Raw genomic sequence first — 41,456 nt, 5'->3', positions numbered from 1 at the left:
CCGGACCGGCCCGGGCGCGGCGCCGACGTGCCCGCGGAGCTGCGGCGGTGGTGCGCGGACGAGGAGCGGCAGCGGGCCGCGGCCGAACGGCTCGCCGAGGGGCTGTCGTTCCGGCTCACCGCCGCCGACCACACCGGGAGCTACGCGCTGCGGGTGTGGCCCGTCGGCGTGGTCGTCCCCCGTTCGGGCACCTCGCCGCTCACCTATGTGCGCTGGCCCCACCAGCTCCCGCCCTGGTCGCCGGGGCCCCGTCCCGTCGCGGCCTCCCCGCACCGGGGGGCGGGCTCGTACCCCCTGCCCCGGTGACCTGGGCGGGCCCGGCGCCCGCCGCCCGGACCGTGCGGCGGGCCGGTCAGAGTCCGAACTCGTGGAGCGGCAGGTCGAGCAGGTGGCAGACCTCGCGGACCACCACCAGCTCGGCGGCGTCGAAGTAGCCGTCGGCCGCGCCGACGGCTATGCCGATCCGGACGACGGCGCGCGCCTCGGCGGGGCTGCGCGCGGCCTTGGCGATCTCCCGCAGGGCCTCGGCCCGGTTGAGGTCGAAGTCGGTGGTGAGCCGGTCCAGCCAGCCCTCGAAGCGGCCGCGCAGTTCGTCGGCGGGGAAGGCCCTGAGCACGTGGTCGTGCTCGATCAGCTGGGCGACGCGACGGCGTTCGGCCGGGTCGATCGTCCCGTCGGCCGCGGCGACGAGTGCGCACATCGCCATGCTCGCGTCGCGGAACGCGCCGCCCCTGAGTTCGTTCCTCTTCGCCGCCAGCCGGCCCCGCACCGTCCGGGCGGACTCCGCGAGACGGTTCCACAGGGCCATGAACACTCCGGGTGTCGGGAGGAGCCCGGGCCGTGCCGACGCGGCCCGGACGGAAATCGTAAGGGTCCGGCCCCGCCTCGTCGTCCCCGCTCCCAAGGTTTCTACAGAATTGTAGAATCGCAGAGGCGTACCGATGCCGCGGGGGTCCGGAGAGGGCGAAGCGCGTCCTCGCGCCCCGGGATCACGGCCGGCGTCGAAGCCGGAGCAGAACCACGGCCGCGGCGATGGTACTTTGCCAATCCTTTACACTTCATCGGGAGGTCTCGGCAAGACCCGAGGTACCCGGCCCCCGACCGATCCAGAAGGAGCAGCGCACCCACCATGGGCGAACCTCCCAGTACCAGCCGTGCCACCCGCGGCCGCTCCGCGACGATTCCGGGAGCGGGGGTGGCACGGTGACCGAGATCCTGCTCCTGCTGGCGGCACTGGCCCTCGTCCTGGCCTGCGCGGTCTTCGTGGCCGCCGAGTTCTCCCTGACCACCGTCGAGCGGGGCGAGCTGGAGCGCGCCGCCCGCCAGGGGGAACGCGGCGCCGGAAGCGCGCTCAAGGCCGTCCGGCAGCTCACCCTCCAGCTCTCCGGCGCCCAGCTCGGCATCACCGTCACCTCGCTGGTCATCGGCATGCTCGCCGAGCCGTCCCTGGCCGCGCTGCTGCGCGGACCGCTGCGCGACGCCGGGCTGGGCCCGGCCGCCTCCTCGGTGGCCACCGTGCTGGGCGTGGCCGTCTCCACGGTGGTGCTGATGGTGGTCGGCGAGCTGGTGCCCAAGAACTGGGCGATCTCCAGCCCGCTGGCGGTCGCCCGCGTCGTCGCCGGACCGCAGCGCGGCTTCACCGCCGTCTTCGGGCCCTTCATCCGCCATCTGAACGGCACCGCCAACCGCTTCGTGCGCCGCTTCGGCCTGGAGCCCACCGAGGAGCTGGCCTCCGCGCGCAGCCCGGACGAACTGGTCTCACTGGCCCGCCGCTCCGCCAAGGAGGGCGCGATCGAGGAGGACTCCGCCGAACTGTTCGTGCGCACCCTCCACCTGAGCGAGCTGAGCGCGGAGAACGTGATGACCCCGCGCGTGGACGTACGCGCCCTGGAGGCGCACGCCACCGCCGCCGACGCCGAGAACCTCACCCTGGCCACCGGCCTGTCGATTTTCCCGGTCTACCGCGGCACCCTGGACGAGGTGATCGGCACCGTCCACATCCGCGACGTCCTGGCCCTCCCGGCCGGCCGGCGCCCCGCCACCCCCGTCACCGAACTGCTCGGCGAGCCGCTGCTGGTGCCCGAGACCCTCCCGGTGGACCGGCTGCTGGAGCGCCTGCGCGCCCGCCGCACCATCGCGGTCGTCATCGACGAGTACGGCGGCACCGCGGGAGTCGCCTCCGTGGAGGACATCGTCGAGGAGGTCGTCGGCGAGGTCCGCGACGAGCACGACCCGCTGGAGGAGCCCGACCTGCGCCCCGCCGCCCCCGCCCCCGACGGACGGGCGCGCTGGGAGGCCGACGGCGGCGCCCGCCTGGACGTGCTGGCCGCGATCGGACTGGCCGCGCCAGAAGGCCCCTACGAGACCACCGCCGGCCTGATCGCCGCCCGGCTGGAGCGCATTCCCGTACCCGGCGACACCGTCGAGATCGACGGCTGGGAGCTGCGCGTCCTCGACGTCGACCACCACCGCGCCGACCGCATACGGATCACCGCACCCGCGGGGGCCGCCTCCGCCGGAGCGGCCGGCCGCGCCCACCGGGAGGACGCCCGATGACCGCCCTGCAACTGACCATCGGCGCCCTGATGATCCTGGTCAACGCCTTCTTCGTGGGCGCCGAGTTCGCCCTGATCTCGGTGCGCCGCAGCCAGATCGAGCCGCACGCCGAGAAGGGCGTCAGGCGGGCCCGCACCACGCTGTGGGGCCTGGAGCACCTGTCGGCGATGATGGCCACCGCCCAGCTGGGCATCACCGCCTCCTCCCTGGTGCTGGGCGCGGTCGCCGAACCGGCGATCGCCCACCTGCTGGAGCCGTCCTTCGAGGCCGCCGGCGTCCCCGGCGCCCTGGTCCACCCGATCGCCTTCGTCATCGCGCTGTCCCTGGCGACCTATCTGCACATGCTCATCGGCGAGATGGTGCCCAAGAACATCGCCCTGGCCGCTCCCGTGCCCACCTCCCTGCTGCTGGGGCCGCCGCTGGTGGCCCTCACCCGCGCACTGCGGCCGGTGATCTTCGGTATCAACGCCTTCGCCAACGCCCTGCTGCGTCTGCTCAGGGTCGAGCCGAGGGGCGAGGTCGCCTCGATCTTCACCGACGCCGAACTCGCCCGCATGGCGCGGGAGGCCAGCGAGGCCGGGCTGATCGAGCCGGGCGGCCACGAGCGGCTGCGCGAGGCGCTGGAGCTGGGCAGCCGCCCGGCGGCCGAGGTGCTGGTGCCCCTGGCCCAGATGCACACCGTCGGCCACAACGTCACCCCCGACGAACTGGAGCGCACCGCCACCACGGTCGGCTTCTCCCGGCTGCCGGTCACCGGCCCCGGCGGCACCGTGCTGGGATACCTGCACGTCAAGGACGCCATCGGCGTCGTGCACCGCGACCGGCCCTTCCCGCCCGAGGCGCTGCGCACCGTCGTACGCCTGGAGGCCGGCACCCCGCTGGACGACGTCCTCACCACCATGCGCGCCGCAGGCACCCACCTGGCCGCCGTCACCGGCGACCGAGGCGAGCTGCTGGGCTTCGTCACCATGGAGGACGTCCTGGAGAAGCTGGTCGGCCCGGCCCCGGCCGCGCGCTGAGCGGCCGTTCCGGGCGCACCGTTCCGGGCCGCCGGTCCGGGGCCGTTCCAGAGCCGGTCCCGGGCCGCCCCGCACCGGCCGCCGTCAGCCGTCCTCCTCCCACGGCTCCCCGGTCTTCGCCAGGTGGATCACCGCGTGACCGTAACCGGGCCAGTCGGTGGGGCAGGGCGGCCCGACATGGACCTGGACGGTGATGTCGGAGCGGTCGTCGGGCCCGCCCATCAGCAGGAGCTCCAGTTCGGAGGCGATGTCGCACAGGTCCTCGGCCACCTCGGGCGTCTCCCTGGCCACCGCCGCGTGGATGACCACCTCGCCGGCGCGCGGCTCCACCGACAGCCCCAGGACGTCCCCGCCGACGCGGCCCAGCGCGGCCTGGCATGTGCGCAGCAGTAACTGGTCGCGGCGGAGCAGCGCCCGCACCTCGTCGGGCGGCAGACTGGGCGCGTAGTACAACTCGGCGGGGTGGCGCATGCGCGTACGGTAGGGGCTCGCCGCGCGCTCCGCCACGGGAACGCCCTCATCCGTATCGCACCGTCACCGAGCCCGCGCCCGGCTACCGGAACCGCGCCCGGCACAGGGCGGCCAGCTCCCGCGCCAGCGGCCCGCTCCCCGCCACCAGGACCGGGGCCCCGAAGGCGTACGGCCGTCCGTCCCCGTCCAGCACCGTCCATCCGCGGCGGCGCAGCAGCGCCGCCCCGGCGGCCACGTCCCACGGCTTGGCACCGACGCACACGCAGGCGTCCAGCCAGCCCTCGGCCACACCGATCAGGTCCAGGCTCATACAGCCCTGCATCCGCACCCGGTACGCCCGTTCCAGCAGGGCGGCCAGCAGTCTCCCGGACGGGGAGCCGCCCCCTCCCGCCCCCGTGACGCCGACCACCGCCCGGGACAGCTCCCGGGCGCCGGCCGGCTCCGGGACGTCCCGGCCCGCCGTGTCCGTGTCCGGTGCCGGGTCCGTGCTCCATCGACGGCCCAGGGCCGGAGCGTGGACCACGCCCAGCGCGGGCTCGCCGCCGTCCACCAGACCCAGGGAGACGGCGTGCGGCGGGGCGCCGCGCGTGAAGTTCATCGTGCCGTCGATCGGATCCAGCAGCCAGCAGCGGGGCGGCACCGAACCCCCCTCCTCCCGGTCCGTCTCCTCGCCGACGACCGGGATGCCGGGCGCGTGCTCCCGCAGCACGCGTGTGATGCGCCGCTCCACCTCGGCGTCGGCGGCCGTGACCTCCTCGCCCGACGCCTTGAACCTCCGCCGCGACCACTCGTCCCCAGCCTCCGCGAGCCACCGGACCCCGGCGTCGACGGCCGCTTCGGCGACGCCGAGCAGACGGGCGAGCGGCTCACGGTCGGGTCCCACAACAGGTTCGGTGCGCATTCCCCCAGTGTTTCCGCGGACTCGCCTCCCATCCGCGGCGGGCGGGCCGTACGAGCGAGGGAGGCCCGGCGCATGGTTCTGTGTGTGCACGCGGACCACTTCGAGGCGTGGTTGATGAAGCCCTTCTGCGAGCGAGTTGTGAACTTAGTTTCCGTGTCATATGGTTGTTCGCGGAGCGCGCGCCCATAGCCCGTCGGTCGACCCGGCCCGGTGGGGCGTGCCGGGGTCCGCCCCGGCCGAGCGCCGTGCCTCTGAGGTCCGGAGGCAGCAGCATGAGAAGAGGGGGGTCTGATGGCCCAGCACAATCCCGGTCCCCAGTACCAGCAGTGGGGCCCCGGTCGGCCGCAGCAGCCGATGCCGTCGGCGCCGCCGCCGAAGAAGCCCGGCGCGGGGAAGATCATCGGCTTCGGCTGCCTCGGCGCCGTCGCCTTCTTCGTCGTGATCGGCGTCATCGGTGCGGCTCTCGGCGCGGGCGGTGACGAGAGCGAGGGGAAGCCTCCGGCGTCGTCGGCGCCGAAGCAGCCCGGTGGCGGGGAGGGGAAGGGGGGGAAGGACGAGGAGAAGCCGCGGGAGGAGCCCGAGGAGGAGGCTCCCGCACCGATCCGGATCACGGCGGAGACCACCGACTTCCGGCCCACCGTCCTCACCGACGGCGAGGAGCACACCTCCGTGCTGGTCACGGTCGTCAACAACGGCGCGGAGAAGGTCGACGTCAACCCGCTGTACTTCGACGTCACGGCCGCGGACGGCTCCAAGTACGACGTCGAACTCGCCGCGGACGAGCGCCAGATCGACACGGTCGAACTGGCCAGGGGTGAGAAGGTCACCGGCACCGTCACGGTCGAGGGGGAGATCGAACCCAGGACGGTCACCTTCACCAACGGCCTCTTCGGCGACTCGGTCAGGGCGGACGTCGGATAGCGGCCGAGCCGGGGCCCGGGCGCCGGGCGCGGAGCCGGGGCCCGGGGCCGGGCGGCTGCGCCGGTGGCACGAGGACGGGGAGCGGCAGCGGGCCGCGGCCGAACTGCCGGCGCGGGGAGAGCCGTTCCACCTCGCCGTCGCCGACCGCACCGGCACGTACGTGCTGAGCGCCGGGCCCGTCGGCACCGCCGCCCGTAGACCTGCCGCCCGGTAGGGCTGCCGCACCGCCGGTCCGGCACCGGGGGACGCTGGGGAGGTGCCCGGGGTGCGGCTGGTAGACCTGGGGGCGTGAACAACGGACAGGCGCACGGAAGCGGCGGGGCCGGCAGGACCGGCGGAGACGCCGGAGGCGGCCCGGAGGAGGCGCGCCACCCGGCGCCGTACGGGCGGCCCGGGGGCAGGGTGGGCGAACTCCAGCGCAGACTGGCCGAGTTCGCGGCGGCGCGGCGGTGGGAGCCGTACCACACGCCGAAGAACCTGGCGATGGCGCTGGGCGTGGAGGCCGCCGAACTGGCCGAGATCTTCCAGTGGATGACACCCGAGGAGTCGGCACGGGTGATGGACGACCCGGACGCGGCGGGGCGGGTCGCGGACGAGGTCGCCGACGTCCTGGCCTATCTGCTGCAGTTCTGCGAGGTGCTGGGGATCGACGCACCTGCCGCGCTGGAAGCGAAGATCGAGCGGAACGAACGACGCTTCCCCGTTGCGGAGAGTGACGAAGGAGTCGGCGGGGAAGTCGGTGAGACGGACGGCCCCGGCGGCGCGCAGGGGAAGGCCAATCGTCACTCTTCGGAGTGAAGGCGTTCTCGACAGTGTCGAGTTTTTCCACAGTTTTCCCGAACCCCCTAGCCAAACGCGACTGCGGGTATCACGCTGGGTAGCGAATTATCGCGGAGGGAAAAGGTGGATGGATGCGGTACCACTCATTGAGATCACGCGGCGAGCGCTCGCACACAGTGAGGAAGCGGCTGACGTCGTTACCGAGGCGTGGCAGGCGCAGGCGCTCGCGGAGGCGGTAGGGGTCCACCTGGCCATGACGGGCCCGCCCGAGGTGCGGGCCCAGGCCGGTGGACTGCGGGAGGCGAGCGGCCGCGCCTGCGGTTCGCTGCGCGGTCCCGGGCAGCGGTCCGACGGGGCGCGCGCCGCCCACCTGACGGAGATGAGCGACCCCCTGTCGGCCCTGCACGAACTGGGCGATCTGCTGGGCGAGGCCGGGGGCGCCCTGGTGCGGGTGGCGGTCGACGCGGAGGAGGAGGGGCTCTACTGGAGGTGCATCGAGGGCATCGACGCCGCCGACGAGTGCGGTGACAGGGTGACGGCGATCCTCAGGCGGCTCGCCCTCAGACCCAGGCCGTTCCGCCGGGCCCCGCCCATGGGCGGGGCCGGGGCCCGGCCCGTGGACGAGGGCGTGGGCGAGGGCGAGGCCGCCGCACCGGTGTGCGAGGACGGCCTGCCGGTACGGGAGGGCGCGTAGCGAAGGTGCAGGATGGAGGGCATGGATCTGCGCATCTTCACCGAACCCCAGCAGGGCGCCTCCTACGACACCCTCCTCACGGTCGCCAAGGCCACCGAGGACCTGGGCTTCGACGCCTTCTTCCGCTCCGACCACTACCTGAAGATGGGCGGTGTCGACGGGCTGCCCGGCCCGACGGACGCCTGGATCACCCTGGCCGGCCTCGCCCGCGAGACCAGGCGCATCCGGCTGGGCACCCTGATGACCGCGGCCACCTTCCGGCTGCCGGGTGTCCTGGCCATCCAGGTGGCGCAGGTCGACGCCATGTCGGGCGGACGCGTCGAACTCGGCCTGGGCGCCGGATGGTTCGAGGCGGAGCACACCGCGTACGGCATCCCGTTCCCCAGGGAGAAGTTCTCCCGGCTGGAGGAGCAGCTGGAGATCGTCACCGGGCTGTGGGCCACCGAGCCGGGCAAGACGTTCACCTACGACGGCGCCCACTACAAGCTCGCCGACTCGCCCGCGCTGCCCAAGCCCGCACAGGCCAGGGTCCCCGTTCTCATCGGAGGGATGGGAGCCAAGCGCACCCCGGCTCTGGCCGCGCGCTTCGCCGACGAGTTCAACGTCCCCTTCGTCTCCGTCGAGGACAGCGAGCGGCAGTTCGGCCGGGTGCGGGCCGCCGCCGAGGAGCACGGCCGCGCCGCGGACGATCTGACCTACTCCAACGCCCTGGTCGCCTGCGTGGGCCGGGACGACGCCGAGGTGGCGCGGCGCGCGGCGGCCATCGGCCGCGAGGTGGCGGAGCTGAAGGAGAACGGACTGGCCGGCTCCCCGGCCGAGGTGGTCGACAAGATCGGCCGCTACGCCGAGGCGGGCTCCTCCCGTATCTACCTCCAGATCCTGGACCTGCACGACCTGGACCACCTGGAGCTGATCTCCTCCCAGGTGCAGAGCCAACTGGGGTGAGCCCGGCATGAGCACAACGCCCGCGCCGCCGCCCGTGCCCGCGCCGGGTCTTCCGCTCGCGGACGCCCTGGCACGCGGCCCCCTCGTCCTCGACGGCGGGCTGTCCAACCAGCTCCAGGCACAGGGCTGCGACCTGTCCGACGAGCTGTGGTCGGCCCGGCTGCTCGCCGACGACCCCGCCCAGGTGGAGGCGGCCCACACCGCCTACGTACGGGCGGGGGCGCGGGTGCTCATCACCGGCAGCTACCAGGCATCCCACCCAGGCTTCGCCCGGCACGGGCTCGGCCGGAAGGAGACCGACGCCCTGCTGCGCCGCAGCGTGGCCCTGGCCCGCGCCGCCGCGGGCACGGCCGGCGGGCCGGTGTGGGTGGCCGCCTCGGTCGGCCCGTACGGCGCGGTGCTCGCCGACGGCAGCGAGTACCGCGGCCGTTACGGGCTGACGGTCGCCGAGCTGGAGCGTTTCCACCGGCCCCGCGTCGAGGCGCTGGCGGCGGCCGCCCCGGACGTCCTGGCCCTGGAGACGGTGCCCGACGCCGACGAGGCCGAGGCCCTGCTGCGCGCCGCGGCCGGCTGCGGGGTGCCGGTGTGGCTGTCGTACACCGTCGCCGGCCCGCGCACCCGCGCCGGCCAGCCGCTGCCGGACGCCTTCGCCGTCGCCTCCGGCAACGACCAGGTGATCGCGGTCGGCGTCAACTGCTGCGACCCGCGCGACGCCGCGCCCGCCGTACGCCTGGCGGCGCGGGCCACGGGAAAGCCGGTGGTCGTCTACCCCAACAGCGGTGAGGGCTGGGACGCGGCGCGCGGCGCCTGGACGGGCGAGGCCGCCTTCGATCCGGCCGCCGCCCGCACATGGGTACGCGACGGCGCCCGGCTGGTCGGCGGCTGCTGCCGGGTGGGCCCGGCCGAGATCGCCGCCCTGGCGGCGGAACTCGGAACGAGGACGGGGCGGGAGATCGAGCCGGGAACGGAACCGGAAGGGTAGCCGGGCCAGGCGCTCCGCCACGCCGGAAAACCGGTGGGGCGGCCCACTCGAACGGGTCATACTCGCTCGGGTGTTCCTGACGATGACCACCACCGGCAGCGCCGAGCGGCCCGCCACCGACCTCGGATTCCTGCTGCACAAACACCCCGACCGGGCGCAGGAGTTCTCCACCTCCCACGGCACCGCGCACGTCTTCTACCCCGAGGCGGAGGCCGAGCGCTGCACCGCGGCGCTGCTGCTGGAGGTCGACCCCGTCGCCCTGGTCCGCCGCGGCCGTGGCAAGGGGCGCGGCGGCGCACCCGACTCGGCCCTGGCCCAGTACGTCAACGACCGCCCGTACGCGGCCTCCTCGCTGCTGGCCGTGGCGCTGGGCGCGGTGTTCTCCAGCGCGCTCAAGGGCCAGTGCCGGGCCCGCCCCGAACTGCCCGGGCGCGAGCTGCCCCTGCGGATCGAGGTGCCCGCGCTGCCCGCCCGCGGCGGCACCGAGCTGGTCCACCGCCTCTTCCGGCCGCTGGGCTGGACCGTCGGCGCCGAACCGGTGCCGCTGGACGCACGCTTCCCCGACTGGGGCGACTCCCGCTACGTGTCGCTGGTGCTGGAGGGCGAGGCGCGGCTCGCCGACGCGCTGCGCCACCTGTACGTCCTGCTGCCGGTGCTGGACGACGCCAAGCACTACTGGGTCGCCCCCGACGAGGTGGACAAGCTGCTGCGCGCCGGCGAGGGCTGGCTGGAGCACCACCCCGAGCAGGAGCTCATCGCCGGCCGCTACCTCGCCCGCCGCCGGGGCCTCACCCGCGAGGCCCTGGAGCGCCTGGAGCTCGCCCGTCTGGCCGAGGCCGACGGCAGCGAGCCCGGGGAACTGGACAACGCCGTGGACGAGAGCACCGACACCGACGAGCGCCCCGCCCCGCTGGCCGTCCTGCGCCGAGAGGCGATCCTGGCCGCCCTGCGCGAGGCGGGTGCCGCCCGTGTCCTGGACCTGGGCTGCGGACAGGGCCAGTTGGTGCGGGAGCTGCTGAAGGACGCCCGCTTCACCGGGATCACGGGTGTGGACGTGTCGATGCGCGCCCTGCACGAGGCGCGGCGCAGACTGCGCCTGGAGCGGATGTCCGAGCGGCAGGCCGCCCGCGTCACCCTCACCCAGGGCTCGCTGACGTACACCGACCCGCGGCTGTCCGGCTACGACGCGGCCGTGCTCAGCGAGGTGATCGAGCACATCGACCCGCCGCGTCTGCCCGCGGCCGAGTACGCGGTCTTCGGCGCGGCCCGGCCGGGGACGGTCGTGGTCACCACTCCCAACGCCGAGTACAACGTTCGCTGGGAGACCCTGCCCGCGGGCGAGGTGCGCCACCACGACCACCGCTTCGAGTGGACCCGCGAGGAGTTCCGCGCCTGGGCGCGCGCGGTGGCCGAACGGCACGGCTACACGGTGGAGTTCCGGCCCGTCGGCGAAGACGACCCCGAGGTCGGCCCGCCCACCCAGCTCGCCCTGTTCCGCCTGGCCGCCGAGGCTCCGATCAGCGAGACATCGAACGGTGAGACACCGAACACCGGGGCACCGGACACCGGGGCCCCGAACACCGCGAAGGAGGCAGCCGCATGACGGACCGCACCCCGGCGCCCGCCCCTGCCGGTACCACGGAACCCGCCCCGGCCCCCGCGAAGGCGCTCGCCGTGCCCGACCTGTCCCTGGTGGTGCTGGTCGGCACCACCGGGGCGGGCAAGTCCACCTTCGCCCGCACCCACTTCGCGCCCACCCAGGTCGTCTCCTCCGACTTCTGCCGGGGCCTGGTCGCCGACGACGAGAACGACCAGAGCGCCAGTTCCGACGCCTTCGACGTGCTGCACTACATCACCGGCAAGCGGCTGGCCGCCGGGCGCCTGACCGTGGTGGACGCCACCAACGTGCAGACCGAGGCCCGCCGGCAGCTGGTGATGCTGGCCCGCGAGCACGACGTGCTGCCCGTGGCGATAGTCCTGGACGTCCCGGAGCGCGTCTGCGCCGAGCGCAACGCCGCCCGCCCCGACCGCGCGGACATGCCCGCCCACGTCATCCCGCGCCAGCGGCGCGAACTGCGCCGCTCCCTGCGCTCCCTGGAGCGCGAGGGCTTCCGCAAGGTGCACGTCCTGCGCGGGGTGGAGGAGGTGGCCGCCGCCCGGATCGAGCTGGAGCGGCGCTACAACGACCTGCGGCACCTGGCCGGCCCGTTCGACATCGTCGGCGACGTCCACGGCTGCCGCGCCGAACTGGAGGCACTGCTGGGCAGGCTCGGCTACGCGATCGAGCGGGACGCGGCCGGCCGCGCGGTGGACGCGAGCCACCCCGAGGGGCGCACCGCCGTGTTCGTCGGCGACCTCGTCGACCGCGGCCCCGACAGCCCCGGAGTGCTGCGCCTGGTCATGGGCATGGTCGCCGCGGGGCACGCACTGTGCGTCCCCGGCAACCACGAGAACAAGCTCGGCCGGTACCTGAGGGGCCGCAACGTCCGGCACACCCACGGACTCGCCGAGACGATCGAGCAGCTGGAGAGGGAGGCCGCCGCGGACCCGGAGTTCCCCGCGCGGGTGGAGGAGTTCATCGGCTCGCTCGTCAGCCACTACGTGCTCGACGGCGGCGCGCTGGTCGTCTGCCACGCCGGACTGCCCGAGAAGTACCACGGCCGAACCTCCGGCCGGGTCCGCTCCCACGCCCTGTACGGCGACACCACCGGCGAGACCGACGAGTTCGGCCTGCCCGTGCGCTACCCGTGGGCCGAGGACTACCGGGGCCGGGCCGCCGTCGTGTACGGCCACACCCCCACCCCGCGCGCGACCTGGCTCAACAACACCGTCTGCCTGGACACCGGCTGCGTCTTCGGCGGCGCCCTGACCGCCCTGCGCTGGCCCGAACGCGAACTGGTGGACGTACCCGCCGAGCGGGTCTGGTACGAGCCGGTGAAGCCGCCGGCGACGGACGCGCCCGGCGGGCACGAGGGCCGCCCGCTCGCCCTGGCCGACGTGCACGGCCGCCGCGTGGTGGAGACCCGCCACGCAGGCCGCGTCGCGGTGCGCGAGGAGAACGCCGCCGCCGCGCTGGAGGTGATGAGCCGCTTCGCGATCGACCCGCGCCTGCTGCCCTACCTCCCGCCGACGATGGCGCCCTGCGCCACCTCGAAGCTGGAGGGCTACCTGGAGCACCCGGCCGAGGCGTTCGCCGAGTACCGGGCGGCGGGCGTGGCGAAGGTGGTGTGCGAGGAGAAGCACATGGGCTCGCGCGCCGTCGCCCTGGTCTGCCGCGACGCGGCCGCCGCGGCCGAGCGGTTCGGCGTGACCGGCGGGGAGACGGGCGCGCTCCACACCCGCACCGGACGCCCGTTCTTCGACGACCGGGCCGTCACCGAGGAGGTCCTCGCCCGCCTGCGCGCCGCCGCCGACGGCGCCGGGCTGTGGGAGGAGCTGGACACCGACTGGCTCCTGCTGGACGCCGAGCTGCTGCCCTGGTCGCTGAAGTCGGCCGGGCTGCTGCGCCGGCAGTACGCGGCGGTCGGCGCCGCCGCGGGAGCCGTCTTCCCCGGCGCGCTGGCCGCCCTGGAGACGGCGGCCGCCCGGGGCGCCCGGGTGGACGGGCTGCTGGCGCGGCAGCGGGAGCGCGCGGCGGACACGGAGGCGTTCACCGCGGCGTACGGCCGCTACTGCCGGCCGGTGGACGGGCTCGACGGTGTGGAGCTCGCGCCCTTCCAGATCCTGGCCTGCCGCGGCCGCAGCCTGGCCGCCGTACCGCACGTCGACCAGCTCGCCTGGCTGGACCGGCTGGCCGACGCCGACGGCACCGGGCTGCTGCGCCGCACCGGGCGCCTGGTGGTGGACACCGGAGACGAGGCGTCCGTCGCGGCGGGCACCGACTGGTGGCTGGAGCTGACGGAGGCCGGGGGCGAGGGCATGGTCGTCAAACCGCTGGACGCCCTGGTGCGCGGCCCGGACGGGCGGCTGGTCCAGCCGGGCGTGAAGTGCCGGGGACGGGAGTACCTGCGGATCGTCTACGGACCGGAGTACGTCCGAGAGGAGAACCTGCGGCGGCTGCGGGTGCGCCACCTGGGCCACAAGCGCTCCCTGGCGCTGCGCGAGTACGCGCTCGGCCTGGAGGCGCTGGACCGGCTGGCGCGGGGCGAGCCGCTGTGGCGGGTGCACGAGGCGGTCTTCGCCGTCCTCGCCCTGGAGTCGGAGCCGGTCGACCCCAGGCTGTGACCGCGTACCGGGGTGTAGCCGCCCGGCTCGGGGTGAGGATGGTGGCATGGGATTCCACGTCGACTCCGAGGCCGGGCGGCTGCGCCGCGTCATCCTGCACCGCCCCGACCTGGAACTGAAACGGCTCACCCCGACCAACCGGGACGACCTGCTCTTCGACGACGTGCTGTGGGTGCGGCGGGCCCGCCAGGAGCACGACGGCTTCGCCGACGTCCTGCGCGACCGGGGTGTGGAGGTCCACCTGTTCGGCGATCTGCTGGCGGAGTCCCTCGAGATCCCCGCCGCACGCGCCTTCGTCCTGGACCGCACCTTCCACGAGAAGGAGTACGGGCCGCTGGCCACCGACCACCTGCGGGCCGTCTTCGACGAGATGTCCGGGGCGGAGCTGGCCGAGGCGCTGGTGGGCGGGATGACCAAGCGGGAGTACCTGGAGCGGCATCCCGAGCCGGTCTCGGTGCGCTTCCACGTGATGGACCCGGACGACTTCCTGGTCGCCCCGCTGCCCAACCACCTGTTCACCCGCGACACCTCCGCCTGGATCTACGACGGGGTCTCCATCAACGCCATGCGCTGGCCCGCCCGGCAGCGCGAGACGATCCACTTCGAGGCGATCTACCACCACCACCCGCTGTTCGCCCGGCCCTCCGGAGCACCGGGCCCCGGCGCAGAGGACTCGGACCCCTCGCGGGAGGGCTTCCACGTCTGGTCCGAGGGCCAGGGCGCCTACCCCTCCACCATCGAGGGCGGTGACGTGCTGGTCATCGGCAACGGCGCGGTGCTCATCGGGATGAGCGAGCGCACCACCCCGCAGGCTGTGGAGATGCTCGCCCGCGGCCTGTTCGCGGCGGGTTCGGCCCGCACCATCGTGGCCCTGGACATGCCCAAGAAGCGTGCCCTGATGCATCTGGACACGGTGATGACGATGGTCGACGGCGACACCTTCACCCAGTACGCGGGCCTGGGCATGCTCCCCTCCTACACCATCGAGCCCGGCGCGGCCGAGTCGGAGCTGAAGGTCACCGACCACCCGCCCGAGCACATGCACCGCGCCATCGCCGCGGCCCTGGGCCTGGACGGCATCCGAGTGCTGACCGCCACCCAGGACGTGCACGCCGCCGAGCGCGAGCAGTGGGACGACGGCTGCAACGTGCTGGCCGTCGAGCCGGGGGTGGTCATCGCCTACGAGCGCAACGTCACCACCAACACCCATCTGCGCAAATGCGGAATCGAGGTCATCACCATCCCCGGCAGCGAGCTTGGCCGGGGCCGGGGCGGGCCGCGCTGCATGAGCTGCCCGGTCGAGCGCGACGCGGTGTAGGCACGGCACGGGTGCGGGCACGGCCGCGACCGCGGGCCGCGGGCCGCGGTCGCGGGGAGTCCGGAGGGTCCTGGGCGTACAGGGGCGCCTGGCGGCGTATGGTGCCGCCGGAGGACACCCTGCCTGCATAGTGATACGAGAGTGCGTATATACTTCCGGCTTTCCCGCCGTATCCGACGCGACAGTCCCTAGGAGCCCCCCATGGCGATCGATCTCACGGGCCGCCACTTCCTCAAGGAGCTGGACTTCACTCCCGAGGAGTTCCGCCACCTGGTCGAGCTGGCCGCCGAGCTGAAGGCGGCCCGGCGGGCGGGGACCGAGGAGCAGCGGCTGCGCGGGCGCAACATCGCGCTGATCTTCGAGAAGACCTCCACCCGCACCCGCTGCGCCTTCGAGGTCGCCGCCGCCCAGCAGGGGGCCCACACCACCTACCTCGACCCGTCCGGCTCCCAGATCGGCCACAAGGAGTCGGTGCGGGACACCGCCCGGGTGCTGGGGCGGATGTACGACGCCATCGAGTACCGGGGCAGCGGCCAGGAGGCCGTCGAGGAGCTGGCAGCCCACGCCGGCGTCCCCGTCTACAACGGGCTCACCGACGACTGGCACCCCACCCAGATGCTCGCCGACGTGCTCACCATGACCGAGCACTGCGACAAGCCGCTGAACGGGACCGCCTACGCCTACCTCGGCGACGCCCGCAACAACATGGGCAACTCCTACCTGGTCACCGGTGCCCTGCTCGGCATGGACGTCCGCATCGCCGCGCCGCGGAGCCTGTGGCCGGAGGAGTCCGTGGTGGCCGCGGCCCGCTCCCTGGCCGAGCGCACCGGCGCCCGCATCACCCTCACCGAGAAGGTGGAGGAGGGCGTGCTGGGGGCCGACTTCGTCGCCACCGACGTGTGGGTGTCGATGGGCGAGCACAAGGAGGTCTGGGAGGAGCGCATCGAGCTGCTGCGGCCGTACGCCGTGACCATGGACGTCCTGCGCGCCACCGGCAACCCGCGCGTCCGCTTCCTGCACTGCCTGCCCGCCTTCCACGACCTGGGCACGGCCGTGGGCCGGGAGATCCACCAGCGGTACGGCCTGGAGTCGCTGGAGGTGACGGACGAGGTGTTCGAGTCGGAGCACTCGGTCGTCTTCGACGAGGCGGAGAACCGCATGCACACCATCAAGGCCGTCATGGTCGCCACCCTCGCGGGGGCGTAGGCGCTGCCACCCTCGCGGGGGCGTAGGCGCTGCCACCCTCGCGGGGGCGTGGGCGCTGCCGTCCTCGCGGGGGCGTGGGTGCTGCCGTCCTCGCGGGGGCGTGGGCGCTGTGGACGGGCGTTGTCAGAGGGTGCCCCTAGGCTCCGGAGGACACCTTCCGTCCGGACCGGAAAGGCCCCCATGCCCGCCCAGCGAAGCCCGCGGACCTCACGGATTCCGCCGCCCCCGCCGCCTCCGCCCGTCCCGCGCGAACTGGCCGACCTGCCCTACGCGGAGTACCTCCAGCCCTTCGACGCCGGCGGGCGGCTGGAGCGGGAGCGCGCCTACGACACCGTCCACTTCGACGGCGAGGGCTTCCGGGACGCGGACGCCGGCGGCGCCGGCTTCGTCGAGTCCGCCTTCACCTCGGTGGAGTTCGACGGCGGCCGCTACCGGCGGGCGCGCTTCAACGACGTGTGGCTGCACACCGTGCGCTGGGTGGGCGCGGATCTGGCCGAGACCGACTGGACGGACGCCGAGGCCGTCTCCGGCGCGCTGGCCGGGGTGGAGGCGTTCGAGGCGCGGATGCGCCGCGTGACGTTCTTCAACTGCAAGTTCGACTCGGTCAACCTCCGTGCCGCGCGCCTGCGCGACGTGTGCTTCGTGGACTGCCTGCTGCGCGACGTGGACTTCGGGGAGGCGGCCCTGGAGGGTGTCGCCTTTCCCGGCTCGGTCCTGGACGGGGTGCGGCTGGAGAAGGCGAGGCTCGCGCGGGTCGATCTGCGCGGCGCGGCCGGACTGGGGATCACGGCGGGCCACGACTCGCTCAGGGGCGCGATCGTCAGCCCGGCGCAACTACTGGACCTCGCCCCCGCGCTCGCCCGGGCGCTCGGCATCGAGGTCCGCGACGACTGAGGAGACGCACTGTGCAGGCACATCCGTTACGAGCCCGGGGACCCGGCGGGGGAAATCCCCGGGAAGCGATGAGTCCGGGGCCGCCGGACGGTCCGATGGTCGAGGGAAACCGCACAACTGCCGAGCGACGAGGACGACGGAACATGGACGAGAACGCATCCGGCCTGGCGATCGAGACATCGGGGCTGGTCAAGGTGTTCGGGGAGACCCGCGCGGTGGACGGCGTGGACCTCGCCGTGCCGGCGGGCACGGTCTACGGGGTCCTCGGTCCCAACGGGGCGGGCAAGACCACCACGGTCAAGATGCTCGCCACCCTGCTGCGCCCCGACGGCGGCCGGGCCCGGGTCTTCGGGCACGACGTGCTGCACGAGGCCGACGCCGTACGCGCCCGGGTGAGCCTGACCGGCCAGTACGCGTCGGTGGACGAGGACCTGACCGGGGTGGAGAACCTGGTCCTGCTGGGCAGGCTGCTGGGCCACCGCAAGCCCGCGGCCCGGCGGCGGGCCGAGCAGCTGCTGGAGGCGTTCGGGCTCGCCGAGGCGGCGGGCAAGCAGGTCAAGAACTACTCGGGCGGCATGCGGCGCCGCATCGACATCGCCGCGTCCATCCTCAACACCCCCGACCTGCTCTTCCTGGACGAGCCGACCACCGGCCTGGACCCGCGCAGCCGCAACCAGGTGTGGGACATCGTGCGGGCGGTGGTCGCCCGGGGCACCACGGTGCTGCTGACCACCCAGTACCTCGACGAGGCCGACCAGCTCGCCTCCCGTATCGCCGTCATCGACCACGGGAAGGTCATCGCCGAGGGCACCAAGGGCGAGCTGAAGGCCTCGGTGGGCGCCGGCGCGGTGCACCTGCGGCTGCGGGACGCCGACCGGCGGCCCGAGGCCGAGCGGCTGCTCGCCCGCGTCCTGGGGGCGCGGGTCCAGCTCGACCCCGACCCGGTGGCCCTGACCGCCCGCGTCGGCCTGCACGGCGACGGTGCGGGCGCGGCCGAACAGGCCTCCCGGGCGCTGGCGGAGCTGGCCCGGTCCGGCATCACCGTCGACACCTTCTCGCTGGGCCAGCCCAGCCTGGACGAGGTCTTCCTCGCCCTCACCGACCGCCCCGCCGCCCGTACCGCCGCCCCCGCGAACGAGGAAGAGGAGATCCCGGCATGAGCACCGCCACGACCCGCGGACAGCGCACCGACGAGACCGGCGGGACCGGCGAGCCGGCTCCCGCGGCGGCCGACGTCCTGGCCGGCCTGCTGGTGTCCGGGGAGCGCCCGCCCCGCCCCAGCGCCTGGGCCGCCTCCGCCGCCTTCGGCTGGCGGGCGGTGCTGAAGATCAAGCACGTGCCCGAGCAGCTCTTCGACGTCACCGTCTTCCCGGTCATGATGGTGCTGATGTTCACCTACCTCTTCGGGGGTGCGCTGGCCGGATCGACCGACCAGTACGTGCAGTTCCTGCTGCCGGGCATCCTGGTGATGAACATCGTGATGATCACCATGTACACCGGGGTGGCGGTCAACATCGACATCGCCAAGGGCGTCTTCGACCGGTTCCGCACCCTGCCGATCTGGCGCCCCTCGGCGATGGTCGGCTACCTGCTCGGCGACATGCTGCGCTACACGATCGCCTGCGCGGTGATGCTGGCCCTCGGCCTGGTGCTGGGCTTCCGCCCGGCCGGCGGCGTCACCGGGGTGGTGGCCGGGGTGGCGCTGCTGATCGTCTTCGCGTTCGCCTTCTCGTGGATCTGGACGATGTTCGGCCTGATGCTGCGCACCGAGAAGTCGGTGATGGGCGTCAGCATGATGGTGATCTTCCCGCTGACGTTCCTCAGCAACGTCTTCGTCGACCCGGCCACCATGCCCGGCTGGCTCCAGGCCTTCGTCAACAACAGCCCCGTCACCCATCTGGCCTCGGCGGTGCGCGGCTTGATGGCCGGAGACTGGCCCGCCACCGAGATCGCCTGGTCGCTGGGGTGGGGCGCGGCGCTGGTGGCCGTCTTCGGAACGGCCACCATGCGCCTGTACAACCGCAAGTGAGCGCCGCGCCGCCCCCGGGCCGAGGGGAGAGGTCTCAGCCCTGGCCGGCCCAGTGGCCGGCCAGGGCGCAGGTCTCGTCGTAGGTGGGCATTGGCGGGGGCGGGGCGGACGGGTCGGCGAGGGAGGCGGCCAGTTCCACGGCCCGCTGGAGGGCGGCGCGGAACAGCAGCGACCCCAGGCTGATCCGGGCCGCGCCGAGCTCGGCCAGCCGCTCGCGGGTGGGGCCGCCGGGGGAGTACAGGACGTTCAGCGGTGCGTCCAGCTCGCCCGCCAGCGCCCGGATGCCGTCCTCGTCGGTGAGGCCGGGCACGAAGACGCCGTCCGCCCCGGCCTCCCGGTAGACGCGGGCCCGGCGGGCCGCGGCGGCCGTGGTGGGGTCGGCGGCCAGCCAGTGGGTGTCGGTGCGGGCGTTGACGAACAGCGCCGGGGCGGTCTCCTTGACGGCCGCGATCTTCTCCGCGTGGTGGACCGGGTCGGCCAGGCGCCCGCCGGGCAGCCCGTCCTCCAGGTTCACCCCGGCCACCCCCGCCCCGGCCAGCTCCCGTGCGAAACGGGCGACCTGTGCGGGGTCCTCGGAGAACCCGCCCTCGACGTCCACGCTGACGGGCACCGGCAGCCGGGCCAGCCGCCGCCCCAGTGCCAGGGTCCGCTCCCGCGCGGCCCCCGTGGCGTCGGGCAGTCCGGCCGCGGCGGCCACCCCCAGGCTGCTGGTCCCGACGGCGGGGAAGCCGTGCGCGGCCAGGGCGGCGGCCGAGGCGTGGTCCCAGGCGCAGGGCAGCAGCAGCGGCCGCCCGCGGCGGTGCAGCGCGCGGAAGGCGGCGGACCCGGCGGACGCGGCGGACGCGTTCACCACGGACGGCTCCCCTCTCCGGTCGGCGCTCATACCGACGTCTCCGCCGTCTCCGCCGTACCGGAAGTGCCCGCCGTCCCGCCGTCGAGGTCGGCGCCGGTGAGGCCCAGCAACTCGCCCAGGGCGCGCCGTCCGGCACCGGTCACGCGCAGCGCCCGCCGGGTGCCGATCCGCTCGCACCAGCCTGCCTCCAGGGCGTGCCGGCACAGCGCGGCACCGGCGGCGCCGGCCAGGTGGGGGCGGCGCTCGGTCCAGTCCAGGCAGGCGCGGGCCTGCGGGCGGCGGCCGTACGGGCGGGCCCCCAGGTCGATGCCGAGCCCGCCGAACCACCGCATCCCGGCCGCGGTCACCGCGAACCCGGCCTCCTGCCGCAGCAGCCCCTGCTCCAGCAGGGCGTCGGTGACCGCGACCCCCAGGCGTCCGGCCAGATGGTCGTAGCAGGTGCGGGCCCGTGCCATCGCCGTGTTCGCGGATGCCTCCCGCAGGGAGCGCGCGGCGGGCGGCGGCCCCGCGTGCGCGGCCAGTTCCTCGACCAGGCGCGCGGACGAGGGGCCGGCCAGCCGCACATAACGGTGCCGGCCCTGCCGCTCCTGGGCCAGCAGGCCCCCGGCCACCAGTTTGTCCAGGTGCTCGCCGGCCGTGGACGGCGCGACGTGGGCCAGCCGGGCCAACTCGCCCGCCGTCCACGCCCGGCCGTCCAGCAGCGCCAGGCAGAACAGGGCCCGGGTGTCGTCGGCGAGCAGCCCGGCGAGCCGGGCGAGACCGGAACCGGCGTGCCCGGGGTGCCGATCGGAGGGGGACGGGCGGGCGCGGCGTGCGAGGTCGGGGGAGTCCATGGCGCCCATCATGCGGGCCGGTCGTTTCGGCGGGCACCGAAACGACCGGCGGTGTCCCGGCGATACCCGGAGGTGTCCCGGCCTCAGACGGTCGACTCCCTGATCGCCACGTTGTAGCTGGAGGGCGTGGGCGAGGTGACCTCGATCTGCGAGCGGAAGGACTCGCCGGTGAAGACCACGGTCAGCTCCCTGGGCCCACCGCGCTGCGTCGCCGCGGTGAAGCCGCCGGCCGGCAGCGCCGAGACCAGGCAGGCGCCGCTGCCGCCGAACCGTATGGACGCCCGTCCCCCCGTGGTCTGGAAGGTGCGCACCTCGGCGCCGGCGGTGTCGCAGCCCTCCTCGCCGCCGGTGTTCGCGGAGGGGGACGGGGTGGGGCGGGCGGCGGGACGGGTGGTGGGGGAGAGCGTCGGCTTCGGCGCGGGGGCGGGGGAGGAGGCGCGCCGGGTGGGCGAGGGGGTGGGCCTGGGGGTGGGGGACCTGCTCGGCCCGGCGCTCGCCGTCGGCGAGGAGACGACCGTCCCCGGGGTGTCGCGGGCGACGGGCGGGGTGGGCCGGGTCGTCCCGACCACGAACTGGACGGTGAGGCTCACCGTCGTCACGCTGAGGGACGTGCACGACAGCCACAGCAGTACGTAACGCAGGTAGCGGGGCACCGCCCCATACTGCCCGACCGCCCGCGGCGGCCCGTGCGAGGGCCGGTGAAGACCCCCGGGAGGGATGGCGGTTGCCGGTGCGCCGGTGGTACCCGTTACCGTCCCTGGCCATGGCATCGGTACTTCTGGTCGAGGACGACCCCGTGATACGGGCCAGGCTCATCGACGTCCTGTCCCGGCACGACCACGTGGTGCGCAGCTCCCCCTACGGCTTCGAGGCCCTGCGGGAGGTGACGCGGCAGCCGCCGGACGCGGTGGTGCTCGACCTGGGGCTGCCCGACCTCGACGGCGTCGACGTCCTGCGCATGCTGCGCAGCATCTCCCAGGTTCCGGTGCTGGTCGCCACCGCGCGCGACGACGAGGCCGAGATCATCCGGCTGCTCAACGCCGGAGCCGACGACTACCTGGTCAAGCCCTTCTCCGGCGGGCAGTTGGCGGCCCGGCTCGGGGCGGTGCTGCGCCGCTCCTCCGCCGCGGCCGAGCGCCCCGCCGCCCCGGAGGCGGAGCCCCGGGACGGCGCGATACGCGTGGGCGGCCTGGCCATCGACCGGCAGGCGCGGTCGGTCTCCCTGGACGGGTGCGAACTGCGCCTGACCCGGCGCGAGTTCGACCTGCTGGCCTATCTCGCCGAGCGCGCGGACCGGGTGGTGCCGCGCCGCCGCGTCCTGGCCGACGTGTGGCGGCAGTCCTACGTCGAGGAGCAGACTCTGGACGTGCACGTGTCCTCCCTGCGCCGCAAGCTGGGCGAGCGGGCGAGCCGGCCCCGCTATCTGCACACCGTGCGGGGCGTGGGCATCAAGCTGGTGACGCCCCGATGAGACGGACGCTGGCCGGCGTCGCGCTGGCCGTCACCTCCATGGTCGCGCTGTCCTTCCTGATACCCCTGGCCCTGCTGGTCAAGTCCGAGGTGAGGTCCCGGGCGATCACGGTTGCCGAGCAGCGGGCGGCGGCGCTGGCCCCCGTGCTCGCCCTGACCACCCGCCCGGACGAGGTCCAGCAGGCCGTGGCCGAACTCGACGGCAACGGCCGGCTGGGCGTCCACCTCCCCGGCGGGCGGCTGGTGGGGACCGCGTACGCGCCCGCCGACGCGTGGCGGCGGGCGGCCCGCCAGCAGCGCACCTTCGCCCTGGGCACCGACGACGGCTGGGTCCACCTGCAGCCGGTGGTGCTGGCCAGGGACCGGGTGGCGGTGGTGGAGTCCTTCGTGCCGCGCGCCGAGTTCGAGCGCGGCGTGGGCACCTCCTGGCTGGTGATGTCGGCCCTGGCCCTGGCCCTGGTGGCGGGGTCGGTACTGGTCGCCGACCGGCTGGGCGCACGGGTGGTCCGCGCCTCGCGGGACCTCTCGCGCGCCGCCAACGCCCTGGGCGAGGGGGACCTCGACAGGCGGCTGGAGCCGAAGGGCCCTCCCGAACTGCAGGAGGCGGGGGCGGCGTTCAACACCATGGCCGACCGCGTCGTCGAACTGCTGGCGATGGAGCGCGAGTTGGTGGCCGACCTCTCGCACCGCCTCAGAACGCCGCTGACGGCGCTGCACCTGGAGTCCGAGCGCATCGCCTCCGGTCTGCGGCGGGAGGACGCCGACCGCCTGGAGGCGGCCGTCACGCACCTGGAGGAGGAACTCGACTCCATCATCAAGGCGGCGCGCACCCCCCTGTCGGCCGCCCTGGCCGCCCCGGCCCCACCGGGGCCGAAGGCGCCGTGCGAAGCGGCGCGCGTGGTGTCCGCACGGATGGACTTCTGGTCGGTCCTGGCGGCGCAGCAGGACCGGGAGTGCGCGGTGACCGTGACGGACGAGCCCACCCCCGTCCTGCTGCCGGAGGAGGACCTGGCCGCGGCCGTCGACGCCCTGGTCGGCAACGTCTTCCGGCACACCCCGGAGGGCACGGCACTGGCGGTGGGAGTGCACCGCACGGCGCACGCGGTGGTGGTGACCGTGGACGACGCAGGCCCCGGCATCCCCGACCCCGAGCGGGCCCTGGCCAGGGGCGCGAGCGTCGGCGGCTCCACCGGCCTGGGCCTGGACATAGCCCACCGCGCCGCCGACACCGGACGCGGCCGGCTGGAGGTCGGCCGCGCGCCGCTGGGCGGGGCGCGGGTGCTGATGGAGCTGGAACTGGCCCCCGAACGGGCCCCCGGCGGTGAGCGCGCCTCCCACGGGAGGCGGCGCCGTGCCTGGCTCCGCCTTCCCGCGCCCTCCCGTGTCCGCTCCTCCCGCCCCGGAAGGCCGCGGGGAGCGCGGACGGGGAAGCCGGGGGCGGGCGGCCCGCCTTAGCTGTTCCTTAGCTGCCCCTAAGGGCACTTTGAAACCCGCTCACCTCGCTGATCTGCGGCGATAGCGTCCCCTCGGACGTCGCCGCAGGGCGATCCCCCCACCAGTGAACGGAGCGGATCTGTGAAGGTGAAGCAGCAGCGAGGACGGCGGGCGCGCAGACGGCCGATGGTCCTGAAGGCGGCCATCGGCGCCGCCGCCGCGTCCGTGGCGGCCACCACGATCGTCGTGCTGCAGCCCGAGGCGGACGCCATCCCGGCGCCCTCGCTCCTCAGCGCGGCCCAGGCGAGCACCCTGGCCCACCGGCTGGAGGCGAAGCTGGGCGAGGAGGCGGCCGGGTCCTACTACGACCCCGCCGGGAAGAAGCTGGTCGTCAACGTCGTCGACGGCGGCGATATGACGGCGGTCCGCAAGGCGGGAGCCGTGGCGAAGCAGGTGGCCAGCACCACCGAGGAGCTCGCCAGGGCCAAGTCGTCGCTGGACCGCAGCACCCGCACCCCCGGCACCTCCTGGGCCGTGGACCCGCGCACCAACAAGGTGCTGGTCACGGCGGACTCGACCGTGACCGGGAAGAAGTGGCGTGAGCTGCGCGAGAAGGTCGCCAAGCTGGGCGGCAAGGCGCGAATAGAGCGTATCGAGGGCGTCTTCGAGCCCTTCGTCGCGGGCGGGGACGCCATCACCTCCGGCGGCTCCCGCTGCTCGGCCGGCTTCAACGCACGCAAGGGGGACGAGTACTTCGTCGTCACCGCGGGCCACTGCACGAAGAAGGGCGCCACCTGGAGCAGTGGGGACTCCTCGCGGCAGCGGGTGGGCAAGGCCGTCGAGAGCAGCTTCCCCGGCGACGACTACGCGCTGATCCGCTACGACAACCCCGACGTGCCGCGCCCCGCCGCCGTGAACCTCTACAACGGCGGCACCCAGGAGATCACCAGCGCCGGCGAGGCGTTCGTCGGCCAGCGCGTCCAGCGCAGCGGCAGCACCACCGGCCTGCACGGCGGCACCGTCACCGGGCTGAACGCCACGGTCAACTACCCGCAGGGCAGGGTCCACGGCCTCATCCGCACCAACGTGTGCGCCCAGCCCGGCGACAGCGGCGGAGCGCTCTTCGCGGGCAGCGTCGCCGTCGGCCTCACCTCGGGCGGCAACGGCGACTGCAGCAGGGGCGGCACCACCTTCTTCCAGCCCGTCACCGAGGTGCTGGACAAGTTCGGCCTGACCGTCGACCTCGGCTCGAAGCCCCCGGCGGACGGCGAGCCCGGCACCCCGCGGCCCTCCGCGCCGGAGCAGACCCCCGGGCCCGAGCCGACCGCCTCCCGCCCGGCCGAGCCGGAGCCGGAGACGGACGGCGCGGCCGCGCGACGGGTGCTGCAACTGGTCAACGCCGAGCGGACCAAAGCCGGCTGCCGGCCGCTGACGGTGGACGAGAGGCTGGCCCGCGCCGCCCAGGCCTACGCCGGGACCATGGCCGAGCGCGGCGTACTCTCCCACGTCGGCCCCGACGGCTCCACCATGGCCTCGCGGGTCGAGGCCGCCGGATACTCCTGGTCCGCGCTGGCGGAGAACATCGCCAGGGGGCAGAAGACCCCCGAGCAGGTGATGAACGGCTGGATGAACAGTCCCGGCCACCGCAGGAACATCCTCAACTGCGCCTACCAGGACATCGGCATCGGGGTGAGCGAGAAGGCAGGCGGCCCCTGGTGGGTCCAGAACTTCGGCAGGCGCCGCTGACCCGCCCGCCGGCCGGCTGACCCGCCCGTCCCGCCCCGGCTCCCGGCGCCACCGCGCCCGGGGCCGGGGCCGGGGCCTTCGCGGCGGGTGCCGCGGCCGTCCGGTACAACCGAAGGCCCGCCCCGGGTGTCTTCTGTGCACCGGCACCGGCCCCACGGCGCCGGAGGCGGGGCCCGCGAAGGGCCCGAGGGGAGGATCGAGTTGAGGACCACGACACGAGCCGCGCTGGCCTGCCTGGCCGCGGTCGGCACGCTGACCGCCGTTCCCGGGGCGGCGCAGGCCGCCCCGTCCGGGGAGGACGGCTCCAAACCGACCCGGACGGTCGAGAAGGGGTACGCGGTGAACTGCTCCGGGAGTTCCGGGGACGTTTTCGTCGCGGTGGACCTGTACCAGAACTCCGCGTACGGCACGCACACCGGCGTGGTCGTCGAGACGCCGGACGGGGAGTTCGGCGGCGGCTACGGGCCGGAGGACACGCAGCTGTTCTCCGACGGCGCGGTCACGGCCGAGATCCCGGTCAGGAAGCTGGACGAGACGGGGGATCCGGCCGGCAGCGCGGTCGTCACCGGCACCTACACGGCCGCGGGGGAGCCCACCCGTGTGCACGAGGTCGTCGAGGACCCGCCCGGCCACTACGTGATCACCAGGGGCACCAACACACCGCTCGACGCCTCCGCCACCGTGGAGGTGCTCGGACGGGAGGTGCCGCTGTCCTGCTCCACCGCCTTCGCGTTCGACCTCACGGTGGTGCGGGTCGCCACCGGCCGCGGCTGACGGACCGCCGGTCTGCCGGCGGCGGGACGCCTCGCCGCCGGCAGACCGGCCGGGCTCACCCGGCCGGGCTCACCCGGCCGGACCCACCGCACGGCCTCGGCAGCGGATCACCGAGCGGACGCCCCGCCGCCACGGCGGACGCGACCCGCCCGGCCCTCCTCGAACAGGGCGTCGCGCGAGGGCGCGACGGAGCCGGTCCCGTCACCGTTCGGGGTCTTCCCCGCGGCCGCCGTCCTGGTGAGCAGCATCGCCAGTCCGGCGCCCAGGCGCCCGAGCTCCGTCTCGTACTGGCGGAAGACGGCGTTCTCGCGGGTGAGTTCCGTGCGGGGGGCGCGGCCCTTCCTGCGGAGGTCCTCGAGTTCCGCCACGGCCGCCATCCGCCGGCGCACGAGCGTGATGATGGCGGAGTCGATCCGCGCGATGTGGGCGTGCTGCTCGGCGGACTGGGAGGCGATGCCCGGGTGTCGCGGCGAGGGCAACGGGATGCTCCTTTCTCGCGGGGTGCCACGCGGGGTGTCCCGCGGGGTTTCGGGGGTCACGACGGCAAGGGCGTCCGAAGACCGCTCAGCCATGCCCGCCAGCCGGCGGCGCGCACCGGTTCGCCGGCCGGGAGGAGGCTGTCCACCCAGGCGGTGACGGGGCGCAGTCCGTGCAGGGCGTTGACCACCCAGACCTCCCGGCCGGCGAGGGCGGACAGACGGCGGCGGCAGGGCCGCACCTCGACGCCCGACCGCTTCGCGTGCTCGGTCAGCAGCAGGGCCGTGACGCCGGGGAGGGCGGGCAGTTCGGCGGCCGGGTGGCACAGTACGTCGCCCTCCCACCACAGCAGGGAGGAGTTGGCCGCCTCGACCACCACGCCGTCCGGGGAGACCAGGAGCGCCTCGTCGGCGCCCGCCTCCGCGGCCCTGCGGCGTACGGCGGCCAGCGCGTCGAGGTCCGGGCCCTTGTGCCGGGGCGCCCTGCGCGGGTCGGGGACGGCCAGGCCCCAGACCCGGGCGGACGCGCCGAGCACCGGGGCGGGGCGCAACCGGTACAGCAGCCGGTGGCCGCCGGGCTGGACCGTGTCCGCGGGCGCGCCCGGGGCCGCCCGCTCGAGCTCGACGCGCGGGAACCACGGACCGGGGTCCCGCGGCAGCAGAGCCACCACGGCGGTCCAGAAGGCGTCCAGGAGCCGGAGGGAAACGCCCGCGGTCTCGGCGCAGGTCGCGGTGAAACGTTGCCGGTGCCGGTCCAGGGCGCGCACCCCGCCGTCGGCGACCAGCCAGGAGTCCGCGGCGAGCAGTGCCGGACGGGCGTCCGCCTCCCGGCCGCCGAGCTCGCGCAGCCCGCCGGAGCGGGTGAGGGCGAAGAGCCGTTCACCGCGGTCCGGCGCGGTCGCCGGCCTCAACGGAACACCGAGGCCGGGGCGCCGGCGGCCGCGGGTGCGGCGGCGCCGGGGGCGGGGGCGGGGGCGGGGGCGGGACCCGGTTCCCGGCCGGGGAAGCCGGTGCCCAGCAGCCGGAGCAGGGGGGCCGTCTTGGTGACCGTCTCCTCGTACTCGCCGTCGGGGTCGGAGAGCGCGACGATGGCTCCTCCGACGCCGTAGCGGACGCCCCGCGGGGTCACGACGGCGGTACGGATGACGATGCTGAGGTCGGCGGCGCCGGTCAGCGAGAAGTAGCCGATCGCCCCGGAGTAGACACCCCGCGGACCCTCCTCCAGCTCGTCGATGATCTGCATGGTGCGGATCTTCGGGGCGCCCGTCATCGAGCCGCCGGGGAACGCCGCGCGCACGCACTCCACGGCCGTCGCGCCGGGCCGCAGCCGGGCCCGTACGGTGCTGACGAGCTGGTGGACCGTGGCGTAGGTCTCCACGTCGAACAGCGTGTGCACGTGGACCGAGCCGACCTCCGCGCACCGGCCGAGGTCGTTGCGCACGAGGTCGACGATCATGAGGTTCTCGGAGCGGTCCTTCTCGTTGGTCCGCAGATCGGCCCGGAGCGCCTCGTCCTCCTCCGCCGTGGCGCCCCGCGGCCGGGTCCCCTTGATCGGCTTGGACTCGGCCAGCCCGTCGGCGCCCACGCGCAGGAACCGCTCCGGGGAGGTGCTGAGGACGGCCAGGTCCTCGAAGAGGAGGAGCGAGGCGAACGGCGCGGGGCTGGTGCGGCGGAGGAAGCGGTATCCGTCCCAGGCGTCCACCTTCGCCTCGCTCTGCACCATGTTGGTGAGGCAGACCTCGTACGTCTCGCCCGCCGCGATGTCCTCCTGGCTGCGCCGGATGCGGTCCAGGTAGGCGTCCCGGTCGTGCCGCAGCCGCAGGTCGCCGGCGTCCACGGGCTGCGCGGGGACGTCCGCGTCCGCGGCCCGGCCGGCCAGGGCGCGCAGCTGCCCGGCGGTGGTCCGCAGCCAGGCGCGGGCGGACTCGTCGAGGGCGGCCGCGCCGGGGTGGTCCGCCGGGTCCGCGGGGGCGAGGGCGAGAAGGTGCGTGGTGCCGGTCAGGTGGTCGAAGACCAGGGCCCGGGCGGCGAACACCATGGTGGCGTCGGGTTCCTCCGGGCGGTGGACGACGGGGCCGGCCCCGCACTGCGCCTTGAGTTCGTACCCCAGGTAGCCGACCCAGCCGAGGGCGAAGTCGCAGGGCAGCGGGGGCACCTCGACGCTGAGGGACCGCAGGTCCTCGTCGATCCAGTCGAGGAAGGGCCGCCGGGCGACCCGCACCTCGCGGACACCGTCCCTCTCCGTCATGACGGTGACCGTGCCGGCCGCCACGTCCGCCGAGGCCACGCGGGCCAGGTCGCCGGAGGCGTCGCCCATGACGGAGAACCGTCCCAGCTCGCCGTCGGTGCGGCTGCTGTCGAGCCAGAAGGCGTGGTTCCCGCCGCGCAGCAGTTCGTCGAAGACGACCTCCGGATCCCACCGGGTCGGCAGTTGCTCGGAGAGGACGCGCAGCCGCCTGCGCGGCGCGGGGCGCGCGGCCGCGGCGGTGCGACTGCGCCCGGCCGGCGCGGCCGCCGCGGTGGCCCGCCCGGTGCGGTGCTCCTCCTGCCACCGGGCCGTCAGGTCGCGGAAGTTCCGCGTCAGCCGCAGCCCGTGTTCGCTGCATATGGATTCGGGGTGGAACTGCACCCCCCACAAAGGGCGTTCGCGGTGGCGCAGGCCCATCAGAATGCCGTCGGGCGTCCACGCCGTCGCCTCCAGGACGTCGCCGGGCAGATCGGTGACGGTCAGGGAGTGGTAGCGCACGACGTCGAAGGGCGACGGTATTCCGGTGAAGAGGCCCGTCCCGGTGTGCTCCACCGGGGACACGCGCCCGTGCCGGGGCTCGGGGGCGCGGCGCACGGAGGCGCCGCTCAGCAGGGCGATGCCCTGGTGACCGAGGCACACCCCGAGGACCGGGCGGTCCGCGGCGCGGACGATGTCACGGCATATTCCGAAGTCCTCCGGGCGCTCGGGAGTTCCGGGCCCGGGGGACAGGACGACATTGTCGAAATCCCTGAGACGGTCGATTTCCCATCCGGGCTCGTCGTTGCGGACCACGACCGGTTCCTGCCCGTTCGCCTCCGCCAGAAGATGGAAAAGATTAAAAGTAAACGAGTCGTAGTTGTCCACCAGGAGAGTGCGCATACTCACCTCACGAGGTCATGGGAGGACGAATTCGAGTCAGCTGTCGAAGTCCGGCCATGCCAGGGCGGCACGCCTTGGCGCGCACCGGGAACAAACGGGTTCAACCGAGCGGAGGGCAGGGTCGGCCGATTCGAGCCGAGCAAGAAGTCGACGCGGTACGGAAAGCGGCCCCGTGAAGGGGGGCCGTGCGACGCACGTCAGGTCAACAGCCTTTTTCCCGAGGCGACTTGGGGCGCCTACCCGCTCCCGGGCGCACTCAGGTGCACCCCGCTTCGCGCCATGTCCGACATCTCCCCCGCTTCCTCGTGACAGGGGACTCGGGAGTAAGCCCGGCCCCCTTTCGACAGGGGGAGATCGTACAGAGCTTCCCGATTCTGTCAAACGACAACCGGATGCCGTGCCGGCGGGCCGGGAGGGGGAACAGACAGGAGTTCTTCGTTCCGCAGGGAGGCCGCCGTCCCGGGCCGCGCTGTGCGGCCCGGGAGCGGGAGGGAGGGGGAATTATTCATTCCGTAAAGGTGTCGCGGTTTCGATCTTCGAGCCTTGACAGTCGCCGCGTGGTCGCTTCTATGATGCGGAGCCGCTGAGCCAGCTGAGGCGAATCAGCCGTACAACGGGGGGATGTTCGTTAGTGATCAGCGATTTCGCAGGCTCCGGGAGCGCGGCGAACCGGCCCGCGGTGAACGAGCCGACGAACGAGCCGGAACCCGGCGACGGGAGCTGGGTCGACGAGTTACTCCTCCACACCGCCGACGACACCGCTCCCGCGGTGCACATCGGCGAGCGGATGGACCGGGCCGCGCTCCGCCGCGAGGTGGACGCCCGCCGGAAGGGGCTGGCGGACGCCGGCCTCCGCCCCGGCGGGGCCGTCGCGTTCCAGCTCCCGCCGTCGCTCGCCCTGCTCGCGGGCGTACTCGCCGCATGGCGGACCGGGGCCCAGGTGATCCTTCTCGACCACCGGCTGACCGTTCACGAGACCGACCGGGCCCTGCACCGGATCGCTCCGCAACTGGTCGTCCGGCCGACCGGGCCGGTACGGCGCGGCAGCCTGCGCGGCTTCCACGCGGTCGACGCCGCCGCCGAACCGTATCCGCGGGGACGGCCGGCCACCACCGGCCACGCCCTCGTCCAGCTCAGCTCGGGCTCCACCGGCCCCTCCAAGGTGATCGGACGCACGGCCGGGGAACTCGTCGCGGAGGTCCACCGCTACACCCGGATCGAGGGCATGCCCCGCGCGGGCGACCGCGTGGTCGTCCTCAACTCCCTCATCCACGCCATGGGGCTGATGGCGGGTGTGCTGCACAGCCTCCACGCGGGCGTCGAGATCGTGCTGCCGGAACGGATGACGGCCGAGGGCATCCTCGGCGCCGCGGCCGCGCGGACCGCGCCGACCGTCATCATGGGGGTGCCGTTCCACGCCCAGCTGCTGGGCTCGGTCTCCTCGCCCCCGCCGCTGCCGCACCTCGTCCGCGCGGTGTCCGCCGGCGAACTGGTGCGCCCCGGCGTCGCCGAGGCCTTCGCCGCACGGTACGGAGCGCCGCTCGGCGAGGTGTACGGCATGACGGAGACGGGCGTCATCGCAGCGGACCTGTCCGGGGCCGCCCGCCCCGCCACGGGCCGGCCGGCGCCGGGCATCGACGTGAAGGTCGTGGACGGCGAACTCCTGGTGCGGCGGCCCACCAGCCCGTACATCGGGCCCACCGACCCGGCCCGCTGGTCGGACGGCTGGCTGCGCACCCGCGACGCCGCCGAACTGGACCCGGACACCGGCCTGCTCACCATCCTCGGCCGGCTCGACTCGCAGGTGTCGGTCGGAGGCCTCAAGGTCGACCTCACCGAGGTCGAGTGGGCCCTGTCCGAACTGCCCGGGGTGCGGGAGGCGGTCGTCGTCCACGACGGCGCCATCGAGGCGTACGCCGTACTCGACGAGGGCGTCACCGCGGGCGCCGTGGAGACCCTGCTCGCCGAGCGCGTCGCCGGGTTCAAACTGCCGCGCCGCATCCGCGTTCTGCCGGCCCTGCCCCGGACCACCACCGGAAAGCCGCTGCGCGACCCGGCGGCCCTGCGGGCCGCAGTGCCGGAGCGGGCATGAGCGGGACGGTACGGGGCGGGGGCTCAGCCGTCCACACGGCGCACGGACACGGGAAGGCCCCCGGTTCCCCGTGCGCCGGCCACGCACAGCGCGTAGCCGTCGGGAGCCGGGGGGACCGCGCTGGTGAGACCGGCCTCCGGGGCGATCTCCCGCAGCACCGCCGAGTCCCCGGTGCGCTGCTCCGGCACGCCGGAGGCGGGCAGCGGCACCGGCAGCAGCAGGCCGCCGCGGACCAGCCCGGTGCCGAGCGCCTTGCCCAGCGCCTCCTTGTGCGTCCACACCCACAACAGGGCGCGGACCCGCAGGGCGGCGTCATGGCTCTCGATCCACTGCGCCTCCTCGTCGCTGAACCACCGACGGGCGAGCGCCACCGCCGGAAGGCCGCGCACCGCCTCGACGTCCACGCCGATCCTCCCGCCGGCCTCACCGCCCCCGCACACCGCGACCGCCGTCAGGCCGCGGGTGTGGCTCACGCTCACGCTCACCAACGGAGCCGGCAGGGGAGCGGGACCGCCGCGGGATAGCGCCACGTACGGCCGTCCGCCCCGCTCCCGTGCCAGGGCCAGAGCACCGGCTTCGACCCCCAGCAGCGCCGCGGCGGCCCGCAGCACCAGCGCGTGCGCGTGCCGCCGCTGGTCCCCGACCGGAACCGCGAGCCACACCTCGACCCGAGACACCGTCACCCCATCCGCTCCCGCGGCCCACCACGGCCACGCCCTGTCCGCACACACGAACACCGAACAAGGAGCCACACGATGAGCACCCCTGTGCGCGCATTCGTAGTGAACACCCTGGAAGCCATGAACCTCGACACCTCGGGTGTGGCGGACGACACCCCGCTCGGGGACGGAGGACTGGAGCTGGAGTCGCTCACCACCGCCGAACTCGTCATGCAGGTCGAGGAGGAGTACGGCGTCAAGTTCTCCGACGACGACGTCGAGGGGATGCAGGGCATGACCGTCGGAGCCTTCGTCGCCGAGGTCGAGGGGCGCATGGCACAGGCCACGGCCGAAGCGGGCCCGGCGTGAGCGGCCCGGACGGCACCCCCGGCCGCGAGGACGTGATCGCCCTGCTGGCCCGGCACGGCGAGTGCGCGCCCGAGGACGTGGGCGAGCGGATCGACTCCCTGCAACTGGCGTGGCTGGTGCACGCCGTCGAGGAGCGGTACGGCGTCCGGCTCGACCTCGGCGACGACGACCTGGAGGCCATGGACACGGTCGCCGGCGCCGTGGCGGTGCTGGGGAGCGCCCTGGCCGCCGCACCGGGCGGGTGCGTCGCATGACCGGGGCGGGCAGGGACGTGGTGATCACCGGGCTCGGCACCGTCAGCGCCTTCGGCCGCGGTGCGGACGCCCTCCGGCAGGGCCTGGCCGCAGGCCGGGCGGCGTTCGCCCCGGTCGACCGCTTCGCGACGGACCGGTACCGCACGGGTGTAGCGGCGGCACTGCCGGGCTCGCCCGACCTCGACGAGGAGCTGCGCCGCGTCGTGGCCGAGGCCTGCGACCAGGCCGGGCTCGGACCGGGGGAGCGGGCCCGGGTACCGCTGCTGCTCGCCCGCCACGCCGACCCCGCGGTCGCCCGCAGGCCGCTGGCAGCCCAGGGGAAGACGGCCGTCTCGGACACCGCGGCCGAACTGGCGCGGGCCTGCGGGCTGCGCGGCCCGGCCCGGACGTACACCAACGCCTGTGTCGCAGCCGGCACCGCGCTCGCCGAGGCGGCCGTGTGGATCCGCGGCGGCCGGGAGGACCGGGTCGTGGTGTCCGCCGGCTACCTCGTCGACGAGGACAACTTCGCCCTGTTCTCCGCCGGGCGCGCGCTCGCCCCGGACGGCGTCCTGCGGTCCTTCAGCGCCCGGCGGCGCGGGCTGCTGCTCGGGGACGGCGTGGGCGCGGTGGTCCTGGAGTCCTCCGCGGCCGCCGCCGCGCGAGGGGCACGGCCGCTCGCCGTGCTCTCCGGCTGGGGCCTGGCCGGCGACGCCCACCACGTGTGCCAGCCGCACCCCGAGGGCCTGGGCATGGCCCGGGCGATCGGCGCCGCCCTGGCCAAGGCCGGACTGGCCCCGCAGGACATCGGCTACGTCAACGCCCACGGCACCGGCACACCACACAACGACGCGGCGGAGACCGCGGCCCTGCGCCGGGCCCTCGGGGACGCCGCGGACACCACGCCCGTGAGCTCCACGAAGTCCCTGCACGGCCATGCCCTGGAAGCCTCCGGGATGCTCGAACTCGCTGTGACCGTCCTGGCGTTGCGGCACGGGGAACTCCCGGTGAACGCCGGCCACCTGGGGCCCGACCCCGACTGCAGCCTCGACCTCGTCCTCGGCGAGCCCCGCAGGGCCGCCCCCCGGCACGCCCTCAGCCTGAACGCCGCCTTCGGCGGAGCCAACACCGCATTGGTGGTGAGTACGCCATGACCCCCTACCCGACCGTGGAGGACGCGGAGATCCTGGCCGAGGGCGGCTGGCCGGGTCCGGCCGACACCGGCCCGCCGCCGCCCCTCGCCGGCTTCGTCGTCTCCGGTTTCAGCCCCATGGCCGCGGCGGCCGCCGACCGCTGCCTGGAGCAGGTCCACGCGGCACCGCAGGCGGGGAGCGAGGCCCTGCGGCGGCGGGCCGAGCGCACCGCGATCGTGCTGGGCAGCCGGGGCGGCGACCTGGAGACCCACACCGCGACCGCCGCCGCCGTGGACGCGGGCAGGACCGCGGCGCCCCTGCTGTTCTTCCAGTCCGTTCCCAACGCGGTGATCGGGCACATCGCCAAGCGCTGGGGACTGGCGGGCCCGGTGATCTGCTTCAGCCCCGACGACGGGGTGGGCGACCCGCTGCGGGAGGCGCTGGACATCACCCGCTCCCTGGTCGCCGGCGGCGACGCCGACGAGGCACTGGTCCTGCTGGTGGAGCAGGTCCGGCCCGACGGCGGGCCGGGCGGCGCCCGCGCCCTGCTGGTGCGGCCGGGCCCGGACGCCGGGGAGGCCGCCTCGTGACCCGGCCGCACGACGTCTGGGTCACCGGCATCGGGCTGGTCACCCCGCTGGGTATCGGTGTGCCCGCCCTGACCGAAGGGCTGGCCGCGCAGCGGTCCGGGCTGCGCCGGCTGGAGGGGGAGGAGTGGGCCGCGACCGGTGCCGACGTGGCCGGTGTCGCCCCCGCCATCCGGGCCGCGGACGTGCTTCCCCCCACCGAGGCCCGCTCGGTGGACCGGTTCGTGCTGATGGCCCTGGTCGCCGCCGACGAGGCCCTGCGCGACGGCAAGCTGGCCGTGGGCCAGGACGTGGCGGCGGAGCGCACGGCGGTGGTGGTCTCCACCGGCGCGGGCGGGCTCGCCACGTACGAGGAGCAGGCCGTCGCCCGGGCCGCCCGCGGCCGGGCCGCCGTCAGCCCGTACCTGCTGCCCGGCATGCTGCCCAACATGGCGGCGGCGCGCATCGCCATCCGCCACGGCATCCGCGGCCTCAGCAGCTCCATCGCGGTCGCCTGCGCGGCCGGGGCGATGGCGGTGGCCGAGGGGCTGCGGCTGATCCGCGAGGGCGCCGCGGACGTCGTCGTCTGCGGCGGCACGGACACGGCACTGGCCCCCTCCGTGGCCACCTCCTTCGGCAACGCCCGTGCGCTGGCACGGGCCGGGACGGGCGATCCCGGGGCGGCCAGCCGCCCGTTCGACCTGGGCCGCAGCGGGTTCGTCCTGGCCGAGGGCGCGGGCGTCCTCGTCCTGGAACGGGCCGACCACGCCCGTGCCCGCTCGGCCACCCCCCACGGGCGGGTGCTCGGGTGGGGCGCGACCACCGACGCCCATCATCCGACCGCGCCCCGGCCGGACGGCGGGGGCGCGGCGGACGCGATGCGGCTGGCGCTGGCGGACGCGGGCCTGGCGCCCGGGGACATCGGATACGTCAACGCCCACGGGACGGGTACCAAGGCCGGCGACCTGGCGGAAGCGTGGGCCGTCCGCTCGGTCTTCGGCGACGACGGGCCGCCGGTCAGCTCGGTCAAGGGCGCCCTCGGGCACCTGCTGGGCGCGGCCGGCGCGGTGGAGGCGGCGGTGACCGTGCTCGCCCTGCGCGACGGCAGACTCCCTCCGACGGCGAACCTCGACCGCCCGGATCCGGAGTGCGCGCTCGACCACATCCGCGGCGCGCCGCGCACGGCGGCCCCCGAGGCCGCGGTGTCCAACTCCTTCGCCTTCGGCGGCCACAACGTGAGCCTCGTGTTCGGCCGGCCTCCGGAAGCGGCCTGACCGGCCCCGCCCCGCCCCGGACCCACCCACTCCCACCCGGAAGGACAAGGACACCGTGACCAACTCCTCATCCCGGACGCCCGGACCGGCGAGCCCCGACGAGCCCTCCGCCGACCTGCTGCGCCAGTTCTGGTGGCTGCACGACGCCCGCTGGTACCAGGGGGTCGCACAGCGGTTCGGCCAGGACGCGGCCAACGAGGTCAACGCCGAGGCGATGCGGTTCGTCGCCCGGCGGATCGCCTCCGCCTACGCGCGCGAGCAGGGGCTGCGGCCGGGGCTCTCCGCCGCCGAGGCGGCCGCCGCGCTGACCGGGATCTCGCGGCTGATGACCGGGGACGCCGTGGAGGCCGTCAACAAGGTCACCGGCGAGGAGTCGTGGGAGACGGTGGTCACCCGCAACTTCGCCCTGGAGATGCTGGCGCGCGCCGGCACCCTGGAGGGCTACGACTGCCCGTGCCCGCAGATGCGGGAGGGCTGGTTCGAGGGGCTGAGGACCGAGGTCGTCGACCACCGCGTGGAGTGCATGCGCACCGGCGGCACCGCGTGCCGGTTCCAGTCCCGCACGGCGGCCCGCCCCACCGGCGACGCCCCCGCGGAGGAGACCCCGTGACCGCGCCCGCCGCCGACGCGCCCGCCGCGTACGTCACCAGCGCCGTCGGCCAGTTCGCCGGCTGGGGCGAGCGCACGGCGCTGGTCCACGGTGAGCGGAGCATGAGCTTCCGGGAGCTGCTCTCGCTGGCGTACCGCATGGCCCGGGTCTTCCGGGACAGCGGCCTGGGGCGGGGCGACGGGCTGGTGCTGCTGGCCGCCAACCCGCTGGAGATGACGGCCGTGGGCCTGGCCGCGCACATCCTCGGCGTCCGCTACACCCCGGTGTACGCGGGCGGCGGCGACCGGATGACCGAGCACGTCCTGCGCGACGCCGACCCCGCCGCCGTCGTCGTCGCCGACGCCGGGCCGGCCGCGCCCGCGGACCGGATGGCCGCCGCCGCGCGCACGGCCGGGGTGAAGCTGCTGTTCGGCCTCGGCCCCGGCCCGGACCCGGAGGTCACCGACCTGCTCGCCGCGGCCGGCGAGCAGCCGGACGACCCCCTCCCCGTGGCCGCGCGGGAGGGCGACGTCGCCCGGGTGCTGTACACGGGCGGCACCACCGGCCTGCCCAAGGGAGTGGTGTACACCTTCGGAGCGCTGACCGCGGCCGCCAGGGCCTGGGCGGGCTCGCCGCCGCCGCCGGGGCTGCGGTTCCTGGCCATGACGCCCATGGCGCACGCGGCGGGGGCGATCGCCTTCGGCCTGCTGCGCCACGGCGTGAGCGTCGAACTGTTCGACGCCTTCGACGCCGGGGTGCTGCTGCGGCGGATCGAGGAGGCGTCCGCCACCGGCCGGCTGGTCACCACGTACCTCTATCCGCCGTACCTCTACCGTCTCCTGGACCACGCCGGCCTGCCTGACACCGACCTGACCGGGCTCGCGTCCGTCAGCTACGGCAGCGCGCCCATGGCGCCGCACCGCCTCGCCGAAGCGGTCCGGCGCCTCGGTCCGCGGCTGAGGCAGAGCTACGCGCTGACCGAGGCGATCGCGATCACCGGGCTGGGCCCGGAGGACCACGCCCTGGCCGCCGCCTCCCGGCCCGAGCTGTTCGCCTCCGTCGGACGCGCGGTGCCCGGCGTGACCGTGCGGATCACCGGGAAGGACGGCCGCGAGGCGGCGCCCGGAGCGGAGGGCGCGGTCGAGGTGTCGGGCCCCACGGTGATGGCGGGCTACTGGCGGCGGCCCGAACAGACCGGGCGGGTGCTGCGGGACGGCCGGCTGCGCACCGGCGATCTGGGGCGCCTCGACGAGGACGGTTACCTGTACCTGACGGGCAGGGAGAAGGACCTCGTCATCGTGGACGGGACCAACTGCCACCCGCAGGCCGTCGAGGACGTGCTGACCACCCACCCGGCCGTCCGGCAGGCCGCCGTCATCGGGATCCCCGACGCGCGCACGGGCGAGGCACTGCTCGCCGTGTGCGCCGCCGCACCGGAGGGGCGGGCGGACGAGGCGGAGCTGCGCGAGCTGGTGCGCGACGCACTGGGCCCGGCGCACGTGCCCGCACGGTTCGAGTTCGTGGCGGACATCCCCACGGCCTCGTACGGAAAGCCCGACAAAGCGGCGCTGCGCGCCCTGTTCTCCCCCGCAAGCCCGACGCCCCCAGGAGCGATGGATGAGCACTGAGACCAAACCGTGGAGCCGCCCCCGGGAGCCACTGGGCCTGGAGGGCTGGCTGGAGTCCCTGCGGAACCTGCTGGTGATCCCGCCGGAGCTGCGCGACGAGTGGATGGACCGGGCCGGCGCGCTGGAACTGCTCCAGTGCGGGCCGGAGATCCTCGACGAACTGCTGCGCAACGGCCTGCCGCACGGCGGGGAGCCGGGGGCCGAACGCTTCGACCGCTTCGACCTGGTGAACCTCGCGCTCTACTCCGGGTCCGGCACCTCCGTTCCCGAGAAGACCATGCGCTACGCCCTGCGCTGGATGCACGCCGATCCGCGCACCCTGTTCCGGCCGCAGCGCTGGGACTACTCCGTCGCGCTCTCGCCGCCGGCCGCCGACGCGGAGGCCGACCCGGCGCGGATGGAGTGGAACCTGGCCACCCCCCATCCCGAGCGGCACGGCGGCTGGACGGAGTCGCTGACCGTCGGGCCGGAGGGAGCCGTCCTGGGGGAGAAGGACATCACCGCTCGCGGCACGACCGGACTGACGGCTTCCGGGGTCCTGGTGACCTCGGGCGAGCACCGCGAGATCCGCTCGCGGCAACTGCGCGACATCGTCACGTCGTTCGGCCCCGACCGCTTCCGCTGGGGACGCATGCCCGAGGAGCTGCAGTGGCGCAAGGACGTGGTCCTGTCCCAGGGCTACGCCCCCTGCATCTCGGTCTGCCTGGAGCTCGCCGAGCGGTGCCGGGCCGCCGGCTTCGAGGCGCGCACCCGGCGCGGCTGGATCATGGGCATGCTCGACCTCGCCCACTCGTGGCTGGAGGTGGTGGACGAGGACGGCCTGATCAAGACCGTCGACCCCGCCTTCGTCATCCTGGCCGACCACCACGCCGAGGCCGCACACCCAAAGATCGCGGACGCGTTCACCGGCTCACTGCTGAACCGCCTGCTCCCCACGGAGCACCACGCCGACGAACCGGTGAACGGATACCGCCGTGACGGCCGGTTCGGCCACCCGCGCCACCAGACCGACATCCAGCTCTCGGCGGAGCAGCCCGCGCCGCGGGAGACGGACGGCGCCGGCGACGGCACCGACAACGAAGAGAGGAACAAGCATGCCCGTACTGCAGGCTGACGAGCAGTTGCAGTCCATACTCGACCGGCTCGTGGCGATGTCCGAGCGGGACTACTACGACCCCTACAAGCTGTTCCAGTGGCCCGACTCGCTGCCCGAGAACCAGTACTGGATGTCCCCGGAACTGATGTCCGTCCACGGCACCAAGGTGGCCGAGTCGTTCACCGAGGAGCAGATGTGGGCGATCAGCAAGTGGGAGAGCGTCAACTTCTACAGCCTCAACGTCGACGGCATCCGTGAGCTGATCACCGAGATCATCGCGCGGATCCACACCAAGGACTTCGCCGTCTCCTCCGAGTACTTCCACCACATGATCGGCGAAGAGAACGAGCACATGTGGTTCTTCGCCACGTTCTGCCTGAAGTACGGGGGCAAGGTCTACCCCGACAAGGGCGTCCGGCTGGAGATGCGCTCCGAGGGCGAGGCGGCCCACTTCCTGGTCTTCGCGCGGCTCCTCCTCTTCGAGGAGATCGTCGACTTCTTCAACAAGAGGATGGGCGACGACGAGCGGCTGCACCCGACCATCCGCCAGGTCAACGCGATCCACCACCAGGACGAGTCCCGGCACGTCGCCTTCGGGCGGCAGATCGTGTCCCTGCTCCACCGGCAGCTGCGGGAGAAGCTCGGGGCGGAGGAGCTGGCCGAGCTCGAGCTGTACCTCAAGCGGTACCTGCGCAAGTCCGTCGACGGCCTGGTGAACCCCCACGCCTTCCGGGACGCGGGCATCCCCGACCCCTACCGGGTGCGCAACGAGGTGCTGGCCGACCCCGCCTTCCACGAGCTGGAACGCAAGATGCTCAAGCGCTCGATGAACTTCCTGGTGAGCGAGGGCATCTTCACCGACGACGTCCTGCCGCGCTCATGAGCGAGGTCGACGAGAAGGCGGCCCAGGGGTCGCAGGCCGGAGTCGACGCCGTGGTCCGGTACCTGCTGAGCAAGCGCCCGGACCTCACGTCCATCGATCCGGACCTCGACCTGGTCGAGAACCGGATCCTCGACTCGCTCGGATTCGTCAACTTCCTCTACGTCCTGGAGGAGCAGACGGGTGAGGAGATCCTGATGGAGAACGTCAGGCCGTCCGACTTCCGTACGATCAACGCCATTCGAAGGAGGTTCTTCCATGAGCCCGACCGGTCCGGGGACTGAGGCGGGTCGTACGGCCTCGATCCGTGGGGGTCTCGCCACACTGGGACCCGGAGCGCTGCGGCTGCGGGCCGCACTCGACGGGGTGTTCACCGGCTGGGCGGCCGAGGTCGGCGCCGCCGCGGTCCAGTACCCGCCCCTGATGCGGGTCGAGGACCTGCACCGGCTCGACTACTTCCAGAACTTCCCCCACCTGGCGATCCTCGGGGCGGCCCTGACGGAGGAGGCCGCGCCCGGATACGCCGCGGGGGAGCCGGAGCGGTCGGCCGTGCCCGCCGCCCACCTCACGGAGGCGGCCTACGCGCTGCCCTCGGCCGCCTGCTACAACGTCTACCTCGACGCGGCGGGCCGCGAGCTGCCGGACGGTCCCCACAAGGTGACCACCGTCGCCACCTGCTTCCGCCGCGAGACCCACTACGAGGGCCTGCGCCGGCTGCTGGGCTTCAGCATGCGGGAGATCGTCTGCGTCGGCACGCGCGACGAGGTCATGGACCACCTCCAGATGTTCCGCAAGAAGGTGTCGGGGTACCTGGTGGACCTCGGGCTCCCGGTCGAGATCCAGACCGCCTCCGACCCGTTCTTCGACGCGGACGCGGGACGCGCCCTGATGGCACAGCTCTTCCCGGTGAAGGAGGAGTTCGTCTTCGGCGGGTCGCTGGCCATCGGTTCGCTCAACTTCCACCGCAACTTCTTCGGCGAGCGGTGCGAGATCCGCACCCAGGACGGCGAGTTGGCGTTCACCGGTTGCGTGGCCTTCGGTCTGGAGCGCTGGATCAGCGCGCTCACCTCGCACTTCGGCGTGACCGAGGACGAACTGGCCGACCGGGTGCAGGCGGTCGGCCGGCCGTGACGCGAGACGGGTCGGACCCGGCACCGGACGTCCCGGCACAGGACGCTCCGGTGGCGGCCCCGGCGGCGCACGTACGGGCGGGCCCCGGCACCGTCCGCGCCTGGTGGGCCGACGGGCGCGCCCTGGCGGCCGCCGCGGTCGCCGACCTGGCGG

Annotated in this window: 40 protein-coding genes and 1 pseudogene; 31 read left to right on the top strand and 10 right to left on the bottom strand. The window is 74.4% G+C overall.

The window, feature by feature from the left end; genetic code table 11:
• Positions 1-306, top strand: a pseudogene (locus ACLIYP_RS11075) (hypothetical protein); the annotation flags it as partial.
• 46 nt (positions 307-352) lie between these two features.
• On the opposite strand, the gene ACLIYP_RS11070 reads toward ACLIYP_RS11075, so the two are convergent.
• Positions 353-808 carry a tellurite resistance TerB family protein gene (locus ACLIYP_RS11070; RefSeq protein ID WP_412712960.1) on the bottom strand — a complete coding sequence of 152 codons (456 nt, stop codon included), beginning with the start codon at positions 806-808 and terminating at the stop codon, positions 353-355.
• A gap of 395 nt (positions 809-1,203) precedes the next feature.
• On the opposite strand from ACLIYP_RS11070, the gene ACLIYP_RS11065 reads away from it, so the two are divergent.
• Together ACLIYP_RS11065 and ACLIYP_RS11060 are read left to right on the top strand one after the other, a co-directional pair.
• On the top strand, positions 1,204-2,556 hold the full coding sequence (locus ACLIYP_RS11065) for a hemolysin family protein (RefSeq protein WP_412712959.1): 1,353 nt from the start codon (positions 1,204-1,206) through the stop codon (positions 2,554-2,556).
• On the top strand, positions 2,553-3,575 hold the full coding sequence (locus tag ACLIYP_RS11060; RefSeq protein WP_412712958.1) for a hemolysin family protein: 1,023 nt from the start codon (positions 2,553-2,555) through the stop codon (positions 3,573-3,575). Before ACLIYP_RS11065 ends, ACLIYP_RS11060 begins: the two co-directional genes overlap by 4 nt.
• Positions 3,576-3,659: 84 nt before the next feature.
• Here the strand turns inward: ACLIYP_RS11060 and ACLIYP_RS11055 are convergent, their stop codons facing one another.
• A complete protein-coding gene (locus ACLIYP_RS11055; protein ID WP_412712957.1) occupies positions 3,660-4,046 on the bottom strand; it encodes a hypothetical protein in 387 nt (128 codons plus the stop codon).
• Between the two features lie 82 nt (positions 4,047-4,128).
• Positions 4,129-4,947 carry an inositol monophosphatase family protein gene (locus tag ACLIYP_RS11050; protein ID WP_412712956.1) on the bottom strand — a complete coding sequence of 273 codons (819 nt, stop codon included), beginning with the start codon at positions 4,945-4,947 and terminating at the stop codon, positions 4,129-4,131.
• A gap of 291 nt (positions 4,948-5,238) precedes the next feature.
• On the opposite strand from ACLIYP_RS11050, the gene ACLIYP_RS11045 reads away from it, so the two are divergent.
• From ACLIYP_RS11045 to ACLIYP_RS10990, 12 genes are all read left to right on the top strand, one after another.
• Positions 5,239-5,868, top strand: coding sequence for a DUF4352 domain-containing protein (locus ACLIYP_RS11045; RefSeq protein WP_412712955.1), 630 nt, complete (start codon positions 5,239-5,241; stop codon positions 5,866-5,868).
• Between the two features lie 402 nt (positions 5,869-6,270).
• Positions 6,271-6,666 carry a nucleotide pyrophosphohydrolase gene (locus tag ACLIYP_RS11040; protein ID WP_412712961.1) on the top strand — a complete coding sequence of 132 codons (396 nt, stop codon included), beginning with the start codon at positions 6,271-6,273 and terminating at the stop codon, positions 6,664-6,666.
• A 109-nt stretch (positions 6,667-6,775) separates the two neighbouring features.
• The gene (locus ACLIYP_RS11035; RefSeq protein ID WP_412712954.1) at positions 6,776-7,342 is read left to right on the top strand and encodes a DUF6099 family protein; all 567 of its coding nucleotides are present in this window, start codon (positions 6,776-6,778) and stop codon (positions 7,340-7,342) included.
• A gap of 21 nt (positions 7,343-7,363) precedes the next feature.
• Positions 7,364-8,287, top strand: coding sequence for an LLM class F420-dependent oxidoreductase (locus tag ACLIYP_RS11030; RefSeq protein WP_412712953.1), 924 nt, complete (start codon positions 7,364-7,366; stop codon positions 8,285-8,287).
• 7 nt (positions 8,288-8,294) lie between these two features.
• Positions 8,295-9,269: a homocysteine S-methyltransferase gene (mmuM, locus tag ACLIYP_RS11025; RefSeq protein ID WP_412712952.1), complete on the top strand. Its 975-nt coding sequence runs from the start codon at positions 8,295-8,297 to the stop codon at positions 9,267-9,269.
• Positions 9,270-9,339: 70 nt separating this feature from the next.
• A complete protein-coding gene (locus tag ACLIYP_RS11020) occupies positions 9,340-10,872 on the top strand; it encodes a 3' terminal RNA ribose 2'-O-methyltransferase Hen1 (protein WP_412712951.1) in 1,533 nt (510 codons plus the stop codon).
• The gene (locus ACLIYP_RS11015) at positions 10,869-13,493 is read left to right on the top strand and encodes a polynucleotide kinase-phosphatase (RefSeq protein WP_412712950.1); all 2,625 of its coding nucleotides are present in this window, start codon (positions 10,869-10,871) and stop codon (positions 13,491-13,493) included. Before ACLIYP_RS11020 ends, ACLIYP_RS11015 begins: the two co-directional genes overlap by 4 nt.
• Before the next feature lie 46 nt (positions 13,494-13,539).
• Positions 13,540-14,811 carry an arginine deiminase gene (locus ACLIYP_RS11010; protein ID WP_412712949.1) on the top strand — a complete coding sequence of 424 codons (1,272 nt, stop codon included), beginning with the start codon at positions 13,540-13,542 and terminating at the stop codon, positions 14,809-14,811.
• A gap of 201 nt (positions 14,812-15,012) precedes the next feature.
• Positions 15,013-16,017, top strand: a complete 1,005-nt coding sequence (gene argF / locus ACLIYP_RS11005) for an ornithine carbamoyltransferase (RefSeq protein WP_412712948.1) — start codon at positions 15,013-15,015, stop codon at positions 16,015-16,017.
• Between the two features lie 180 nt (positions 16,018-16,197).
• Entirely contained in the window at positions 16,198-16,911 is a 714-nt protein-coding gene (locus tag ACLIYP_RS11000) for a pentapeptide repeat-containing protein (protein ID WP_412712947.1), read from the top strand.
• A 143-nt stretch (positions 16,912-17,054) separates the two neighbouring features.
• Positions 17,055-18,071 carry an ATP-binding cassette domain-containing protein gene (locus ACLIYP_RS10995; protein WP_412712946.1) on the top strand — a complete coding sequence of 339 codons (1,017 nt, stop codon included), beginning with the start codon at positions 17,055-17,057 and terminating at the stop codon, positions 18,069-18,071.
• Positions 18,068-18,940: an ABC transporter permease gene (locus ACLIYP_RS10990; protein ID WP_412712945.1), complete on the top strand. Its 873-nt coding sequence runs from the start codon at positions 18,068-18,070 to the stop codon at positions 18,938-18,940. The genes ACLIYP_RS10995 and ACLIYP_RS10990 overlap by 4 nt, the downstream gene beginning before the upstream one ends.
• A 34-nt stretch (positions 18,941-18,974) precedes the next feature.
• Here the strand turns inward: ACLIYP_RS10990 and ACLIYP_RS10985 are convergent, their stop codons facing one another.
• The 3 genes from ACLIYP_RS10985 to ACLIYP_RS10975 form a co-directional block, all read right to left on the bottom strand.
• Positions 18,975-19,823, bottom strand: a complete 849-nt coding sequence (locus tag ACLIYP_RS10985; RefSeq protein ID WP_412712944.1) for an isocitrate lyase/PEP mutase family protein — start codon at positions 19,821-19,823, stop codon at positions 18,975-18,977.
• Positions 19,820-20,626 carry an ArsR/SmtB family transcription factor gene (locus ACLIYP_RS10980; RefSeq protein ID WP_412712943.1) on the bottom strand — a complete coding sequence of 269 codons (807 nt, stop codon included), beginning with the start codon at positions 20,624-20,626 and terminating at the stop codon, positions 19,820-19,822. The genes ACLIYP_RS10985 and ACLIYP_RS10980 overlap by 4 nt, the downstream gene beginning before the upstream one ends.
• An 83-nt stretch (positions 20,627-20,709) precedes the next feature.
• On the bottom strand, positions 20,710-21,279 hold the full coding sequence (locus ACLIYP_RS10975; RefSeq protein ID WP_412712942.1) for a hypothetical protein: 570 nt from the start codon (positions 21,277-21,279) through the stop codon (positions 20,710-20,712).
• 110 nt (positions 21,280-21,389) lie between these two features.
• On the opposite strand from ACLIYP_RS10975, the gene ACLIYP_RS10970 reads away from it, so the two are divergent.
• From ACLIYP_RS10970 to ACLIYP_RS10955, 4 genes are all read left to right on the top strand, one after another.
• Positions 21,390-22,097, top strand: a complete 708-nt coding sequence (locus tag ACLIYP_RS10970) for a response regulator transcription factor (protein ID WP_412712941.1) — start codon at positions 21,390-21,392, stop codon at positions 22,095-22,097.
• Complete coding sequence (locus tag ACLIYP_RS10965) at positions 22,094-23,551, top strand: sensor histidine kinase (RefSeq protein ID WP_412712940.1); 1,458 nt, start codon at positions 22,094-22,096, stop codon at positions 23,549-23,551. Before ACLIYP_RS10970 ends, ACLIYP_RS10965 begins: the two co-directional genes overlap by 4 nt.
• A 126-nt stretch (positions 23,552-23,677) precedes the next feature.
• Complete coding sequence (locus tag ACLIYP_RS10960) at positions 23,678-25,276, top strand: CAP domain-containing protein (RefSeq protein ID WP_412712939.1); 1,599 nt, start codon at positions 23,678-23,680, stop codon at positions 25,274-25,276.
• 201 nt (positions 25,277-25,477) lie between these two features.
• Entirely contained in the window at positions 25,478-26,050 is a 573-nt protein-coding gene (locus ACLIYP_RS10955; protein ID WP_412712938.1) for a hypothetical protein, read from the top strand.
• 107 nt (positions 26,051-26,157) lie between these two features.
• Here ACLIYP_RS10955 and ACLIYP_RS10950 read toward each other — a convergent pair whose 3' ends face one another.
• The 3 genes from ACLIYP_RS10950 to pabB are packed head-to-tail and all read right to left on the bottom strand — an operon-like array spanning position 26,158 to position 29,653.
• Positions 26,158-26,529, bottom strand: a complete 372-nt coding sequence (locus ACLIYP_RS10950) for a chorismate mutase family protein (RefSeq protein ID WP_412712937.1) — start codon at positions 26,527-26,529, stop codon at positions 26,158-26,160.
• A gap of 56 nt (positions 26,530-26,585) precedes the next feature.
• A complete protein-coding gene (locus ACLIYP_RS10945; RefSeq protein ID WP_412712936.1) occupies positions 26,586-27,437 on the bottom strand; it encodes an aminotransferase class IV in 852 nt (283 codons plus the stop codon).
• Positions 27,434-29,653, bottom strand: coding sequence for an aminodeoxychorismate synthase component I (pabB, locus tag ACLIYP_RS10940; RefSeq protein WP_412712935.1), 2,220 nt, complete (start codon positions 29,651-29,653; stop codon positions 27,434-27,436). The genes ACLIYP_RS10945 and pabB overlap by 4 nt, the downstream gene beginning before the upstream one ends.
• A gap of 679 nt (positions 29,654-30,332) precedes the next feature.
• Here pabB and ACLIYP_RS10935 point away from each other — a divergent pair.
• Complete coding sequence (locus tag ACLIYP_RS10935; RefSeq protein ID WP_412712934.1) at positions 30,333-31,745, top strand: class I adenylate-forming enzyme family protein; 1,413 nt, start codon at positions 30,333-30,335, stop codon at positions 31,743-31,745.
• A 23-nt stretch (positions 31,746-31,768) separates the two neighbouring features.
• On the opposite strand, the gene ACLIYP_RS10930 is transcribed toward ACLIYP_RS10935, so the two are convergent.
• Positions 31,769-32,428 carry a 4'-phosphopantetheinyl transferase family protein gene (locus ACLIYP_RS10930; protein WP_412712933.1) on the bottom strand — a complete coding sequence of 220 codons (660 nt, stop codon included), beginning with the start codon at positions 32,426-32,428 and terminating at the stop codon, positions 31,769-31,771.
• A 72-nt stretch (positions 32,429-32,500) separates the two neighbouring features.
• On the opposite strand from ACLIYP_RS10930, the gene ACLIYP_RS10925 reads away from it, so the two are divergent.
• The 11 genes from ACLIYP_RS10925 to ACLIYP_RS10875 are packed head-to-tail and all read left to right on the top strand — an operon-like array spanning position 32,501 to position 41,303.
• Positions 32,501-32,773, top strand: a complete 273-nt coding sequence (locus ACLIYP_RS10925; protein ID WP_412712932.1) for an acyl carrier protein — start codon at positions 32,501-32,503, stop codon at positions 32,771-32,773.
• Complete coding sequence (locus ACLIYP_RS10920; RefSeq protein ID WP_412712931.1) at positions 32,770-33,027, top strand: acyl carrier protein; 258 nt, start codon at positions 32,770-32,772, stop codon at positions 33,025-33,027. The genes ACLIYP_RS10925 and ACLIYP_RS10920 overlap by 4 nt, the downstream gene beginning before the upstream one ends.
• Positions 33,024-34,160 carry a beta-ketoacyl-[acyl-carrier-protein] synthase family protein gene (locus ACLIYP_RS10915; protein ID WP_412712930.1) on the top strand — a complete coding sequence of 379 codons (1,137 nt, stop codon included), beginning with the start codon at positions 33,024-33,026 and terminating at the stop codon, positions 34,158-34,160. Before ACLIYP_RS10920 ends, ACLIYP_RS10915 begins: the two co-directional genes overlap by 4 nt.
• Entirely contained in the window at positions 34,157-34,729 is a 573-nt protein-coding gene (locus tag ACLIYP_RS10910) for a hypothetical protein (RefSeq protein WP_412712929.1), read from the top strand. The genes ACLIYP_RS10915 and ACLIYP_RS10910 overlap by 4 nt, the downstream gene beginning before the upstream one ends.
• Positions 34,726-35,979, top strand: coding sequence for a beta-ketoacyl-[acyl-carrier-protein] synthase family protein (locus tag ACLIYP_RS10905; RefSeq protein WP_412712928.1), 1,254 nt, complete (start codon positions 34,726-34,728; stop codon positions 35,977-35,979). Before ACLIYP_RS10910 ends, ACLIYP_RS10905 begins: the two co-directional genes overlap by 4 nt.
• Positions 35,980-36,034: 55 nt before the next feature.
• The gene (locus tag ACLIYP_RS10900) at positions 36,035-36,589 is read left to right on the top strand and encodes a hypothetical protein (protein ID WP_412712927.1); all 555 of its coding nucleotides are present in this window, start codon (positions 36,035-36,037) and stop codon (positions 36,587-36,589) included.
• Positions 36,586-38,196, top strand: coding sequence for an AMP-binding protein (locus tag ACLIYP_RS10895; RefSeq protein ID WP_412712926.1), 1,611 nt, complete (start codon positions 36,586-36,588; stop codon positions 38,194-38,196). Before ACLIYP_RS10900 ends, ACLIYP_RS10895 begins: the two co-directional genes overlap by 4 nt.
• On the top strand, positions 38,186-39,310 hold the full coding sequence (locus ACLIYP_RS10890; protein ID WP_412712925.1) for a hypothetical protein: 1,125 nt from the start codon (positions 38,186-38,188) through the stop codon (positions 39,308-39,310). The genes ACLIYP_RS10895 and ACLIYP_RS10890 overlap by 11 nt, the downstream gene beginning before the upstream one ends.
• Positions 39,291-40,175: a diiron oxygenase gene (locus tag ACLIYP_RS10885; protein WP_412712924.1), complete on the top strand. Its 885-nt coding sequence runs from the start codon at positions 39,291-39,293 to the stop codon at positions 40,173-40,175. Before ACLIYP_RS10890 ends, ACLIYP_RS10885 begins: the two co-directional genes overlap by 20 nt.
• The gene (locus tag ACLIYP_RS10880) at positions 40,172-40,456 is read left to right on the top strand and encodes an acyl carrier protein (RefSeq protein WP_412712923.1); all 285 of its coding nucleotides are present in this window, start codon (positions 40,172-40,174) and stop codon (positions 40,454-40,456) included. The genes ACLIYP_RS10885 and ACLIYP_RS10880 overlap by 4 nt, the downstream gene beginning before the upstream one ends.
• The gene (locus ACLIYP_RS10875) at positions 40,431-41,303 is read left to right on the top strand and encodes an aminoacyl--tRNA ligase-related protein (protein WP_412712922.1); all 873 of its coding nucleotides are present in this window, start codon (positions 40,431-40,433) and stop codon (positions 41,301-41,303) included. The genes ACLIYP_RS10880 and ACLIYP_RS10875 overlap by 26 nt, the downstream gene beginning before the upstream one ends.
• Positions 41,304-41,456 lie beyond the last annotated feature (153 nt).

The organism is Streptomyces nanhaiensis, assembly GCF_046614825.1.
Taxonomy (GTDB): Bacteria; Actinomycetota; Actinomycetes; order Streptomycetales; family Streptomycetaceae; genus Streptomyces; species Streptomyces radiopugnans.
This window is presented reverse-complemented; position numbering and strand designations above follow the sequence as displayed.

Excerpts from the sequence above, each read along its gene's own strand:
- ACLIYP_RS11070 (WP_412712960.1), bottom strand. The coding sequence starts at position 808 with ATGGCCCTGTGGAACCGTCTCGCGGAGTCCGCCCGGACGGTGCGGGGC.
- ACLIYP_RS11060 (WP_412712958.1), top strand. The coding sequence starts at position 2,553 with ATGACCGCCCTGCAACTGACCATCGGCGCCCTGATGATCCTGGTCAAC.
- ACLIYP_RS11055 (WP_412712957.1), bottom strand. The coding sequence starts at position 4,046 with ATGCGCCACCCCGCCGAGTTGTACTACGCGCCCAGTCTGCCGCCCGAC.
- ACLIYP_RS11050 (WP_412712956.1), bottom strand. The coding sequence starts at position 4,947 with ATGCGCACCGAACCTGTTGTGGGACCCGACCGTGAGCCGCTCGCCCGT.
- ACLIYP_RS11045 (WP_412712955.1), top strand. The coding sequence starts at position 5,239 with ATGGCCCAGCACAATCCCGGTCCCCAGTACCAGCAGTGGGGCCCCGGT.
- ACLIYP_RS11035 (WP_412712954.1), top strand. The coding sequence starts at position 6,776 with ATGGATGCGGTACCACTCATTGAGATCACGCGGCGAGCGCTCGCACAC.
- ACLIYP_RS11030 (WP_412712953.1), top strand. The coding sequence starts at position 7,364 with ATGGATCTGCGCATCTTCACCGAACCCCAGCAGGGCGCCTCCTACGAC.
- mmuM (WP_412712952.1), top strand. The coding sequence starts at position 8,295 with ATGAGCACAACGCCCGCGCCGCCGCCCGTGCCCGCGCCGGGTCTTCCG.
- ACLIYP_RS11015 (WP_412712950.1), top strand. The coding sequence starts at position 10,869 with ATGACGGACCGCACCCCGGCGCCCGCCCCTGCCGGTACCACGGAACCC.
- ACLIYP_RS11010 (WP_412712949.1), top strand. The coding sequence starts at position 13,540 with ATGGGATTCCACGTCGACTCCGAGGCCGGGCGGCTGCGCCGCGTCATC.
- argF (WP_412712948.1), top strand. The coding sequence starts at position 15,013 with ATGGCGATCGATCTCACGGGCCGCCACTTCCTCAAGGAGCTGGACTTC.
- ACLIYP_RS11000 (WP_412712947.1), top strand. The coding sequence starts at position 16,198 with ATGCCCGCCCAGCGAAGCCCGCGGACCTCACGGATTCCGCCGCCCCCG.
- ACLIYP_RS10995 (WP_412712946.1), top strand. The coding sequence starts at position 17,055 with ATGGACGAGAACGCATCCGGCCTGGCGATCGAGACATCGGGGCTGGTC.
- ACLIYP_RS10990 (WP_412712945.1), top strand. The coding sequence starts at position 18,068 with ATGAGCACCGCCACGACCCGCGGACAGCGCACCGACGAGACCGGCGGG.
- ACLIYP_RS10985 (WP_412712944.1), bottom strand. The coding sequence starts at position 19,823 with ATGAGCGCCGACCGGAGAGGGGAGCCGTCCGTGGTGAACGCGTCCGCC.
- ACLIYP_RS10980 (WP_412712943.1), bottom strand. The coding sequence starts at position 20,626 with ATGGACTCCCCCGACCTCGCACGCCGCGCCCGCCCGTCCCCCTCCGAT.
- ACLIYP_RS10970 (WP_412712941.1), top strand. The coding sequence starts at position 21,390 with ATGGCATCGGTACTTCTGGTCGAGGACGACCCCGTGATACGGGCCAGG.
- ACLIYP_RS10965 (WP_412712940.1), top strand. The coding sequence starts at position 22,094 with ATGAGACGGACGCTGGCCGGCGTCGCGCTGGCCGTCACCTCCATGGTC.
- pabB (WP_412712935.1), bottom strand. The coding sequence starts at position 29,653 with ATGCGCACTCTCCTGGTGGACAACTACGACTCGTTTACTTTTAATCTT.
- ACLIYP_RS10925 (WP_412712932.1), top strand. The coding sequence starts at position 32,501 with ATGAGCACCCCTGTGCGCGCATTCGTAGTGAACACCCTGGAAGCCATG.
- ACLIYP_RS10915 (WP_412712930.1), top strand. The coding sequence starts at position 33,024 with ATGACCGGGGCGGGCAGGGACGTGGTGATCACCGGGCTCGGCACCGTC.
- ACLIYP_RS10910 (WP_412712929.1), top strand. The coding sequence starts at position 34,157 with ATGACCCCCTACCCGACCGTGGAGGACGCGGAGATCCTGGCCGAGGGC.
- ACLIYP_RS10890 (WP_412712925.1), top strand. The coding sequence starts at position 38,186 with ATGAGCACTGAGACCAAACCGTGGAGCCGCCCCCGGGAGCCACTGGGC.
- ACLIYP_RS10885 (WP_412712924.1), top strand. The coding sequence starts at position 39,291 with ATGCCCGTACTGCAGGCTGACGAGCAGTTGCAGTCCATACTCGACCGG.
- ACLIYP_RS10880 (WP_412712923.1), top strand. The coding sequence starts at position 40,172 with ATGAGCGAGGTCGACGAGAAGGCGGCCCAGGGGTCGCAGGCCGGAGTC.
- ACLIYP_RS10875 (WP_412712922.1), top strand. The coding sequence starts at position 40,431 with ATGAGCCCGACCGGTCCGGGGACTGAGGCGGGTCGTACGGCCTCGATC.